The following is a 47,625-nucleotide window of genomic DNA, read 5'->3' as shown; positions in this document are numbered from 1 at the left end:
ATGAGTGTGAAGTGGTGAGGGATGTCCCTCACCACTTCACACTCATAAAAAATATAAATTATTCTTTAAATAAGATTGACTAATCGTAAGAAAAGGGCTGGGACATAACTAAAAAAATTTAAGAAACAGACGAAAGCTGTTCATAATTTTTTGCTATATGGAGAACTTAGCTATTCTTACTTTTGCAATAAAAAAATTAGAAGTGTTCACTAGTTGTTGATAGCGAAGGCGGTGACTCCAGCTCAGAACAGCACACAATGTAAGACGCAACAGACCGCGCGCTAGCGAGGGTTGCGGCTTACTGTGCTGAGCGGAAAGCACCGCCGTAGCGGACAACAACGGCATAGCAAAAAAGTGTTAGATTGATGGCAGTCAATCTAACACTTTTTCTCTTATGTCCCAGTCTCTTTTAGTTTACTTATGGTCATTGATAGCTACAGATCGTTGGGTTTCCTCCTCTAAAGACGTTACACCTAAAATATCAAGCAGGAACATAAACAATGGAATACCGATAATTAATCCCCATACCCCGAGGAATTGCTCCGAGAATAGAATGACGATAAATGTATAAAAAATAGGAAGATTTGTTTTGGCAGACATGAGCTTTGGATTTAAGAAATAAGCCTCAATCGCATGCAACACCACTACAATAATCAGAATGTAAGCAATGTACATCGGTCCACCGATGCTGTAAGCAATAATGCTAAGCGGCACCAATGAAATAATTACCCCTGCTACAGGAATTAAACCAAGAATAAAAAGCATTATTCCAAGTGCAATTAAGTGTGGGAAGCCCATGATAGAAAGAGCAATAACGGATAAAACACAGTTTACCGCAGCAATGATAAATTGCGCTTCAATTACTTTTCCAAAAGAACGAATAAATATTTTAGAGAAATATGTTAACTCGTCGTAAAGCGGACCAATTTTACTATCTTTAAATTTTGCAGTAAATTCAATAATTCGTTTCTTCTCCAAAAGGATGAACAAACTTAAAATAAGTGCGATGAACACGTGCAAAATGACTTTCCCAATGTTCGTTAAATTTTTTAACGTAAGGTCAACACCTTGTTCTAAATATTTTCCGAGTTCAATTTTCTCAAATGTCGGAGCCAAATATCTCGCAACCTCATTATCGTTCGGATTGAGATTAAAAGCTGCAATCAAATCAAAAAGCTGTGTAATTTGTTGGGTTACAACCGGCAAATACTTATAGATAACCGCAATAATAGCAGCTACAAGTAAGAGGTAAAGGGAGACAATCATCGCTTTTTCATTAATGGGTGCGATTCGTTTAAACTCTTTTGTCGCCTTAGTAGAAAGCTCATTCATTAAGTAGGTTATAATAAATGTCAGAAGAATAAGGTTAATCATACTCCGCATTAAATAAAGTGCAACAGCGATCCCAGCTAGAATAACAAAACGTTTAAATCCATTACTTCGAAAAAAATTACTCATGCATTCACTCCTTCTACAAAACGGCTTCGCTGCCTCTACTGCCAACTTACAGAACGCGAAATATATTAAGCAAGTAGACAAAATTATTAGTTATCAATATTTATCATTTTTATGGTCCTTTGAGTTTAGGGGGGATAAAAACCTCTGTCTAGAAGCGTATTTCCATGACTCCGTTGAATAAAACCAGTTTGGTGTTATCTTCATCAACAACCCTATTTCAAGAAGTTAAATCCATTGTAAAATAGATTTTTTATACTTTTCGAATTAGAATGAAAGACAATACGATTAATGTGTATTGAAAGCTACATCAGCGTTATAGCCAAAATTTTAATAATTCTATTATACCCTTATAAACTATCATATCCAAAGCAACTTCTTTTGTTTTATGTTAATTTCAGTACGATATTTCAGAAGTATCTCCAAATTAGAATAGGTAAGGAATGATTCGATGAAAATCTCAAGAAATCCAAAGGAAATTCACCCGCCTGTCAAATAACTCCCCCCCTTTTATTCATCTAATGAATGTACTTGAATCGGGATTAACGCGCTTTCTAACTGTTCTCGATGTTGTTCATATTGCAACGGTAACATTAATTGACTCCCCATTGTCTCCAATGTTTCATCATGCGCGAATCCTGGTGGATCTGTCGCAATTTCAAATAAAATTTCACCTGCTTCACGGAAATAAATAGCGTTAAAATAGTTACGATCCTTTACTTCCGTCACATGCTGCCCATGATTCATCACATACTCTTGCCACGCTAAATGATCTGCATTATCCTTTGCTCTCCAAGCAATATGATGGACTGTGCCGACCCCCATGTGACCACGTACGCCTGATACCGTTTTTAAGTCTATAATATTTCCGATGTCAGCGCTTGATTTGAATCGAGCATAATCGCCTTCTGTTGCAATTTTTTCAAGCCCCATCACATCTACTAATACCTTTTCTGTTTCTTGTGGATGGCTTGAATAAAGCGTTGCACCACCGAAACCTTTAATGGCAACTTCTGGTGTAACTTCACCAAATGTCCAATTATTTCGTTCACCTTCTGCACGAGCTACTAATTCAATATGAAGCCCATGTGGGTCATCAAATTGAACGACTTGTTCTCCAAAGCGTTCAGCTTTTTTAAATGGAACAGAAAATTTTGCAAGGCGATGAATCCAGAAAGGTAGTGCTCCTTGTGGTACAACGTATGTTGTTACACCAACTTGACCGTCGCCGATACGCCCTTGATAAGCATTTGGCCAAGGAAAGAACGTCATAATTGTTCCTGGCTTACCAGCATGGTTACCAAAATAAAGATGATACGTGCCTGGGTCATCAAAGTTGACTGTTTGTTTTACTAACCGTAAACCTAAAATCCCCGCATAAAAATCAATATTCTCTTGTGGATGCCCTACAATAGCTGTGATGTGGTGAATTCCTTCTGTATGTTTGTTCATAGTAACAGTTCCCCTTCATAAATAAATTATTTTCTTTGTATATGTTTTCTAACTACGTGCAACTTCAAACTTCTAATTAGAGAATGCTTTGCACATTCGTTTTAATTATCTCGAATTAATATATCTTGAATTCAAGATAATTATAGCACGTAAATTTTAATTTCGTCAATATATCATCCAAAAATTGAGTTTAGCTTGGCATAGTAAAAGCAGAGCTGCTATACATCAACAACTCTGCTTCTACTATGAAAAATTATTATCGTGATTAATTGTGTTGACCATAGCCTCCGTGCGAAGCCATTGCATCCGCCTTTGTAGCATGGACAGTTCCGAATGGATGGTTAGGAGGAGCATAGATTGAAAATAGCTTTAATGGCACATTCCCTATATTGGTTAAATTATGCCAAGTTCCAGCAGGTATTACGATTGCGTAATCATCATGGACATTTTGTGTAAAGCTTAAATTTTCTTTACTCGACCCCATTTGCACAGTCCCATGCCCTTGTTCAATATAGACAAACTGATCGACATGTGGATGCATTTCTAACCCTACATCCTCACCAATATTGAGACTCATTAACGTAATTTGCAAATGGCTTCCTGTCCATAGAGCAGTACGGTACGTATTGTTCCGCTTGGTTGCCTCCTCCATATTTACAACAAAAGGCTGTTGCCCATAATCGGTGCTCATTTGACTGTTATTTCCGTTGACAGCTTGATATGGATAGGCACTATTCGGTCGTACTGCTTCATATGGAACAGGCCAGTGAACAGACTGATTTCCATAGCTATACATTGGTATATTGGCATAATAAGGAGCATAGTACATTTTCTCAATCCTCTCACAGATTCTAAAATTATTCTATGCAACTTATTGTCAAAATGTACCCAATCGTAGGAGAATATGCAAAACCCCAACCAATTTTCAGCAATATAATTCACTTTATAAATTCCAAAATGGATTATACCCTTGCCCTTTTCCAGAAGGCATCGCTCCTGGCACACCATCCGCCTCTAACAGCGGTCGAATAATCAGTTTTACTGGCCATTGTTGTTGCTCAAATAAAACTTTCCATAACCTTACTTTATCTGCTGCTGGAATATCAACAACTGTTACAGCCTTCATTAACGCCTGCTTCGTCGTATACCATAAAGTTCGTTCAGAAATCGAATAGACTTGTGCAAGTGCCTCCATAATGGAAGCTAAATTTACTTGTGTCCCTAATGATTGAATATAAAAAATCAGCTTCTCCACACTTTCGTTATATAAGCTATTGGAATAACCTGGTCGAATATAATACTGCGGATCTTGAATATGATGGCGTTCTAAATAAGGCAGATGAAGACGAACGGAGTCATGGTCTCTGAACAATAAACGATGGATTTGATTATTCTTTAGTACCAGACAGCAATTTTGACCATGTATTTCAGGCAGAATCCCAACTTTGAATAATCTCATGGCAATTTCATAAAACATCGTTACCATTTCTGTATAAAAATCAATTGCTTGCTGTTTTGTTAAAGTTTGGCCGAAGAGTTCATCTAAATAATGATGACCTTTTAAATTTACGGCTAAAGATGACATCGGAATGATTTTATAGTTCTCATCTAAAAGCTGCTTTGGATAAATGCGTATTTGCGCCGCTAGATGACGGGGATGGTCATCAAACAGCCCCATCGTTTCAGGCATATACCCCCACCAATTTTGTTCTTCACATAAAATAACCTTTTCCGTTAATATAGGGTCGCAAGAAATGGCTTGTCGCAGCAACTTTTCACCTGCTAGACCATTTAACAACTTAACAACAGGCAAATATCTCGATGCACCTAAAGAAAGTACACTTACTGGTAGTTTGAGCATCCTGCTTGACGGTTGATTAAAAGCTAAAGAACGTAAGGATGAAGTCGCACATAAATCGCCTGCTTTTGCTGTTAATATAACAATCGTTCCATCGGCTAGTTCCTGCTCAAAATCTTTTAAAATAATGTTTTGTAACTGCCATGGATGCACGGGCATCATCATGTACTCACTTTGCCGTAAACCTCTTCGTTCAAATTCTTGCGCCATCTCATACTTTTGCTTTTCCTCGAGTAAATCAAAACATTGGATGGGTGTTTGCTCATTCCCTTTTACTACCACATCATGACGAATGGCGACCCAACGAAGTGAGATGGGTTGACCAAATTCCGCCATATATTGTTGATAATCTTGCGCTGAAAATCCAATTTTAGCTTTCGCAAGTGGATGAAATGGCCGATCTCGAAACGAAGCGATCAGCTCTCCTTTGACATGCCATTGGTATGGTGTTTGAGGAGCTGATGCATCATAATTATTCATTTGTTCTATACTCAATGTTAATTGCTCAACAGCTACTATTAGCCCCTTTAAAAAATCTGCCACTGCTGGATGCTGGTAGGCTTTGGCAGAGAGACTAATCTGCAAAATGGATGTGGCAAGCTCTTCAATTGACACGATTAACTGCCACTGTCCAGCCACTCGTCGATAAATAGGAGAATGACGCACCCATTGCTCACCCTGCTTATAGCTTTTTTCAACAAGAAAACAAAAGTTTCCTATGTAGACCTCTACTTCATGCGGATGGTAATGGGCAAATAAAGCACTTATTTCTTTCGCTGCATCTTGAAGGGATTGCTTTGAATACGTATCCCCGTTAAAAAACTGCTCGACTAAAAATGCATCCATTAAGTCCTTCTTAATAATTTCTGTAGCTCTTTCTCTTGCTGATACACTTTGCTGTACGATCATTGACTATGTCCTCCTTGGATATAATAAAATGCTGGATGAGGATGACCCAGAAATTCATGATGTGAAATTGTCCAACAATATGCACCTGATTTTTCAAAGATGACAATATCACCTACACGAACGGAAGACATAAAAGCATCTGTATGCAATCGATCCTTTGGCGTGCATAATTCCCCAACTAGATGGACCTTCTTATTGTGCAAGCTAGGTCGTTGGAATGGATATGTCCACGTTTCACTAGCATAAAGCTGAAATGGTTGATTATGTCCCCATGAGGCTGGCAATCTATTATGATGTGTGCCACCTCTTACAACGGCAAAATACTGTTGATGGGACTGTTTAATATCTACTATTTCTGTAGCATAAAAGCCATAATCAGCTACAAGAAATCTCCCTGGCTCAAAAAAGAGTTGGATGCCATTTAAATCCTGCAAAATATCACTAGCTTGTAATAAGGACGTAAATTGTTGCCAGTCAAAAGATGGTTCTTCATTTTCATTATAGGAAACACCAAATCCACCTCCGGCATTCAGTACTTGCACATCTAATTGATACAAGCGTTGCCAGTCAAGTGCTTTTTGCACATAAAGTCGTACCATTTCTACATGCAATGATGCATGCACATTATTCGATAATGAGTGAAAATGGAAACCTTTAATTTGTACAAGCTGTAATGGGTCTTGTCGTACAAGTGCCACCGCTTGTTGAATATCTGACTCGTCCAAACCAAATGGACTCGCAGTACCTCCCATCGTAATTTTTGTTTCAGGAAGTGCATTTGTACGTAAATTTATGCGTAATAAAATATCGACCTTTTTATTTAATTTTTGTGCGAGCATTTGAATACGTCGCAATTCTAATAAACTTTCAACATGAATATATGAGACCTTTTGGCGTATAGCCATCTCCAATTCGGCATCCTTTTTTCCAGGTCCGCCAAATAAGATTGGTACATCCTCAGACACTGCACGCACATTTACTAATTCTCCGATAGAAGCAACTTCAAAGCCACGAACATATGGTAAAAGGGCCTTAATGATTCGTTGATCAGGATTTGCTTTAATCGCATAAAACAAAAATATTTGCTTTGGCAAAGTTTGAAGCATTCGGTTTACATGTGCTTGAATACCATCTAAGTCGTAAATATAAGCACAAACAGGCGCTGTTTTATTAGTATTTAATGACTGAATAACAGCTAGTAACGAATCACTCATATTGGCCTCCTGTTATATTTTGATAGTCCATTTTCTTTTGTCGATATGCTCGAAACGCTGTATTTCGGTCATCCCCTAACACAAAGATGCGTACACCTTTGTCAGCATATCGTCGATGCTGATGCATCTCTCTTGAAACAGTCGCATACGGTATATGGCAAGTTTTTACAATGTCATATAACGCTTCGATCGCATTCTGCACTTGGGGATGTTCAATTTGCCAAGGTACGGCTAATGATTGCGATAAATCTGCCGCTCCTTCCAAAACAAATCCGATTTGTGGTAGTGATAAAATATCCTTACAATTACGAATGCCTTCTATGCTTTCAATCATTGGAATCATCATAATTTCTTCATTGGCTGCAGCAATATACTCAGTTAAAGGTTCTTTGGCAAAAGCTGCAGGGCGGCCACTATTCAAACTCCGATGCCCAATCGGATGATAATAACTATACTCAATAACCTGTTTGACTTGCTCTTTGCAACTTACATGTGGAATGACAATACCCTGTGCCCCACAATCCAATACTTTTAAGATTGAAGTACGATCTATTTCTGCAATTCTTACAAGTGGGGTTATCTCGAGTAGCTCTGCCGCACGAATCATATTTTCCAATATTTCTAAATCAATTGTCGTGTGCTCTAAATCAATAATGACAAAATCAAATTCAGCGTGACCAATTAATTCGATTACACTTGGATGAGGAATCGAAACAAATAACCCATATACCGTTTGATGACGTTTTATTTTGTCCTTCAACTTATTTCTCTTCATTTTTCAAAAACTCCAATGCCTGTAGTAAAGGATTTTGAGCCTTTCTAAAATACAATGTTTGATCACCATAAATACGTCTTTTTGTCATTTCCTCGATTAAAGCATCCGCTGCAAATAAATCAAACGTTTGAAAACGGTCTTTATATTGAGGATGTTGTTGCTGATAAGCTAAAATAACTTCCGTACAGGTGCGCCAAAAATCCTCTTCCCGCAATCCAAACTCCTCAAGCGTAAAACAAAGTTCAGTCATACAGATAAAGAAGAAAGCATCGAATGTATAATCTCTTACTTCTGAAACTTTAGCTGTTTTTAAAAATGAATACCGATTAAATTGTCGATGTGTGGCTGGCTCTGGATTTAACTTTGGCTCCCATTCCGGATGAAGGAGCTCTGAAGAACAAAACCTCACACCATCATGTAAGTCCTTAATAATGATTCGATGCGGAAAATTATTTTTTAATACGAGAATAATATTTTGCGCATGAGATTCTAACGCAATTCCGTGGACATAGAGTAAATGAACAATTGGCGTTACCAGCGTTTCGATTAAGGCTCGGCTCCATTTTTCTACCCCATAGAATGCAATCGCCTGCTGAATAAACGCCTCGCCATTTTTTTGCTTATGCATCAATGCATTTAATGGCCACGCTTGTTCATCCTCTTGCAAATATTGCGCAATATTTTCTCGATGGATTACGCCTAATGTTCCATAAGCCACTGCATATTGCATAACAGATAATTTTTGATAGCGGAAAGATACCCCGATTGTCTCTTTTAAAATTTCAAACTGGCAATTTTTCAAATATTCATCACTTTTAATAATTCGATTTAGCCAAGCGCTAATAATAGGCGCATTTTGAGTCGTATGATGCGCTAAAATACGGCTAGTAGATGTATTTGTAATGCTAAGAGGTAATTTTAAATAACTCGCTTGTGCACTATGGCGATTTGATAACGAGCGAATGGATTGCTGTGCTCGATATGAGCTTTCTGATTTCCCTAATATAATAATCGTCTTATCAGCGATTTGTGGGTAAAAAACGGTCGCTATAATATGTTCAAATTGCCACGGATGAACGGGGAGAAAAACATAAGCTTGTTCATCTTCATCTATTTGCGCTCGTAATTGTTGTGTAAAATGCGCTAACTCCTCTGGCTGTAAATGATGCTGATACATCTCATTGATTGCAGTTGGTTCTAATACGGCAATATCTACAAAATGCCGACGAACAGCAAGCCAAGTCAACGCTATATCCTGATTAAATTCAGGACCATACAAATGATTATCTGCTAAAGTAAAACCAACTCGGGATTTATAGCTTGGATGATACGGATGACCATCAATCATGTGGCTTTCCAATGCCTCATAGTGCAAATCCTCTGCCGGTATAGACGGTGGCTGACTGCTCTTTGCCTGACTATCCTTCACAAAGGTCTCCAATAACTCCTGAACAAATGTCCTTGTATGCTGACCGTCTAACGTCTGCTGAACGACTTCTTCCAGAAAAGTATAGATACTGACATTGGTATCTCCTTCTCTTTGAATGGAATACGGTTTCACTTTCACTCGACCGAATGACCATTTTTCCACTGCTTCACATGTATAAAGGACCGTCTCTCCTTGAACATTTTGTCCATGGAAACTATAATATTTTCCATTTTTCGTTACTGGAATAATTTCTTCAAAAAGCAATGCCTCTAATGTTTGGCACTTCAATCTCTCCTGTACTGTCTTATAGGATGCTTCACTTACTGGCATGAAAGCTGTCATCAATTTCATACAATTCATTCCCCTTATACAAAGCATTTTTAACTGCAACATATTCTGGTGTTTCACTTTTGCCAATTAAACAGCTATACAAATTTTTCTTAGCATAAAATACAGATGTCGTTAACAGATGCGCTACTAGCTCATTCTGTGTTTGTTCCCATTCTTCAAGTAGCATTTCTCGTACAATTTGCCAAAAATGGGCTTCACTTAACTGAAAATCTCTTGCAAGCGCATGTATAAATGACCCTAGATGATTTACCATGAAATAATATTTTGTCCTTGACCACGCCTGTTCTTTTTCATAAAACAAAGGTCCCTGCGCTTGTCTATGTGTAGATACTTTTTCTTGTTCGATACTTACGCCTTCTAAATCCCGTATCCAAAAAATATGTGGTTTACCTTCCCGAAGCGTTATAAGCGTATTTTGTAAATGCGCTTCAAAGTGAATGCCCTTTTTATCCGCGAGTCTAACAATTGGCAATAAAGAAATCGTTATATATTGTCGAAACCATTGCTCCACATTCTGTCCTTTCAACCATTCATAAAGTCGACAAGGCTTCCCTTGAATGGGCGCTTCTACTAAACTAGCAACAACATAGGTTGATTTTTCGTCTAGCACCATTGGTCGATACGCCATCGTAAATAAAGCTGTTAATGCTTCCTCTTCAAAACGGCACGTACAGACACCTGTTTCATAAAGAACCTTTGTATAGTGCTCTTCTACAAAACAATCATGTGCTAACAAATAATGCGCCGCATCTAGAGTTCTTGTCATTTGCTCTTGGCTATTAATCCTAAGCATATTGGTAATTTGAATTGACAGAGACAACTTCAAATTACATTTAAATTGTGGAATATAGACTGTTCGAACAGATGATGTTGGATAACAAACAGGACCGCTACTTCCCAAAAATCTTATTTTTTGTTGTCTTTCAAATTCTTGCACTGCCTCTAATGTTTGCACATAAGCATATTGCCAAGGATGCATCGGCAATATGCGATAATTATCATCATCAAATTTTAATTGCTGGCGAATATCGTATTCAAACTTTTGCAAAAATTCATGTGCTGCACTTTCAGTGACCCACGTTTCTTGAAAGATGTCATATCGAACAGCAAGGTAACAAAGCGGAAATGAAGTACGTAATTCTGGGCAATAGGTCGCTACTTCCTGTAATGTAAAGCCCACCGTGTTTTTGGGATATGGATGGAAAGGATGACCATATAGGAGTGATTGTTCAGAAGACAAGTAATCGTTTATAAGGTTGCTTGTCGCATGTTTCAAAAATACAGCCATGTTTTGATAACTATTTTCCACTCTAGCTATAAAATTTTGTACATGGTCATGTGTGATGGCTTTCTTGTATTGCAAGTATTCCTGAACAATTAATGAAGCAAGGAAGGTCAAGGTTAAAGCTTGGCCATTTTGCAAGGAAAAATATGCATATTCATGCTCACCATTCGGCGAATAAAAAGTAAACTTGCCAATAATCGTTTCATGACTTGCTTGAAAATGTAGAGAAAATGTATGATCCTTCCTATTAACTTTCAGTAGCTTTCTTTGATTTTCACAGCATTCTCGCAAATAACAATTTAACAACACTTTACAACTATAAATAGCGGCTTGCTTTTCATGATGACTTTGCAAAGCTCCTTCTTTAATGAACACCAATGTCAACTCTCTTTCTTGTTATATATAAGACAAAAGGAACAGTAACCAACATGATGCTCCCTAAAATCATACATTCTTCTTTGATTGCCATCCATTTTGCGTCTGCTACGGAAAGACCTGCATTTAATAACATGCTCCATCTGAAGTCATAATAAATCGTTAATAACATGACTGCAAACGACGAAGAAAACCGTTCAATCGTACTAGCTAATGCTGAGCCTTCGTGTAACTCCTCTTGTGAAAGTGTATGAAGACCAATTGTTGTGACAGTCATATTCGAAAGACCTCCGCCTATCCCCCTGCCAATCATCAACAAAATCAATACGAATATGGATACAGACTTTGGTAAAAAAGAAAAGGATATAATAGATATGGCGACAATCACGATGCCGACTACTATAAAATTTTTAGATTTCCCTTTATCCATCCAATGTCCTCCCAACCACATAAACAAACTTGTAAAAATGGCTGTCGGAATGAACATCGCACCTACCGCGGAAGACGGGAGTTGATATACTTCCTGAAATAGTAGTGGCAATACAAAAACTGCCCCAAGCATCACGACATCTTGTATTGCAGCAATTAGCACTGTGATGGCGAAAATTGTTTTGCGTTGTAATAACTTATAATTTAATAGCGGCTCGATTTTCTTATTTTCTACCTGAATAAATCGAATTAATAAAAGCAAACCACCTACTAGCATCATGACTAATAGCCACGTAGGAAGAACCTGCTTTAAAAACAGTTGAATGCTGACACTTAGCATTAAAATACTTAGTACCATGTAAATAATGCCAAACAAATCCATCTCTTTTTTGCGCATAACTTGATATGAATTAATTTGAGTAGCACATAGACATAACGATACGATGGCAAAAGGAACATTCAGCCAAAATAGATATTGTAATTGACCAAATTGAATAATAAGCCCTCCAACAGTTGGACCAATAATAGACGCTACTGTTAGCTGTATTCCCCAAATCCCCGCCACTCGTCCATGTACTTCTTTCTCGTAAACATCAAACAATAAACTAAGGGATAGTGGAATCATTATGCCACCTGCAATGCCATGAAGACTGCGGACAATCAACACCACTTGAACATATTGATCGAATAATCCACCTATGATAGAAGAAAGTCCGTATATTGCAACACCCGCAATATACGCCCTTTTTCTACCTAAGCGGTCTACGACTAATGGTGTGAGAGGCATAGTAATGGTCATTGACAAGAGATATGCTAAAATGACCCAACCTGCCGAACTAGCACTAATGCCATATAGCTGCATAAAGCTCGGTAATAAAATATTAAAGGAACTATTTGTAAGTACGAGTGAAAAGGCAGCGATAAAAACGGCAAGTAAGGCTGAATGTTTCTTCATAGCTTGAATGTTTAACATAATGTATACAGCTCAACCGCTTGTTGTACAGATTCGGCAAATATATCTAATACTTTTTCGGTTTCAGTTTTATTGATGATAAGGGGTGGTAAAAATCTTAGTACTGCCCCCTTACGTCCACCCACTTCAATAATTAATCCATTTTCAAAGCATCTTTTCTGAATCATAGCGGCTAATTCGCCATCTGGAGGATAGTGCCCAAGACGATCGAACGGCTTATTAGGATTAACAATTTCTACACCTATCATTAATCCTCTTCCACGCACATCGCCAATTTCACTGTACAGTCGTCGCAATTGATGCAACCCTTCAAAAAATTGGGCACTTCTTTCTTCAACATTTTGCAATACACGCTGTTCGCGCACATATTTTAATGTTGCTAATCCCGTTGCCATTGCTAATTGATTTCCTCGGAAAGTGCCTGTATGCGCACCTGCCTGCCATTGATCTAAAGCTTCCTGATAAATGACGACAGACATTGGCAAGCTACCACCAATCGCTTTTGAGCATATAATCACATCAGGAATGATGCCTGCATGCTCAAATGAAAACATCTTCCCAGTCCTCCCTATCCCTGCTTGTACTTCGTCAATAATTAATGGGATATTTCGTTCTGCAGTTATTTTTCGCAATTGCTGTAGCCAGATTACATCCGCTGGAATAACACCTCCCTCTCCTTGCACCGTTTCTACAATTACACAGCATGGATTAGCTACACCACTTTCACAATCATCCAATAAATGCTCGATATATTGTGCACTAATCGTTGCAGTCATACCATTTCCCACACCAAATGGGCATCTAAATTCATAAGGGAATGGTAGAAAATGTACATCTGGCAGTAAGCTTTGCAAATGCTGTTTTTTAGATAGATTACCGCTCATGGACATTGTTGCTTGTGTGGAGCCATGATATCCCCCTTGAAAAGCTAAAATAGATTTGCCTTTTGTAGCATGTTTCACTAATTTAATAGCCGCTTCGACCGCATCTGCTCCAGTCGGGCCACAAAATTGTATTTTTGCGGTATGTTTCATTTCCTCTGGCAAAGCAGAGAAGATTTCTTTCATAAATTCTATTTTTAACGGTGTTGCTAAATCCAATGTATGAAGTGGTATTTGTTGATCCAATACTTCCCTGATAGCTGCTATGATGACATCATGATTATGCCCTAAGGCCAATGTACCCGCTCCAGCTAAACAATCATAATACTGTTTGCCTTCTACATCTGTCACAACTACACCTTGCGCTTTTTGTAAAATAAATGGGAAATGTCGTGAATATGCTCGTGCATTGGATTCACGCTCCCTTTGAAACATCAAATATTCTTCTTGAACATTCTCTGTTGCCATGTTGTCACTGCTCCTTTTCTATATCTAATAGATAGGTTAAATATGATTCAGCTGCATTTTTCGTGCTTTTTGCAAAATAATTCGAGGGGTCCACCAAATCTGGCAAGGCATTTACTTCTAAAATGACGCCATTTGTTTGATCTAACGGTTTATCAATATGTAAACATCGAATGTCGATGCCTGCCACGTCAATTTGCAATGCTTTGGCTGCACGAATCGCCATCTCAATATTTTCAGGACAAATATCTGCTGTGCGATCTGTTATAAAATCATAAAAGTCCGTTACTAACATATTGTCATCCACAAATAACTCTACTTGTTGACCCTTTACTAAAACATCATCAAGCGTAAGCCCATTCCGATGTAATATATTTTGAAAGTCTATCGATTCCACTTCGATTGCTTGATTATTTTCAGGCTCAAGCGTGTTTTTTTTCAATTGCTTATCATTTAAATCCTCTAGCAATTGACGAATAGTCGAATAGCCGTCACCTTCTATAAAAGCTGATCGATATTCTAAAACACCAATCATCTCACCATCTATTACTAACACGCGATAATCATGTCCAACTACATATCTTTGAAGCATAATTTTTTGACTATATTGTTTAGCAACTATCACTGCTTGCTCTAATTGCTCTAGCGTCTTAATGCCAATGGTTACACCTAAACTACATTTAGCATTAATAGGTTTCACTACAACCGTTTTATTCTTTGTTAAAAATTGAATAGCTGGTTCTCCAACTTCCTCTACGATAAGCGTATCGGTAATAGGTAGTTTATTTCTTGCTAATAATTTGTTTGTTGCTTCCTTATTTTGTGCTAACAATCCGCTTATCAACAACAACTGATGAGACCTTGATTTATTGATAATAACTGTTTTGTCTTTATAAGTTAGCTCTAAAAAATCCTCACAATCTGCAAGTAATGGTGTACAAACTATGCCCATTTCCTTTGCTTTCTGTATAATGATTTGATTTTGTAAATTGCTTATTTGCTGTTGTGTCAAACCTACTCCTCCCACGGAAAAATAATTGAGAACGATTATCATTATCAATTATATAATAACAATGTATGCTTCAATTTACAAGTTAATGTTAAAAAATAATCCACAATTTAGGAGGCAAAGGAGAACTCTTACTAATAATGCGTGGTTAAAATTCAAGCAATTTGGGGATTTCAACGCTTACTTCCTATAATCAATGCACGGGCACAAGGTGGCATTTTTCTTGTGCCTTAGCATCAATTATCAACTTTTATAGAAAGGAAAGTTTCATTCACTCTACAATAGAGACGAAAACCATTTATTTTACGTTGGCATTTTGGGGCATGATATACAATAATCATGTTCTTCTTCAGAGGTTAAATAATAATAACAGCAAGTTTTACGTAGTCTTATAGGCTTGTCGGTGCCTCTAGTCATAACCTTTGGCGTATTATATCGCGTAAACGGATTTTTACGTTCGCCAAAAATTTCACCTGGAGCTTCCGTCATAATGTAGTGATAGTCTTCTTCTAAAAAGGCGATTTCCCTTTCACTTGCCCCTTGGCGAAATTGCGTTTCATAAAACCAGTGCACATACATAGCCGCATGCTCCCATAAAACCGCCTTTGAAACTTTGGCAGTAGTCGACAGCGCCTTCCATACCTTTGCCATATTATCCGCAAATAACGATTGGAGGATTTGGTCTCTCCATTCCGCTCTGCTTATGGGTAGAAATACTTGTGCATCAGCCAATGCTATTTTCGGGAGCCATAAATCTTCCTGATAGCTTGACTCCACACGAACATTGTCAATCGCCGCATTTATCCCCTTTTGGAGCATTGACATGGCAAACAGAGGTGCCGCCATTGTTAAGACGCTATAGCGCTTTGCAAATAAAGAAGCTGTTGTGATTAAAGAAGTAGAATTAAAAATTGGCGAAATGGTTTGTAGATATTGACGACAGTGCTCTTCATACAGTAAATCCTTAGATGAAATTGAATAGGGCGAAGCGGGCAAGTTTGTCTCCGTGAAACGATAGTTCTCTGTCAGAATAGCAATATCTGTCGGCGTTAGTCGGTGATCATTCGGTACATTTACCATAAAAGTTCCTCCTGCTTAGGCTCTAAGACAGCACTTTATGCCCTTTCCATGCGGTACACATAAAGGTGTGCCAAAAAGAGGATCGTTCATAATCGTGCAACCCATGCCAAATACATCCTTCACTAAATCAATTGTTATAATATCCTCTGGCCTTCCTTGTGCATAAATTTTTTTATCGCGCACTGCCACGATATGATGGGCATAACGACAAGCTAAATTTAAGTCATGCAAAACCATAACAACTGTACGATTTTCTTTGCTATTTAAATCGAACAATAAATCTAAAATTTCTACTTGGTGTGCCATATCTAAGTAAGTCGTTGGCTCATCCAATAAAATCAAGTCTGTCTTTTGCGCCAATGTCATCGCAATCCATGCCCGCTGGCGTTGACCTCCAGATAATGCATTGACAGGGCTATTCGCAAATGGAGTCATCTGTGTTGCTTCCAATGCTTGATTGACAATTTGCTCGTCTTCTTTTGACCATTGCTTAATCCAGCTTTGATGTGGGTACCTACCTTGTTTAATCAGTTGTAAAACTGTTAATCCTTCAGGCGCTATTGGTCCTTGTGGCAATATCGCTAATCGTTTCGCAACTGCTTTTGTCGATAAATCTCGTATTTTTTCACCGTCTAATAAAACGTGTCCTTCCTTCGGTTTTATTAGGCGTGCAAATGTCCGTAATAATGTCGATTTGCCACAGCCATTTGCACCAACTAAAACCGTAATTTTCCCCTCTGGTACTTGTAAATGTAAATCCTCAAGTATGTTGGCATTCCCATAGGTAACTGTTAATGCATTCGCCTCTAGTACATTATTCAAAATCGTTACACCTACTTTCTCATATTGTACTGCTACATAAGAACCTCTATAAAAATGTTCCCTATGTATCGTTTATTTCTAATCGTGTTATGAATGTTGATTTCTTGTACGGAACAGTAAATAAATAAAAAATGGCGCACCAATTGCGGCAGTAAATACACCTGCTGGTAAATCTTTTGGCAAAAATAGTGTACGACCAACAATGTCTGCAAAAATTACGATAATGGCTCCGACCATTGCAGAAATCGGAATGAGTGCGGCAAATGAACGGCCTACTAGCATTCTGCTAATATGAGGAGCTACTAATCCGACAAATGCTATTCCTCCTACAAAGGCCACGGCTGTTCCAGCTAGCATAACACTAATCAACAAGAACAATAATCGGTAAACTTGTACCTGTACCCCTACACCTACTGCAATATCATCACCTAATTCTTTTACATTGATAACTCTTGCCATGACAAAAGTGAAGATACTTAAAACAATCACCCAAGGGAGTAATAAGTAAACATCCTGCATATTCGCCCCATACAAACTACCTGTAAGCCATATATAAGCTCTTGTTGTGCGTACTTCTTCACCCATGACAATCAGCATTGTCACTATCCCTTTCGTAAGTGCCGAAATCCCAATACCGATTAACACCATTCGTATAGGTGTGACACCTTTATTCCAAGACAAGAGATAGATAATAGCTGATACTACTCCCGCTCCTATAATGGCTGCTAATGGTAAGTAGTGTATGCTCACCGTTGCATATGTAAGAAATAACATTGCACCTACTGATGCACCACTTGTTACACCAATAATATCCGGTGCAGCTAAAGGATTTCGAATAATACCTTGTAATATTAACCCTGATACAGCAAGCGCCATACCAACTAACACGGCAAGTAATACTCTAGGAAGTCGTAACGTTTGGATTGTAAATAGATATTCACCTGTTCCGTAGCCAAATAATTCCTTTAGTACAGTCACTGGATGTATAAAATCACTTCCTACCGAAAGCGCAAGCATAATCATGCCGCATAGCAATATACAAAGAAGGATAGTAACCATTGCTACTTTTTTTGATAGTTGAAAAGATATTTTATTTGATTTCGTTCTTACCGTTATATAATTATGCATTTTTCGCTAACCCCCTTCGTGCTATATAAATGAAGAAGGGTGCACCAATAAATGCAGTCATAACACCGATGGGCATTTCTAACGGCATAATCACAAAGCGAGCTGCAATATCTGCCAACAGTAGCAACGTCGAACCAATAACTGCACTAAACGGAATTATCCAGCGATAATCTGTACCTACTAAGCCCATTGCCATATGAGGCACGATTAAGCCGATAAAGCCAATGGAGCCAGCAACCGCGACTGATCCCCCAGCAAGCAAGATAACAATAATACCCATAACAACCTTTGTTAAAATCGTGCGTTGCCCTAAGCCTTTCGCAATATCATCTCCTGACTGCAAAATATTGATGGAACGCCCCATTAAAAAGGCCACACTGCTACCTATTATGATGAATGGTAATACAGGTAGTAACATATTCAAATCTCTCCCTGAAACAGAACCCGCAAGCCAAAAAAGCACACTTTGTATGCCCTGCTCATCGATTACCAACAATCCCTGTGTAAACGAGACAAATAATGCCGAAATAGCAGCACCCGCTAGCACAATTTTGATTGGCGTTAAGCCGTCTCTTCCTAAAGACCCTAAGAAAAAAACAAGAACACCCGCAACACCAGCTCCTAAAAAAGCAACCCACATATAATGGATTAACGAGTCCATAGAAAAAAATGTAATTGCACAAACAATAAAAAATAATGCGCCCGCGTTAACACCTAAAATATCTGGTGCGGCTAAAGGATTTCTCGTCAAAGCACGCATTAAAGCCCCAGCTATTGCAAGACTTGCTCCGACTACGGTAGCAACTACAGCTCTAGTGAAACGAGATGTTCGAATGATTACATGCTCCGCATTTGATGCATCATAGTTGAAAAAAGCATCATACACTAATCGAAATGGAATTGATGTTTGACCAAGAGCTACACTTAACATAAATGCCACTATCAGCAACACACAACAAATAATAAAGACACTTTTTTTCATTGAGGTACTGGTAAGCAAATTTTGCATTGAACTCCTACTTTCTTAACCTTATTTATGTCTTTTTCTAGCCACCTCTTGCATCTTCCCATATACAATAGATGAAGCATTATTTAGAAATGAAGGGGCTCATCGCTTTAGAGCCCCCTTTTTGATGCAAAGAATAGCATTCCTTGCGATACCTTAATCGACTATATCTGCTTTCTTACTTTTCTAGCTCAAATCTGTCATAAATATCATCCAACATAATATGTGCACTTAAAATACCACCTGCAAAATTCCAGTACACCTCTTCCACACGGTATACTTGGTCATTTTTAACCGCTTCAAGCTCTTTCCATAATGGATGGCTTGTCCATTCTTCTAATGTTTTTTTCGTTGCTTCATCTTCGATATAAAACATATAAATGACATCTGCATCCATTTGCGGAATGCTTTCTTTATCTGTAAACCTTAAAACGATAGGTAGCGGATTTTCCGTTATATTTTTTGGTCCTTTAAAGCCAAGCTCTGTTAAAATTTCACCTGCATAACCTGCTGGGTAAACACGTGCGTGGTCAGCTCTAAAATTGACAACCGAAGCACTAATTGGCCATTTATCCCCTAGCTTATCTTTAATTTTTGTTTGGAAATCAGCTACACGACTTTCCCATTCTGCAAGTAATTCTTTTGCTTTATCTTCTTTACCAGTCGATTCTCCGATTAAATTGATTGTCCCTTTAAAATCAAATACATCTTGATGAACAACTGTCGGTGCGATTTGTGATAATTGTTCATAAATTTCCTCATGACGATTTTTCGAAGCAATAATTAAATCCGGCTGAAGTTTTGCAATTTCCTCTAAGTTAGGCTGTGTTTCTTCCCCTAAAAGAGGAATACCTTCTAAGTCCTTTTGTAAATACTCATAATATGGTGTATCTGCCCAAGATTCTACAACTCCTACAGGTTTGATGCCCATCGCTACAGCAACATCTGTAGCACCTTGATAAAGCGTAACGATTTTCGTAGGTGTCCCTTCGATTGTTGTTGTACCCAATGAATGTGTAACTTCTCGACTGCTATTTTCAGTACTATTATTATCAGTACTACTTTCTTGCGTTGTATTATTGTCATCCGCATTCGAAGCATCTTCAGACTCCTTATTTCCACATCCGACTAACACCAGTGCAAATAACAACACTAAAAACATGACCATCTTTCTAAAACTTATTAATTTTATAGAGTTCACTATAATTTTCCTCCAATCAACTATTTAAATGAGCGATAATGATAATCATTATCATTATAATTATGTAAAGCATGAATTTCAATATATTTTTAGAATATTTAGGATGTTTATTTTTTCCTTTAGTATGTATTATTGAAAAACCGTAATGAATAAAGGCATAAAAATTAGTAGCCGAAGAAAAACAGACATGTTTCTCTCCAGCTACTTTTATTGTCCTTTTCCTATGCATCATTGCTATGTTGCAAAAAGCTGCACACAATAGATAACCCCATAAATAGGAAGTGCGATAGATGTAAGAAAATACATCAACATTTCACCTTTAGTAAGCTTTCGTTTCCACTTCGTTAATTTAAGTTGTCGTCGGTAAATAAAACTAGAAAGTAAGATTATCAAAAAAGTGATATCTTTTATATTCTCTATAAAGAGATGCAGCTCTTCCTCTCCCTTCGTTTTACAAAAGGCTCTCTCTATTTTATTTAATGACTACATAGCCAAAAAAAGAATCATCTATAATTTTAGATAAAAAAGAGCATTGGGATTTTTATTATCCAATGCTTTATATATGTTTAATATTCAAGTTTATAAAGGTCAGAAAAAGCATTTATAAAACTCTAAACGATTTTGATTATATAGAAATGACATAACTCGATGTTAAAATGTATACAAATATATACATTTATGGAGGTTTCAATATGTTTGGTCCTACAATTGAAATGATAAGAGAAGGTAAAAAGATTAAAATAAAGGATCTTTGTGATGGCATAGTGACTCGAGCTGCTTATCATCGTTTTGCCAGCGGTCAAACTGACACTAGTATCTATAATCTATCCTTATTTATGGATAGATTACATATTTCTCCTAATGAGTTTTTCTTAATTCATAGCAACTATGCGAGTGATAAGGTAGTTTGCTTTTTAAAGGAATTATCTAGTGCATATAGGGTTCAGGATATTCATGAATTGCGCTCTTTAAGGAAGAAACTAGAGGCAGATTTTACCGGTTTAAAAAATGAACATATGACCGATCTTCTGAATTTCAGGATTTGCAGGTTGTTGGGGCAAGATATTGATGGCAAAACAAGCAGTTTATTTAAGTATTTAATCAGTACTGAATTTTGGACTCATTATGAACTAGTACTATTTACAAATAGTATGTATGTTTTTTCATTAGAATTAATTGATGTTATTCTTGTACGTTGTATTCAAATGTTTAATAAATACAGTCAGACTAGGCCTTATGGAAATGAAAGCTTTAGACTTGTAGTCAATGCGTTAATTTTAGCATTTGAACAAAAAGATTCATTTTACATCAATAAGTGGTTTAAATTATTAAACACCATACAACTAAATGATAGTGATTTCTTTGAAAAAGCACTGTTCAAAATATTTAAAGGTTTTTATAACATCACAATACACAAAGATCAAGATTCCATTTCAGAGGTAATAAAAACAATTGAGTTTGTTGGACATATAGAAGCTAGCGAACATGAGGTTATGTTTAATCGAATGTTAGTTTACATACTTGAGCATAGTGGATTAGAAAAAGTTAAATCTTTATAAGCTTCACTTTGTGCTATGCAGAAAAAAGCAACTAACGCTAACCTTATTTTAAACTCAAACTAAAACAAGCATCGTTCTACAATTTATATTTCCATGGAAATAATCTTCTCTTTTTTAGCATGCTATAAACCTTTTATTCAAATAAGAGGAACATGCCATCTTCATTTTTGAGACTGGAGGGATACAAATGGAAGAGCTTGCTTTAAAATTAAACAATGTTCAAATTAGTTTTGGGGACAAGGAAATCTTTGATACTAAGGAATTAACCGTTTACCAAAATGACCGCATTGGTATCGTAGGGAAAAATGGTCAAGGCAAAACGACTTTATTGAATATCATTGCAGGTACGATTACACCTGATAATGGAAAGATTAAACGATTTGTCGATTTCAATTATTTTCAACAAATCGGCGAGCTAAAGGAAGAAACGAATGCTGACTATCTAGATTCCCAACTCCTTAGCCGCTTGAACGTTCCTACTAACAGTGTTGAAACACTTAGTGGTGGAGAACAATCAAAATTTCGTTTAGTTCAGTTACTTTCTCAATATAAAATGGGTCTGCTGCTAGACGAACCGACAACGCACGTAGATAAAAATGGCATTGACATAATGATTGAAGAATTAAATTATTACTACGGTACTTTAATATTTGTCAGCCATGATCGCTATTTTATTAATGCAATTGCCACAAAAATCTGGGAAATAGATAATGGGCAAATCAAGGAATTTAACGGCAATTACGAAAAATATCTGGAACAGAAACAACAAGAGAAATTGGAGTTACAAAGAAAATATCAAAAAGTCACAAAAGAAAAAGAACGATTACAAGAAGCTGTAGAAGTGAAAAAGAGTCAGGCAAAGAAAATTTCTATCGTTAGTGAAAAAAACAAACAAAGAAATATCAAACCGAATCGCTTAGCTTCTTCCAAACAAAAAGACACGGTTCAAAAGAGTATGATGAAAACCGTTAAATCCATAGAGAAAAGAATGGATATGTTAGAGGAGATTCATATTGACAAAGATCCTAAACCAATTTCTTTTCCAATAGTGAAAGAGCTTGAAATAAATAATCGTTTTCCAATAATGGGACATAATATTACAGTTACAGCTGGAGACAATATACTTCTTGCAGAACAGGATTTCCAATTCCCACTTGGCAAGAAGATAGCTATAGTAGGAGACAATGGAGTAGGTAAATCAACTTTCTTACACTATATAATGAATAATCAAGATGGTATCACGCTTTCCTCGAAAATTGCATTTTGCACTTATCAGCAAATGGATTATAAACTGAGTGGGGACATAAGTATATTAGAGTATCTTATGAAGATGAGTGAGTATAAAGAAAGTTTTATTCGGGCGATTCTCAGTAACCTTGGCTTTGAAGAAGCCACTATTAGAAAACCTTTACATGCGCTGAGTGGTGGAGAAGCAACACGAATTTCTTTGGCAGCCCTTTTTGCCAAACCTTCTAATGTCCTTATTTTAGATGAACCAACAAATTTTATAGACTTAGCTACCATTGAAGCATTGGAAAAATTTTTACTAGGCTATAAAGGAACAGTGCTCTTTACTACTCACGATCAGCTTATTGTAGAAAGAGTAGCTGACCAAATTTGGGAAATTAAAGATAAAACGTTACAGCTTATCAAGGAAAAATAGAATGAGCCTCTAAGGCATTAAAACCACCCGCGATGAGACGGGTGGTTTTCAAATGAGGAAAGAGTCAAAGATAGAAGTGAAATCATAAGTTCTTTCAAATTAGAGATATAACACCATCAATTCCTGGTCATAATAGTGCCCATTAAATTGAAGAGCATTGCGTTCTAAGCCGTAAACCTCAAAGCCTAATGACTTATATAACTTTTGGGCTGAACTATTATCAGAAACAACTGTTAAGTTTATTTGCTCCAAACCTTCACAACATTTCGCCCTCTTTATTAATTCGCTCATCAGTAATTTCCCTAATCCACCCCCTCTTCCTTCAGGTGCAACATACATACCAAAAACATTCCCTTTATGACTCATTTTTGGACTGTCTTCACGCACAAAAGTTACAATGCCTACCAACGAACCATTGTTATGAAAAGCACCGAGCACAAACTTTTCCGCCGTTGCTTCTATTCGCTCTGCAACTTCTTGTAACGAAACGTTTACTTCACGCTCATATGTGGAACCAAATGCTTCCGGATTATTTCTTAATGCACTTAAACGCACTTCTTGATATACTTGTGCATCTGATTTACTTAAAATACGAATCTCCATAATCTATCCCCTTTCCGTTCGTTATCGTTCCATTCATGCATTGAAAATAAAAGTTTTAGTAGAGGTCTCCCCTGTCTGCATATTTTTTAACATATAGTGATTTTGCGTTACTTCCTCTTGCCCCAACACAATGACAAAAGGAATGTTTTCACGATTTGCTTTATCCATCGCTTTTCTTAATTTTTTACCACTAAGCTCTACTTCAACGCGATAATCTTTCCACAATGCTTTTGCTAATACAAGAGACTCTACTGTTGTATGAATGGGAATGATATAAATATCAATTAATGTCTCCTGATTTTTTTGTTCATCTAACATCATGGCTGTAAAAATAACATCTAACCCAAATGAAATACCGACCGTAGCGAACTTTTCGGTTCCTCCTAATAGCCCGCCAATCGCATTATCATAACGACCCCCGCTTCCTATACTGGATGTTATTCGACCATCCCGTACGAACATTTCATAAATTGTTCCCGTATAGATTTCTAGCCCACGCGCAAGCAAAGGATTAAATAGACAATTTTTTGTAATGCCAAGCTTATTTAAATAGTGTTCTAATTCTTCCATTTCGGCTACCCCTTCTTGAATCAGAGGCTCATCATATTGTCGGAAATAAGCAAGTGTATTTTTTCTATCGTCTTGTAAAAAATATGCGATTTGCTTTACAACAGCAAGTTGCAAACCTAGCTCTGTTAACTCTGCTAAAACTGCATCATGACCTACTTTTTCAATTTTATCGAGTATTAAAATTACTCGACTTTGCACATCAGTATCTACACCAAAAACACGAAGTAAGCCAACTAATAGCTTACGATTGTTATATTGAATGACAACATCTTGCTCTAACTTTTCAAAAGCATCTAATGCCATCATCATCAATTCGGCCTCTGCTGCTTGTGAATCGACCCCTACAATATCTACATCACATTGTGTAAATTCACGAAATCTCCCCGCTTTAATTGGGCCATCTCGAAACACTTTGCCAATTTCATAACGTTTAAATGGCATCGGTAATGTAGGGTTCATCGCAATGACCTTTGCGAATGGAATCGTTAAATCATAACGTAATGCTAGTTCACGTTCTCCTCGATCCGATAGCACATACATCTCTTGTAAAATTTCAGCACCTCCTGCGTATTTAGAAGCCATTAAGCTTGTATAATTTAAAATCGGTGTTTCGAGTGGTTTACACCCATATGTGATAAAAGTATCTTCTAACGTACGACGGATTTTACGACGAATACGTTCTTGCTCTGGTAAATAATCTTGCGTTCCTCTAACATTTTGATAATCCATTTTCTTCATCTTCATTGCTCCTTTTTTAAAAAATAAAAAAACCGTACTAACATAAGCTCCAACTTCGGCTTAGTTATACGATTTCATGAGAAATAGTCTTCCTATTCATTATTAAAAAATTAATAAAGATAGCAAGACTAGTGGATATGATGATGTTGAGTTGCTGAAATTAGACGTTGTAAAAACGACATATAATCTCCTCCATTCAATTATTCGTAACTTTATACTAAATGAATAATTTTGTCAATTCAATATTTTCTAATAAAAGGAATACCTAATGGAGATAGCACCCAAGAAGTGGCTGAGACAAAAGAGAAAAAGTGTTAGATTGACTCACTAGTTGTTGGTAGCGAAGGCGGTGACTCCTGCTCAGAACAGCACACAATGTAAGACGCGGGCAACAACGGCATAGCAAGATTAATTACACTTCTAATTTTTTTGCAAAAGCAAGAATAGCTAAGTTCTCCATATAGCAAAAAATCATGAACACCTTTCGTCTATTTCTTAAATTTTTTTAGTTATGTCCCAGCCCCTAGTTAAAACTTTATAGTAGCTTTTGATACAGTTCAAAATTCTCTAAACCATATTCACTGTAGCCTAAATCAACCGTATCAATATACGCAAAATCATATTTTCTATAGAGGTTGATAGCAGGTTGATTTTTTTCATATACATCCAAGCGAATCATCTAGAAATGGAGCAGTTACGGATTATGCTACGACAGCAAGGTATCTTCTCTCTTCGGGAAGTTTGTGATTTATACTTAGAACCTGGTGGTACGGTTAGCCTAAAAAAATATGCTGAATTTGATACTGTCACACCAGCTATGCTTCATTTAAAAACGAAAGACGACACGATGAACTTCCTATTTGTGGATGAAGGAGAAATTAACGAAGAAATATTAAGGTATACGGGTAAATCCAAAGAATGGTTATATGATGAACTGCGCAAGGAAGGCTTCCCTACAATTCAGGATATTTTGTATGCGGAATGGTCACAGACAGATGGATTTTTCATCAAAACCTATACGAATAACAAAGAAGGTATCCGCAAAGGGAATTAAAATCGTAGGCTTAAGCTTGGTATATTATCAAAGTGAAACTAGGTTTGTTATTTGGGAGATTTAGGGGTAATATATATTGAATAAATTTAACTGTATGGAAGTATAGAGGGAAACTATGAGAAAAAAAGTTATTGTGTCATTAATGTTAATGACATTCCTTTCTGCTGTAGAAGGAACCATTATTAGTACAGCAATCCCCCGTATTACAAGTGATTTGTCAGGTGTCGAACTTGTGAGTTGGGTGTATGCCATTTATATGCTTGCCACCGCCGTTTCGACCCCAATTTACGGGAAACTAGCAGATTTATTTGGTCGCAAAAAAGTATTACTTATCGGCGCTGCCATTTTTTTAATCGGTTCTGCGCTTTGCGGTGTTGTAACCTCAATGGAACAGCTTATCGTCTTTCGTGCCCTTCAAGGTCTTGGAGCCGGCGCTATTATGCCTATTACAATGACAATTATTGGTGACCTATATAGCGAAGTGAAAGACCGTGCAAAAGCGCAAGGGTGGATAAGTGCCGTTTGGGGTGTCTCGGGTGTTATCGGACCATTAGTTGGCGGTTTTTTAGTTGACTCTCTTTCTTGGCGCTACATCTTTTTCTTAAACGTTCCTTTTGGCATTATCGCTTGCTTAATGATTGTCATTTATTACAAAGAATCTATTAGGCCTGCCAAACATCATATCGACTATCTTGGTGCAACAGTGTTCTCATTAAGTGCAATCGCTCTACTTTATGCATTATTAACAGGTAGCAGCAAAAACAACTGGGGAGACATGTCCATTATAAGTCTCCTAATCTTTGCCGTTGTTTCATTTATTATTTTCTTATTGGTAGAGAAAAAATCACCGGAACCATTAATTCCGTTAGCCTTATTCTCTAACCGTACATTATCAACTATCAATCTATTAACCCTTATCTCTGGTGCCATGCTTATCAGCATTACGATGTATCTTCCTATTTGGAGCCAAGGAGTGTTAGGGAAAAACGCAACAGATGCTGGGCTTATTTTAATGCCCTTACCTGTTATGTGGACAGTTGGTACATTATTCTCTAGTAAACTAGTAGGTCGCTTCAATACGAAACAAATCATTCTACTTGGGGTTAGCGTGCTATCCGTTGCCGCCTTCTCATTATTTACATTATCGACAGAGTCACCCGCTTTCCTTATTTATGTTGGGGTTGGATTATTCGGATTAGGCATGGGGCTTGTGACGCCTATTTACATGGTAACGATTCAAACAGCGGTTTCAAATCAAACACGCGGAACAGCCATTGGTTTAAATACATTTATCAATACATTTAGCCAAACGTTAGGAGCTGCAGTTTTCGGGGCGATGTTCAACACGATGATCCATGCACAAGGTATTCAAAAACTAGATCTTGTATCTTCTGGAGGACATGCCGGAACGACAGCAAACATAGCGACCAAATCACAAGAGGCATTAGCTTCCAGCGTACATTTTATTTATATGGGTACTTTTATATTAGCACTTGTAACGTTACTAATTGTTTGGTTCTTTTTAAAGCCAGCCCCACAAACTAGCGAGCTATAAAAATAGTGAATTTCAAATAAGCTATGGAGAGAATTTTTCTTTATAGCTTATTTTTTTCAGACATTATGGAAACATAAAGATTTGAAGTATAAACAGCAATCAATCAAAAAACACCTGAAATGAAAAATCCTATAATCGTTAATTTACCTAAATCAAATTTCCTTAATATATTTGCTATTAAAGAACCAATCAACAATCCCTCTGATATAGCTGCTAAAAAGTATGCATAGTATGCTTCGCTCCCTCTATAAGCTGCATATGAAGGTAAATTTGCTGTAACTGCTCATAACAAGAAATTGGCAATAATTGACCCCATTAAAAATTTCGGAATAAATGAGTTTTTTATAAATAAAGAACCTTTATAAAGTTCTTGCTTATATTCATAAAAAACTTCTTTAATATTAATCCCGTCGAATCCCCTATTATCTTCAGGTATTTTAATGAATATATAAAGCAACGTAGTGCACATGGATAAGGCAGATGATGTAATTAGCATGTTGATTGCACCATACTGTGAAATAATAATACCACTAGCAATTGTAAATAATATGACCAACACTTGATAGGTAAATGTCATTAATGAATTGGCCTTAACGAAGGAATCTTCTTCAATGATTTTCGGTAATACAGAGCTTTGGGTAGGATAGGTAAACTGTTGTACGATAGAAATGAGTGGCATCAATATTAAAATAATCACAACATTTAAACCGCCTAGATAATACAACAAAGGAATAATATATGAATTATCTTATAAAACGTTGTACAATTTGTGAAATAGAAAATACTATAACGCTTGTTAGAATAGCTAAAATCATCATAAGAATCGGTTCGATGGAAATATAATTATTATATAATCCAAATAACCCAACTGATAAGAAAATCACTATATATATATATGAAATGGAGAGAGAAATTAAGATAATACTAGTTATCCGCTGATCCACAATAACCTCCTTATTATTTATACCTTCTTTTTTTATTTTAGCTAACCATTTAATTACTTGATATCCACCAACAAATGAACATATCCCCATCAGCAATCCAAAATTCCCCCCCTTATTAAATTCTGAAATACTTAGATAACCAAAATACAAAAATATAAATAGATAAGCAACTAAAATAACCCATTTATTTACACGCATTCAAATTTCCTCCCTTATTTTAAGGCTTATTTTGCCCATGTAAAAAAGAATATTTTTTCTACAGGCTGGTTTAATACAGTAGCAAGCGCTAAAGCTACTCCGATTGTGGGCTCATACTTTTGTTTTTCAATAGCAATAATTGTTTGTCTGTGTACACCTATTCGTTTTGCTAATTCCTCTTGGGTTAAGTCAAGTGCTCTTCTAATATTTCTTACATTATTTTCAACCTTTTCCCGTTTCAAAATTTCTCACCTCTTTATGTATTGTATTATATACAAAAAGTAGTGTAAACTATACATTTTCTATTTGATTGTATAAACAGGTAAAGATTATAAACTTACGATGGCAATGGATGGGCGGCTTTAATGAATGTTGTACCTACTATGCAAAAAGCGTTATGGTTTTTAATCAAATCGCCAGTTAGTAGCTTATTACCTCTAATTTTAGAGGGACAACAGTGCAATAAAATTATTCAAGAGAATCCAATAAAACTAGCAGTCAGTTACTATGCTTTATTCAAGATTTTGACATTAATAAGTTGCAGTGGGCTGAATGTCCGATTCCAGAAGCTGAATTCATCAGTTAGAACACTTAAATTCCCTATATCTAAAATTAAATGATGAATAAGAATTTTTAAGGAATGTTACCGAACGACGCTTTGGGGACATTTTCATTTCCTCTATAATCGGACATTATCTTGAAAAAACATTTAGTCATATGTCAACTTCATATGATTAAATGTTTTTTATTTCTATAAAATTTTGGAAAATTTGTATACTTTTTTGTTTTACAATTGTTATATAGGTGAGTGATCACTACGAACTAAAAATGGATATCCAAAAGTTGGTGAAGTTTTGAATAGTATATGGGAGCAAATACTCCTTGGGCATGCAAAAATTGTATTTAAATATCTAATTAAAATTGGAGCAACGAGAGAAGATGCAGAAGATATTACACAAGAAACAATCATGAAAACAATTGAATGCCTCCAACAAATTGAACCTGAGAAAATGCGGGCATGGATGTTTAAAGTGGCAATTAATCGCTACTATTCTCTTTATAAAAAAAATACATCCTTGGTTACGTTAAGCGAGGTAGATTTAGAACGTTTATTGCCAGTGTTTGAACATGTAGAGAGCAATATATTAACGAAAGAGAAAGCTAGAGAATTGGAAGAAGTGTTGCATGTACTTCAGCCAACATTCCAGCAGCTACTCATTTTGAAGTATTACATGGAACTGTCGTATAAAGAAATCAGTGAGATTTTAGATGTGAAAGAAACACAAGTAAAGACGTATTTACAACGTGCGCGAAAAAGTTTTAAAAAGATTTGGGAGGAAAAAGGATATGAGCAACGAGAAAATAGATGATCTTTTCGATGTTAATAAAATGGAAAAAACGATAAGAAAAGCAAAGTGGAAGGCAAATTGGAGGGTGGTTATTATCTCCAGTATTGTTCTAATCGTTGTCATCATTGTAGGTGCCATTTTAAATCGGTTTATTACACATAAATTGGAAACCCCTGTCCAGTTTTCTGCTAGTGGATTTTATGAAATATCTGCACCGAATGAATTTATGGGAAAACTGGAACGTTATCAAGGATTTTTAGGGGGAGAAAATCGTTATACAACTTATAAAATCATTGAAGGAAAAGTTGTATATACAGGTCAAGAAAGATTTGGATATGGACTTTTCCGTGATGAAAATTTAAATCGGGTAGATATTACATCTCCAATTCTAATTGGTCCAACTTTGCATGAAGAAGATTTACAAAATCAACACTATAACGAATTAGGACAACGAGAAATGGTGTTTTTCTATCCGTTTTTGCAATATAAAACATATCGTAATGATTTAGCATTGCTTGATGATATTGGGGAGGACAAAATCATGGAAGTCGCCCTATCTTTTGATCAGGGCTATACATTTGACGAGGTGCAATCAATGATTTCAAATAATGTAACACTCTCATGGCTTTGGGTGGATGATGTTAATGAAAACACAGATGATTTTCAATATAAATATGTAAATGAAAACGGGGATATAAATGTATTAGGCAATTTACTTCGTTCAGAACACTCTGTCTATGGTCTTTCGCTGCTCGATGAAAATGGGGATAAAAAAGAAGAACCCGTTCATCACTTTATTGGAGCGATTGAGGCAAATCAACAATACAAAGCCTATTGGCAAGGAGAATTTAAACGCTTATATGAGACTCTTAGTGGTGCAGACGGTCAATTAACTGCGGATGACTTGCAATATTATGGCGCAGTTGTCACAGGTGATACACAAACCTTATCACAATTAAATGATCTTCCTTTTATTAAAGCTTCAACAATTGGAGTAATTACGGATAAGTACTAAAAATTTGGATAGGAACGAAGAAACGTCCCTATCCTTATTAAATTCAATATAATCTTAGTTCATTAAAAACTTATAAAGTATGCAAAATGAAACTAAATAACGTTCCTAAATGGAGGTTTGGATAGACACAGAATTCCCAAAAATACTGTTAAACCAACATCTTGGATTTTCCTTTGAATGTTTATACAGCTTTTTATGCAAATATATAAACAGGGCTACGATAGTACTTTTTAAGATTATACAGCGTGTGTTATCTGAATAAAAATCAGTATATTTGACGCTTTAAAACTGCATTTTTTATCGTTCCTATACTTCAATTACAGTGCCTTTAATTGAAAAACGATTTTCAACAATCGGGCACTTTTCTGGAGTAATGATAAAAGCCCCATTTCTCAATTTTAATGCGAGAAATGGGGCTTTTTTATATTTACTTATAGTGCAAAATAACGCTTATAATAAGCGTAAATTGCCAAGTAACTAACTTCATCTATAATTCTCACCATTTGGTTAATAAAGTGTATCAAGTTACAATCTGTGATACTTGTAGCTTTGGAATAAAGTTTAATCAAACGGTTGAAAGTTGAAACCTAAAAGACTAGAGATATCTTCTAATGAATCATCTGCTCCATCCGCTTTATCCCATTCATCAGGTCCACTCTCCCTAATTAAACTCGGCTGCACTATCTGAAATCTTCTCCCTTACCACCAATATACTCGCCCTCTTCTGAATCCCACATTGCTCCTGAAAATCCTTCAACATGCTCATATGCTCTACTAAATGGCTTTTCTTATAAACATGCCTAATTCTTCTGCGTCACAAATATTAATATTTTCGTTTCCACAAAAATCACAGTCACCTATTTCACCAATACTCTTAATAAACTCTTGAATTTCTATTTCATCAAAACATTTGCAACAACAATTTATAATATCCTCCTTAGCTAGAGTACTTATATTTTATATAGAACTATTAATTATTTTTCTTCACTTTTTTTACCATCTTACATACTTTCGGTAGAATAGTGGTGGGAATACACGTTATTCCCAAATAAAATATTAAGCAAAGGGGCATTATTATTTATAACTGATTTTAGGCTTAGAATGAAGAAAAGTGTAGATACGAAGTTACAAGAAATTAATGATGCTAAAATGGCTATTGGGAGATAAAAGTTTGGAGCGATACAGAAAGATATAAGTTGAACATGGAAACATTCACTTGGATTATAAATATAGATTCATTACTTTTCAAAAATGATAGCGATTATGAAGAATGCAAGATTACTTTTCAGAAAAAAATAGAAAGCAATGTCAAACGGAGTTTAAAAAACATTCACTTACTTATATTAAAATGACAAATAATGGATCAAAGTCCATTTTCCTACACAACGTGATACCTGCGCCACAAAAGCACCCAATTGTTACTGTAATTGATGCAAGATAAATTTGAAATTTAGAGAGAGGGATGTTACTTGAAAAGAAGCGTATTATATATTGAAGATAATGAGAAAATAGGCTGTTGGGTAAAAGAAGAACTGGAACAGCGAGGGTTTTCAGTTCAATGGCTACTTTCAGGTGAAGGAGCCGAAAGAGAAGTAAATCAGCATGAATTAGTTATTTTGGATATCATGCTACCCGGGTTAGACGGATTTACTGTGGGAAAACGATTAAAGAAGGCAGCTCCTGCCGTTCCTATATTGCTGTTATCTGCTCGAACATCGATAGAAGATAAAGTAGATGGTTTAAAATTTGCTGATGACTATTTAACGAAACCCTTCCATACGGATGAATTAGTTGCAAGATTAGAAGTATTAATCCGTCGAACTGTTGGAACACACTCCGAGCGCATTTCATTAGGAAATGATATTGAAGTAGATCCAGAAGTTCAAATGGTATACGACAAACGCACAGGTGAAGAAATTATATTAACAGGGAAACAACATCAAATATTAATGTACTTCTTACGCCATCCTAATCAGGTTTTACCCAAAGAACAAATCTATGAAGCCATTTGGCAAGAAGCTTATATTACTGGTGATAAAACAATAGTGGTGCATATCCATCGATTGCGTCAAAAGTTGGAACGTCATCCAGATTCCCCAGGAATTATTGAAACGTTGAAGGGAATAGGCTATCGGGTGAAACTATGAAACAGAATAGATCATTATTTCGCCGTTTTCTAAAAGTGCATTTTCTATTTATCTTTTTTCCTCTTCTTATGCTTATTTTCTTCACTGCGTTCGTTCCTGATAGCAATGAAAAAGAAATGAATATGTTAAATCTGTTTTACTTTACCGTACTTTTGTTTGGTTTTATTATTGTCGCATTTGTTGTAATATCTTGGCTGTTCTTCTTGAGACTTCGTAAACGTCTCACCCGCTTACAGGAAGCCATGTCATTTTCAGCTAATAATAATTCATTACCTAAACCAATATCTGTTCAAACGGATCGTATGGATGAAATAGACCAGTTAGGAAGTTCTTTTAATTGGATGATTCAGCAGCTTGAAAACAGTCGCAAGCGAGAATATGAAGAGGAATTATTACGCCATCGACTCATTGCGAATTTATCTCACGACTTACGAACGCCACTTACCATTTTAAGAGGACTTATCACCAGATTAAATAAAGAATCTATGAGTTTTGAAGGGCAAGGCTCATTAGCAGAGATGAACCATACGATTTCAAGAGTCGGAGATCTAATGGATGATTTACTTTCCTATACATTGCTTACATCAGGGAAACATCCTTTTCATCCCACTTCAACAGATATTGTACGATTAGTAAGAGCATCTGTCGCTGAGTGGTATCCTGCATTTGAAGAAAAAGAAATTCAGTTAGATGTTGATTTACCGACAGAGAAGACTTTTTATTGGGAAGCAGATCCTAAATGGATGACACGAGTTCTGGATAATTTATTTCAGAATATTCTTCGCCATGCAGCAGAGGGAAAATATACAAACATTGTGGTTGATGTAGAAAAAGAACTGATCATTGTTACAGACAGAGGTCCAGGTATGGATAACTCTTCCCATGAGGGTGGGGCGGGGATTGGTTTATCCGCTGCAAATTATATGTTGAAAAAAATGAAGCTGAAAGCTGACTTTACATCAAATGAAAATGGTACAAGAGTAGCTATTGGTAGAGCTTAACCTAAAGTTAACCTAGAAGTAAACAGCAAGATAACCGAGATTTAACTTTGCTTTTTTATAATTAGAACCATAACAGAAAGGGAGTGTTGTGGTTGCTTACGATTAATAACTTAGTCAAATATCGCGGAACTCAAGAAATCTTATCAGGTATCAGTTTTAAAGCTAGACCAGGTAGAGTAACTGGTTTTTTAGGTCCGAATGGGGCAGGTAAAAGTTCTACACTTCGCATCCTGCTTGGATTAGATCGTGCCACCTCAGGGAGTGCACTAATTAATGGAAAGCCATTCGCAGAATTACATAATCCTCTAGCAACAGTAGGTGCCGCACTTGATGGATTTGGAGCTCATCGTATGCGAACAGGACGAGCACATTTGCGTTGGATTGCTCGTGCCTCAGGATTATCTCGCTCACGTGTCGAGGAAGTTCTGGAAATAGTAGGTCTTACGAATGTAGCTGGTAAAAGAATCGGAAATTATTCCCTAGGTATGGGGAGAAGACTTGGATTGGCAGCTGCACTACTTGGTGATCCAAAAATATTGGTTTTAGATGAACCTGTAAACGGGCTTGACCCAGAAGGAATTCGTTGGATTCGGACATTTTTACGTGAACGCGCTGAGTCTGGAAACACGGTGTTACTATCCAGTCATCTAATGGGAGAGCTTGAAGAGACTGTTGATGATGTGGTGATTATTAATCATGGAAAAATCGTTGCAAATGGAACATTGAAAGAAGTAATAGGTAATCATTCCACGCTGGAGGAGGCCTTTTTTGCCCTGACATCTAAAAATGCAGGTGATGTTGTATGAGAGCATTTAACGCGGAACTATCTAAATTGTTCTCCCTGCCGGGTATTTGGCTTGCCTTTCTTATTGGAGCATTTGCCCCAGCGGTCATTGCAGCCTTGGACGGTACAGCACAAAAAGAGAAGATTATAGCTGGAGTGAGCACACGTCTATCGGAAGTTGGCTATATTGGTTTATGTCTTGGTGTGCAAGGTGTCATTATTCTTGGTGTGCTTGCTGTCAGCAGTGAGTATTTGACAGAAAGGAGTGACTCTGGTGGAGGAAATCAGATTACAACGAGTTTAACCGTTGTTTCATCCCGTTTTCACTTTTTGCTGGCAAAAGCAAGTGCAGTGACAGTGATCAGCATACTGCTTTCCATTGTTGCTATTCTAACAACTGTGACAGCAACAAATCTTATTCTTGGTGAATACGCCCCTGCATTTGAAGCATCTAGACTGATCGGCGCGGTTTGTTACTGGATATTTACTGCTCTTTTAGCATTTGGAATTACGGTTCTAACTAAAAATGGCGTTATCCCGCTTACTGTGCTTATGATAAATTCATCTGTTGTAACAATCTCTTACCTCCTTACTAAGGTTACAAAATTAGCGTTTTACTTACCAGATAAGGCTGGCTCTGATATGTTTATGTTTACGAGCGACAGTTTTCACACCCCATTCACAGGTGGTTTAATCATGTTTGCTTGGGTAGCTGTTCTTTTCATTGTCGCAGCCATTGTATTCCATAGGAGGGACGTTACATCATGAGTGTCTCTTCTAGTAGAAAGATAACACTAATCCTTGGTGCTGAACTGGAAAAATTAGTTACATTACCATTGGTATGGCTCACTCTTATGGGGACATTCATTCTAAATTTAGTTTTAGCAGCAGCTTTTACTTCTGTTGGTCTACAAGGGGCTGCAGGAACGCAAAGTATACTGAAAATAGGACTTGCTTCTATGGAATATCTTCAAGCAGGGTTCATTATTCTAGGTATCTTAGCTACTTGTTCAGAGTATACGGGTGGACAGATTCGAACTACTTTAACCACGATCCCTTGGCGAGGGTTTCAACTATCCGCGAAGCATTTAGCTTTAGCAATTGTAACCATTCCTATGGCGTTTATTATTGCTGCATCAGGTGTACTATATGCTTGTATTATGATGAGAGACACAGCATTAGTGATTGAAATAGACGCTATGATAAAAACTTTAGTAGGTGCAACCGGCTATCTAACATTAACCACCCTTCTCAGTGCAGCTATAGGTGTTCTACTCAGACGAACCACTCCTGCTTTAGTGGTACTACTTGGTCATTATTTCATTGTCAGTCCATTATTGAGAGATTTTTTACCCAGTATTAAAAATTATTTTCCGGATACGGCAGGATATTATATGTATATGCCGCCTTCCTCGGATGAAATAAATGTCCTTACACCAATACAAGGGACAGGTGTTTCAATGTTATGGACACTGATCTTTATTACAGTAGCTATTGTATTTTACCGTAAACGAGATGCCTAAGTTTAGGCTTCAGCTACTACCGGAAAAATACATATAAGAAAACAATCAACCTAAATAACGTTCCCAAATGCAATCTTAGTAAAGATTCAAAAATAGGAAATAACTACATTAATGGAGGTAGAAATGGAATCGCAAGTAAGTGTTGAACGTAAAGTGAAAAATAATGATGTAAAAACAATGATAGGGTTTCTACTCGTATTTTATTTGGTATGGACATTTAAAGAATTATGGTTAATTGACTACATTTATTCGTTCGGTGAAATAATCTCCCCATTATTAGAGACCTTGGTTAAGGGGTCTGTATGGATTGTTCCAACTTGGTTATACATAAAATATTATTTACATACTAACCCGTTTGACTACTTAAGAATGAACGTTAATGTTAAAAAAGGTTTATTTTGGGGAGTAGTTCTTTCACTGTTAGTTGGCTTATATTTTGCTTTTGAAACATATATCATTAATCAGCAATCATTTCAATTTTCATTATCCATTGATGATTACCTTAATGGTATTCTTATGGCAGGGCTAGCCGAAGAAATTGTTTTCAGGGGATTAATTTTACAAGAAATCAATAAAAAAATGGCTTTTTGGAAAGCAAATATTGTAACTGCTTTACTATTTTTGGTCATTCACTACCCAATTTGGATTTACAATGCTGGATTCTATGATTTCTTAATAGCTGGGACCCATATATATGTTTTTGCAATAGGTTTACTTTTTGGTTTTGTCTATAAAAAGACAGGTTCATTATGGTCGGTTGTGTTGTTGCACGCATTTCATAATTTTTTCGTTACCATTATTTAGCGGAAAAATATATTATTAATTAACTAACGTGGTACTTTAGTGCAACAAGGATTTATAATGTATACATCAATAAACTAAAAAACACATCAAAACAAAAAAGAGTTAATCTACAAACGTTTGTAGATTAACTCTGCCTTACTAACTGAACAGTAACAATTTTTTAAAAGAGCCATAATTTAAAAGTGCCTTCCTCTTTTGCATGAACTGAACCCCGAATAGTGGACACTTTAAAAAAGTGGACCTATTCGGGGTTTTTCTATTTTCAACGTTTGAAAACCCCGTTATACTAACCATACCATTTATGAACGGGAGCACATCATGAGTAAAATAATTTTTAACGAGCACCAACGCAGACAAATTGAAGCGAATCCAAATATCGCCTTAGTATCCGACCGCTCAATTCAATATACAGCCGACTTTAAATTGAAAGCTGTTCAGGCAAATTTACAAGGAAAAGGTCCAGTCCAAATCTTCAGAGAAACAGGATTTGACTTAGAGATGATAGGAATAAAGAAAGCTCAAAGTGCAATTAGCCGTTGGAAGAAAACATATCAAACACATGGTAAGGAAGGCTTTTACGAGGAACGTCGTGGAAAAGAGAGTACTGGTCGTCCACGCCTTGAAAACTTATCCGCAGAAAAAAACTTGAGAAAGCGGAAGCGCGTATATCTGCAATATAGAGGTGGTCAAAGGGCGTATTTATCATGCGTGAAAGATGTCGCAACACGAGAAATTGTAGCATATGAATTATCTACTACGTTAAAGATGTCCCTTGTCTATACGACGCTTGAAAAGTTAAAAACACATCTAGACGGCAATCTTCATCCGGAAGCGATGATTCACTCGGACCAAGGTATTCATTATACACACCCAGAATATCAGCAGCGTGTAAAAGAGATGGGACTTCTCCAATCAATGTCCCACAGAGGAAATTGTCTTGATAATGCGCCAATAGAATCGTTCTTCGGTCATTTCAAAGATGAAGTAGATTATAAACAAGCAGAAAGTTTGGCAGAATTACACACAATAGTGATGGACTATATGGACCATTATAATCACACACGAAAGCAATGGACATTAAAAAAGATGGCTCCGGCAACTTACCGAAGCCATCTCATTGCGGCTTAACTTAAAACTACATCCCTTTTTATTAAACTGTCTACAAAATAGGGTTCAGTTCACTTTATAGAATTCCCCTCTCTTTTCCAAAGATATTATTCTAAATTTTTAGTGCAACTTAAATCAAAAAAAGAAGAGCCAAAATTAGCTCCTCCACATCAATAATAGCTAGAATTTAATAAAGTACTTAATCATCTAAAATAGCATAAATATCACATAAAAGATATTTATGAATTATTTACGAATTAATAACAACAAACCAAAATAATTAATTCAATAATTAAAAAATCTATCAAGCGAAAAACGCAAGACTGGAAGCACTATGTCCTTTATTCCCAAGTAAATTCTACTGACAATACTACTTCAGATATTTCAAAAATTCCCCAAAATCTTCAAGTTGTGTTCCGGAAAAATTGTTGGATTCGCTTTTTATCATTCGATTAATTACTTTAGTATCTCCAAAAACTCTCTGCGAAAAGATCCTCCAATACTCTTATTTCTCTGTATTTTTGTATTTATGCATGTTGTTTTGTTGGTGCCAATACGATTTCCCGAATATTCACATTTTGTGGTTGATTAAATACAAAATAAATTGTTTCTGCAACTGTATTTGGATTTAGACCACCATGAATAGATTCCTTCCATTCTGTATAGCTCTCTTTAATTTGTTCGTCAGATGTGTGTGATAGTAATTCTGTCTCAACTACACCTGGCGCAATTGTTATAACACGTACGTTATGCTTCGAAACCTCTTCACGAACATTTTCGCTCATTGAATGAACTGCGAATTTCGTCCCCACATATGCCGCATGATCAGCGAATGTCTTCTTTCCAGCAATAGAGCTTACATTAATAATAGTTCCTGTGTGGCGCTCAATCATAGAGGGAAGTACTGCTTGCATTCCATTTAATAAACCTAACACATTCACATCATACATTTCTTTCCATTCACTAGGGTTTTGAGTAGCGATATCTCCTAATAACATACGTCCAGCATTATTTACGATTGCTTCCACTGGTCCAAATTTGGCCTCAGCTTCCATAAGAACTTTATTTAAAGCTTCTCTATCTGTTACATCCACACTCGCTTTCATTACATTGTCACCTGTAAATTGTTCTAACAAATATGCACGACGAGCTATAACTAAAACATTATGACCGTTCTCCACAAATTTCCTTGCTGTAGCTTCACCAATACCTGATGAGGCACCTGTAATTGCAATAAATCCTGTTTTCATTTTGATTGTCACTCCTACTTTGATTTCTAAGTAAAATCAGTTTACAATTGAAGCTACTTGAGGTAAAGTAGGCACCTCTTTGTCCTTTAGTAACCTTGAGGTACTTATTTAAGGGGGACAATGAATTGAATCAGAAAAAATATTTAAATGAGTTTGATGCAACGATGCAAATCATTCAAGGGAAATGGAAAATAATGATTTTATATGAACTATACGAGAACCCTCTCAAACGATTTGGAGAGCTTCAAAGATATATTGAGAATATTTCACATAAAACACTATCCAGACAATTAAGGGAACTAGAAAGGGATGAACTAATTATAAAAACTGTTTATCCAGAAGTTCCTCCTCGAGTAGAATATTCCCTAACTAAAAAAGGATTATCCCTTATTCCTTTACTCGATATGATTTGTGAATGGGGAATTACTTATGTAAATAGGGAATATTTAGAACGTGTGTTATGTGAGTTTGAGGAGTAATAAATAAACAACCGATTATTTGTTCATTGAAGATTCGGTTGTTTTGTGCTTAAATCTTTTCCTAGAAATAGGATTCTGATAAATAAATTTTTTTAATGTAACCAATGCTTATTAAATGATTTTTCTCAATCTCTACAGAGACTCTTAAATTTAATTTGATTTAACGGGGCATTAGTTGAAAGAAAACAAATATGGAATATAATACAATAATTAAATTAAGAGGTTTTAGCTACTAGTCTAGTTGAATGAAGGCGGTGACAACAGCCACCGCTATAACAGCCCCAGAAATCGATTAGCCTAATATAGAAATTCGAGTCAATACTTTTGTGATACGTCCTTGGAAAAGTTGATTAAAATTACCAATAATTATTAATTATATATTGCGAAGATAATAATGATTGTTGAAATAATCGCTACAACGATGAACGAATTTTTTCAAATAAATATAAAAATCCTGGAATGGGATATGACTAAATGTTTAAATAAATCAATTGATTAGCTGAATAACTGGGATTAAAAAACTCAGACTGAATTTAATTGTATAATTATGTTGTAATCCTTTACCACCCCGTAATTTCACAATCTTTAACGGTCTAATTTTAGTCATAGCATAGCTAAACTATTTGCACCCACTACGCAAGTTCCTCAATAATTATAATCATAATAACAAATCCCATAAGTGAGGCAGCTAACTTTAAAGAAGAATCACCTTGCAAACCATTTTAGATAATAGCGTTACTAGTTTACTACACCATAGTCATTTAATACCTATACAATGTATGAACATAAGATCGAAATAGACGGTATTAAATTCGACCTGTATAATTCAATATGCCATGATTCGTATAGGCTGCTTATAGATGGTGGAAGAGACAAAGGTAAAATAAGTGCCCCTTTATAAAAGCAGGAAAACCCTTGCTGCAACACGCAACAAGGGTTTATCTTTTTGTTATTAGACTGGAGACTGACTCATCTATATCGAGATCATTTAGTAAATCTTTTATGTCATATTGAGTCACTAAAATAGGCATTAATATTTGAATTGGTTAACAAGTGCTTTTAACTCATCCGCCATATGAGAAAGTGATTGAGCAGATGCATTAATTTCTTCCATAGATGCTAATTGCTCTTCTGTAGAAGCAGCAACTTCTTCTGATGTAGCAGCATTTCCTTTAGCGGTAAAAGCCAAATCCTCCGTAATAGCTGCAACCTCTAAAACGCTAGCTGACATCTGTTCTGATGAGGAAGAAACTTCCTCCATTTTGGGAGTAATTTCTTTCATACTTGTCATTATCACTTGAAACTTGGCAATCGCTTCATCTGATACTCGTAAGCCATTTAGTACATCTTCTGCTACTTTAGCCATAATGCTTACAGATTGTTCAGTGTCTGCTTGAATTCCATTTATTAGGTCGAAAATTTGTTTTGCTGAATGTTGTGATTGCTCTGCAAGTTTACGTACTTCATCGGCTACTACTGCAAAACCTTTCCCCTGCTCTCCCGCCCTTGCAGCCTCGATAGCCGCATTTAGGGCAAGTAAGTTCGTTTGATCAGTAATGCCTGTAATAACGTCTAAAATAGACGTTATTTGTCGTGAACGTTCATGTAACGTTTGAATTTTTTTGTTTGAATCTGATACTGATAGATGAATTGAATTCATTTGAACTTTTGTATCTTGGACTGCTTTCCCACCTTCATTTGCCTGAACAGTAGCTTGCTGAGAGAGATTGGTTACAGCGGAAGATATTCCTGCAATATGAAGGATTGCTTTTGATAGTTCATTTAAAGATGCAGCATTCTTGCTTGCATTTGTTGTTTGTATATCTGCACTAGTAGCAACTTCTTGTACAGCAATCGCCACTTGCCCAGTTGCCATACTAGTTTGATTGGCATTAGCGGTTAGCTCTTCCGCAGAAGAGGCTACTTCTTCTGCATTTACTTCTACTTTTTTTATTAGTGTTCGAAGACTATCCTGCATGTCATTGAAAGCTTGGCCCAATTTTCCAATCTCATCATTAGATGTGATGGAAACTTTTTCAGTTAGATTACCTTTACTGATTGTCACTGCACTTTCTTTTAAATTTTCAATTGGTCTAATGATACCTTTTATCACAAAATGAACTGCAATGGCACTTACCACAATAGCAATAGCTAATATAAGAATAGTGTTAAATAATATTGTTGCAGCAGCTTTGTCTATTTCTTTAGAAAAGATAGTCCCTGTAATTTTCCAGTTCGTCAATTTATTCGTTGTAAAAAATAATATTCGTTTATCACCTTCATATACATAATCATATGTACCAGATTCTTTCTCGTACATATGATTAAAGAAGCTCTCTTTCACTTCCCCCCCACCCTCTAAAGTAGGATGCGAAATAACTTTCTTATTTTCATCAAAAATAGAAGAGTATCCATCTTTTCCTATACTAATAGATTCTGACATTTTTTTGTAAATCTGTCAATTTAAGATCTACTGCCACAACCCCTGATTTGTCTTTTAACTGCTGAGCAATTGTAACAATCATTTCTCCGGTACCCTTACCTTTGTAAGGCTCTGTTATAAAAGAATCTCCTTCAATCTCTACAGCTCCTTTATACCAATTTCTTTCTATTGGGTTAAAATTAGAAGTAGTAACCAATTTCGGTTCTTGAATGAATGTGCCATTCCATCGCTTATTATTATTCCTTTTATTAGCTCATACAGCAGATTAACAGCTACAAGTTATTTCTTCGTTCAACAAGTCCTCCACTACTATTAAAAACTCGTATTCAATATGTCTATCTTTCTTTAGGAACTACCTCTTTTTGTCTATGACATTTTGTTTTTAAAAAGTGGTAGTGAGTTCGAGCTTAATTAATTTTTCTAATTTTAGCCACAACCAATAGTAGAAGCGGGAGGAGTAACCCATAGGTAGCAACGAAAGGAATCCAAGGACCTTTGTTGTAAATATCTGAATGAAGTATATCAGGATGAATAAAATAAGATAGCAGTATTAAAGTAAATCCTAAAGGTAAATTAAGAACTCGATAGTTTTTTATTTTTAGGATTTGTCCTAGACCGATAACAGATGCATAATAGTAGATTAACGTTTTAAAAAAGATAGTAACAATCCACATAAAAGCCATAATAACTTCTATACGCTCAATAAAATTACCAATGGTGATAAGTTTGGCTAAGTCATAACCTGGATATCTGGAGTGTGCAGTGTTATTAGGATTTAAAACTAAAATACATAAAGTAACTATAATTATTAATACAACTCCGCCTACAATAGTGCCTATATAAAATCCTTTTCGTGCTTCCTTTTTATCCCTAAGAGAGACAGGAAATATCATTAACAAAGATACCATTGGAAGCGAAAAAAAACTTATAAAAAGCAACACACCATATAATATGGGTTTTGGTCCATCCTCTAATACAGGCTGAATATCTTCAATACGTATCTGAGGAGAAATTAAAAAAATAAATAAGATGAAAAAAATAAAAAATAGAGGAAATAAAATTTCTGCCGAGCGAGAAAAAGTTTCTAAACCTAAACTACAACCTAAGATAATAATAAGCCCAAAAAGTATACTAAACGAATATGCAGACATATCATGCATGATACTTGTATTCATAAAATCACTAACAAAATATAACAGTTCCCCCGCTGTCATAAAGGTAAAAAAAACAAAAGTAAGTGATACAACATTCCCTATCCACACACCCAATACCTTCCTATTAATCTCTACGAGGGACATATTTGATGAGATATTACCTGTTGCAATAAAAATTTTTACTATTACCAAACTGATGAGTACAGCTAAAATAGAGCTTATCCAAGCATCCTGTTTAACTTCCCCCACAATAGTTCCAGGGAGGATTAAAAAACTTGTACCAATTGCATAAAAAGTAACAATTATTGTGAATTGACGGGCACTTATAACTTGATTCTCCACTGTTTTTTACCCCTTTTTTTATTTAATGCAAAAGCTATTTCTAACTAAGTAAAAATACGTAGAATGACATCGCTTACAGGTCTATAAATGAAGGAAATCCCATCTATAGGATTAGGTACTTTAACTTGGAAAGCCATAGCAATACCTAATCCTGTAGCAAATAGTAGCAAAATGGAGAAAACCCATATTTCCTTCAGATTATTACTTGAATGAAGATAAGGAAATTCAATAAGAATTATTGTACTTGATATAATTAATATTCCTGTAATGGCTAGCATAATCTATTACTCCTTTTTCTTAATGCAAAATAGAATTTATTTTGGTACCTGACCCAATAGTTTTTACTTCAACAGATACATTAACTTCTAAATAAGGGAACAATTCATGCCATTTATCTTCTATTTTTCTCCATTCTTTATAATCAGTTCGATGAATTACTTCTCCAAATCCTAATACATCGACTTGATAATCCTTTTGAATAGTATCAAGGGCTTCTCCTACAATTGTTTTCACTCGGTCTTCTGTTTTTTTATTAATGTAGGCATTCGTTTCTTCTTTAGAAAGGTCAATAGAACAATTTACCTCCCCCACATTTTGTTTAATATTAATGTTAACATGAATAGACGGTACCCCATTTTTTACTTTTCCCTTCACTTTGGTTTTAACCTTGGATAGTTCTATCGATAAATTTCCTTCTTTGGGACATGCTATAACTCCTAGAGTGTTGTTTATATTATTTTTTAAATAGTTGTAGCCTTTGCTTTCATCTTCTGTTAGTAGGCCGACTAATTTATCTTGCTTAAATACTGCTAACCCTGAGTACTTTAATTTAGCTGGAGGATCAATTTTCTCAATGTTAATCCGCTCTTTTCCGAGGTCTGCCTCTCCGTCAATACGAATATTAGTTAAAACTGCGCTCTGTCCTTTCTTACTAATTTCATTAATTAAATCATGTATATGAATATAGCTAGTGGGGGCCCACACTTTTTCTGATACTTCAAGGGAGTTATACATTTTACTTGCAGGAATTTTATCTAAAGGTGTATATATGGACAAAATATCCTTTGCAGTTGTTTCATCCGATACAATGACATAAAAATCACTTCTTAATTCATGATCTCTAGAAAAAAAATCCAACGATTCACTTATTCCATTTTTAGCCAATTCTTCTCCTAGAACAAGTATTTGAATATGTGAAAAATAAGGTTTACGTGGAGTTACAGTTGTTGATTGTCTAATTGCTTCAAATACGCTTTTCCCTTTTGCATGATAAGTTACAACCGGTGACCTACCACTATTCCCTTGTTTAGAGGAAACTTCAGACGGATTTACAACTTGAAGTGATACCTCATACCCATCTTCCGCTTTATCAATCCCCATACCTACAACGATAGCAAGTTCGTTAAGTTCACGCTTTCCCCCACAACCACTAATAAATAAGGCAAACAAAATAAACAAGAATATCAATGTTTTTCTCATAAAATTCCCCCTCGTGTGAAAAGATTTACTCCCTTCCTTTTGTCTTTGTATTTAACGGGTTAATCCCCCTTGTCTTATTATTCGGACTTAGTAAACGAGACCGATTTAATAAAGCCCAACGCGGAAAGCGTAGAATAGAGTCTTTCTGTTCAGATGGAATAAATGGTGCAAACGGGCTCATATAAGGAACACCAAACGAACGAAGACTACACATATGAAGAATTAAAGCGATAATACCAATCATCACTCCAAACAAACCAAAAATTGCTGCTAAACCCATCATAGGGAAACGTAATAGCCGAAATGTATTAGATAGGCCATAAGAAGGAAACAAAAAACTACAAATAGCAGTTAACGATACAACGATAACCATAACGGCAGAAACTACTCCAGCCTCTACTGCTGCCTGACCAATCACTAATGTACCTACAATAGAAACTGCCGGTCCAATTGTTCTAGGCATTCGAAGCCCTGCCTCTCTTAAAATTTCAAAAGCAATTTCCATTATTAACGCTTCTGCTATGGCTGGGAAAGGGACCCCTTCTCGCTGAGCTGCAATACTTAATAACATAGGCGTTGGTAACATTTCTTGATGAAAAGTAGTAATGGCTACATAAAATGAAGGACCTAATAGAGCAATTCCTATTCCTAAATAACGCATAACTCGAATAAGGCTACTTACATCCGAGCGTTGATAATGATCTTCCGCCGCTTGTATAAAGGAAGTAAATAGAGCAGGCACTATAAGAACAAACGGTGTACCGTCTACTATAATTGCAACTTTTCCCTCCAATAGTTCGGCAGCAATTACGTCAGGGCGTTCAGTATTATATACAGTTGGAAAAGGAGTCAACGTAGTGTCTTGAATTAGTTCTTCTATATAACCACTTTCTAGTATTCCATCAATATCAATTCGATCTAGACGTGTCAAAACTTCTTTAACGACTTTATCATTCGCAATACCGTTGATATACATAATAGAAACATCCGTCTTAGTATATTTCCCTATAATTCTAGACTTCACCCAAAGGTTAGGGTCTTTTATTTTTCTGCGAATTAATGCTGTGTTTGTCCTCATTGTTTCAGTGAATGCTTCGCGAGGTCCACGTATTACTGATTCAGTTACAGGTTCAGAAACTTCTCTCCCATTTATACTTCTTGTACTTGTAGAAATTCCTTTGGAATGACCATCAAGCAATATGACCGTATCTCCATTTAAAATAGAGCTATATAAAGCATTAAAACTAGTAATATCCTTGATATCTCCTATAGTTAAGCAATAGTCTTTTAAGAAATTAATGATATCCTCAGAGATGTGAACATCCATTCTTTCCATATCTAGCATCAAAGATTCCATAATAAAATTAGAAATAATTGTCTGGTCAACTAAGCCGTCAGTGTATATAATTCCAACTGATTGATCTTTTAGTTTCCCTATTTTTATTTCACGAATAATAATATCGTTACTATCACCAATAGTTTTTTTTATCTGTTTGATGTTATTTTGAAGACTTGAATTTAGAGTTTCATCAAAATCTTTACTTTTTTTTAATTTTTCATTTTGTTCATTGGAATCAGAGGACCATTTTTTATAAAAACTCAATGCCAAAACACCTCTATTTATATTTTTTTATAAGTATCCTGAATTATTCACCAAAATCTAATACTTTAGGAATTTCATGAGATTTATAATGCTCAAGTACATTTGTACCGAGAAAATAGTCTAGTTATTGAAGATTGAAAATGAATCTTGAGGGAAAACCAATT

40 protein-coding genes and 1 pseudogene are annotated in these 47,625 nt (G+C 36.0%); 14 read left to right on the top strand and 27 right to left on the bottom strand.

Annotated elements, in window-relative coordinates; translation table 11 throughout:
• Window positions 1–414 precede the first annotated feature (414 nt).
• The 16 genes from C9J37_RS23055 to C9J37_RS22980 form a co-directional block, all read right to left on the bottom strand.
• Entirely contained in the window at window positions 415–1,458 is a 1,044-nt protein-coding gene (locus tag C9J37_RS23055) for an AI-2E family transporter (RefSeq protein ID WP_024364014.1), read from the bottom strand.
• A gap of 507 nt (window positions 1,459–1,965) precedes the next feature.
• Window positions 1,966–2,907 (bottom strand): ring-cleaving dioxygenase, encoded by a 942-nt coding sequence (locus C9J37_RS23050; protein ID WP_107897270.1) that lies wholly within the window; start codon window positions 2,905–2,907, stop codon window positions 1,966–1,968.
• Window positions 2,908–3,172: 265 nt separating this feature from the next.
• Window positions 3,173–3,736 carry a cupin domain-containing protein gene (locus C9J37_RS23045; protein ID WP_107897269.1) on the bottom strand — a complete coding sequence of 188 codons (564 nt, stop codon included), beginning with the start codon at window positions 3,734–3,736 and terminating at the stop codon, window positions 3,173–3,175.
• A 114-nt stretch (window positions 3,737–3,850) separates the two neighbouring features.
• Entirely contained in the window at window positions 3,851–5,674 is a 1,824-nt protein-coding gene (locus C9J37_RS23040; protein WP_107897268.1) for an IucA/IucC family protein, read from the bottom strand.
• A complete protein-coding gene (locus tag C9J37_RS23035) occupies window positions 5,671–6,888 on the bottom strand; it encodes a type III PLP-dependent enzyme (protein WP_107897267.1) in 1,218 nt (405 codons plus the stop codon). The genes C9J37_RS23040 and C9J37_RS23035 overlap by 4 nt, the downstream gene beginning before the upstream one ends.
• Entirely contained in the window at window positions 6,881–7,663 is a 783-nt protein-coding gene (locus tag C9J37_RS23030) for an HpcH/HpaI aldolase family protein (protein ID WP_024364021.1), read from the bottom strand. The genes C9J37_RS23035 and C9J37_RS23030 overlap by 8 nt, the downstream gene beginning before the upstream one ends.
• Window positions 7,650–9,443: an IucA/IucC family protein gene (locus C9J37_RS23025; RefSeq protein WP_107897266.1), complete on the bottom strand. Its 1,794-nt coding sequence runs from the start codon at window positions 9,441–9,443 to the stop codon at window positions 7,650–7,652. Before C9J37_RS23025 ends, C9J37_RS23030 begins: the two co-directional genes overlap by 14 nt.
• Window positions 9,409–11,103, bottom strand: a complete 1,695-nt coding sequence (locus C9J37_RS23020; RefSeq protein WP_107897273.1) for an IucA/IucC family protein — start codon at window positions 11,101–11,103, stop codon at window positions 9,409–9,411. The genes C9J37_RS23025 and C9J37_RS23020 overlap by 35 nt, the downstream gene beginning before the upstream one ends.
• Window positions 11,093–12,505, bottom strand: a complete 1,413-nt coding sequence (locus tag C9J37_RS23015) for an MFS transporter (RefSeq protein WP_107897265.1) — start codon at window positions 12,503–12,505, stop codon at window positions 11,093–11,095. Before C9J37_RS23015 ends, C9J37_RS23020 begins: the two co-directional genes overlap by 11 nt.
• Window positions 12,499–13,854 carry a diaminobutyrate--2-oxoglutarate transaminase gene (locus C9J37_RS23010; RefSeq protein ID WP_107897264.1) on the bottom strand — a complete coding sequence of 452 codons (1,356 nt, stop codon included), beginning with the start codon at window positions 13,852–13,854 and terminating at the stop codon, window positions 12,499–12,501. The genes C9J37_RS23015 and C9J37_RS23010 overlap by 7 nt, the downstream gene beginning before the upstream one ends.
• Window positions 13,855–13,858: 4 nt before the next feature.
• Entirely contained in the window at window positions 13,859–14,863 is a 1,005-nt protein-coding gene (locus tag C9J37_RS23005) for an ATP-grasp domain-containing protein (protein ID WP_167397411.1), read from the bottom strand.
• A 300-nt stretch (window positions 14,864–15,163) separates the two neighbouring features.
• The gene (locus C9J37_RS23000) at window positions 15,164–15,940 is read right to left on the bottom strand and encodes an IucA/IucC family C-terminal-domain containing protein (protein ID WP_107897262.1); all 777 of its coding nucleotides are present in this window, start codon (window positions 15,938–15,940) and stop codon (window positions 15,164–15,166) included.
• Window positions 15,941–15,955: 15 nt separating this feature from the next.
• Window positions 15,956–16,762 carry an ABC transporter ATP-binding protein gene (locus C9J37_RS22995; protein WP_107897261.1) on the bottom strand — a complete coding sequence of 269 codons (807 nt, stop codon included), beginning with the start codon at window positions 16,760–16,762 and terminating at the stop codon, window positions 15,956–15,958.
• Between the two features lie 87 nt (window positions 16,763–16,849).
• Complete coding sequence (locus tag C9J37_RS22990) at window positions 16,850–17,890, bottom strand: FecCD family ABC transporter permease (RefSeq protein ID WP_107897260.1); 1,041 nt, start codon at window positions 17,888–17,890, stop codon at window positions 16,850–16,852.
• A complete protein-coding gene (locus C9J37_RS22985; RefSeq protein WP_107897259.1) occupies window positions 17,883–18,899 on the bottom strand; it encodes a FecCD family ABC transporter permease in 1,017 nt (338 codons plus the stop codon). The genes C9J37_RS22990 and C9J37_RS22985 overlap by 8 nt, the downstream gene beginning before the upstream one ends.
• 175 nt (window positions 18,900–19,074) lie before the next feature.
• Window positions 19,075–20,064 carry an ABC transporter substrate-binding protein gene (locus C9J37_RS22980; RefSeq protein ID WP_107897272.1) on the bottom strand — a complete coding sequence of 330 codons (990 nt, stop codon included), beginning with the start codon at window positions 20,062–20,064 and terminating at the stop codon, window positions 19,075–19,077.
• Between the two features lie 725 nt (window positions 20,065–20,789).
• On the opposite strand from C9J37_RS22980, the gene C9J37_RS22965 reads away from it, so the two are divergent.
• Both C9J37_RS22965 and abc-f read left to right on the top strand, forming a co-directional pair.
• Window positions 20,790–21,656: an Rgg family transcriptional regulator gene (locus C9J37_RS22965; RefSeq protein WP_167397410.1), complete on the top strand. Its 867-nt coding sequence runs from the start codon at window positions 20,790–20,792 to the stop codon at window positions 21,654–21,656.
• A gap of 187 nt (window positions 21,657–21,843) precedes the next feature.
• Window positions 21,844–23,319, top strand: a complete 1,476-nt coding sequence (gene abc-f, locus C9J37_RS22960; RefSeq protein ID WP_107897255.1) for a ribosomal protection-like ABC-F family protein — start codon at window positions 21,844–21,846, stop codon at window positions 23,317–23,319.
• Between the two features lie 99 nt (window positions 23,320–23,418).
• Here abc-f and C9J37_RS22955 read toward each other — a convergent pair whose 3' ends face one another.
• Together C9J37_RS22955 and C9J37_RS22950 are read right to left on the bottom strand one after the other, a co-directional pair.
• Window positions 23,419–23,922, bottom strand: coding sequence for a GNAT family N-acetyltransferase (locus C9J37_RS22955; RefSeq protein WP_107897254.1), 504 nt, complete (start codon window positions 23,920–23,922; stop codon window positions 23,419–23,421).
• A 33-nt stretch (window positions 23,923–23,955) separates the two neighbouring features.
• Window positions 23,956–25,230 (bottom strand): histidine--tRNA ligase, encoded by a 1,275-nt coding sequence (locus C9J37_RS22950; RefSeq protein ID WP_107897253.1) that lies wholly within the window; start codon window positions 25,228–25,230, stop codon window positions 23,956–23,958.
• 646 nt (window positions 25,231–25,876) lie between these two features.
• On the opposite strand from C9J37_RS22950, the gene C9J37_RS22940 reads away from it, so the two are divergent.
• Both C9J37_RS22940 and C9J37_RS22935 read left to right on the top strand, forming a co-directional pair.
• On the top strand, window positions 25,877–26,284 hold the full coding sequence (locus C9J37_RS22940; protein WP_107897252.1) for a DUF421 domain-containing protein: 408 nt from the start codon (window positions 25,877–25,879) through the stop codon (window positions 26,282–26,284).
• A gap of 115 nt (window positions 26,285–26,399) precedes the next feature.
• Window positions 26,400–27,839 carry an MDR family MFS transporter gene (locus tag C9J37_RS22935; RefSeq protein WP_107897251.1) on the top strand — a complete coding sequence of 480 codons (1,440 nt, stop codon included), beginning with the start codon at window positions 26,400–26,402 and terminating at the stop codon, window positions 27,837–27,839.
• A 283-nt stretch (window positions 27,840–28,122) separates the two neighbouring features.
• On the opposite strand, the gene C9J37_RS22930 is transcribed toward C9J37_RS22935, so the two are convergent.
• The 3 genes from C9J37_RS22930 to C9J37_RS22920 are packed head-to-tail and all read right to left on the bottom strand — an operon-like array spanning window position 28,123 to window position 29,223.
• Window positions 28,123–28,536, bottom strand: a complete 414-nt coding sequence (locus C9J37_RS22930) for an MFS transporter (protein WP_107897250.1) — start codon at window positions 28,534–28,536, stop codon at window positions 28,123–28,125.
• A 46-nt stretch (window positions 28,537–28,582) separates the two neighbouring features.
• Entirely contained in the window at window positions 28,583–28,981 is a 399-nt protein-coding gene (locus C9J37_RS22925; RefSeq protein ID WP_107897249.1) for a hypothetical protein, read from the bottom strand.
• A 26-nt stretch (window positions 28,982–29,007) separates the two neighbouring features.
• Complete coding sequence (locus C9J37_RS22920; protein WP_107897248.1) at window positions 29,008–29,223, bottom strand: type II toxin-antitoxin system RelB family anti-toxin; 216 nt, start codon at window positions 29,221–29,223, stop codon at window positions 29,008–29,010.
• A 612-nt stretch (window positions 29,224–29,835) separates the two neighbouring features.
• Between C9J37_RS22920 and C9J37_RS22915 the strand changes: the two genes are divergently transcribed.
• The 9 genes from C9J37_RS22915 to C9J37_RS22875 all read left to right on the top strand — a co-directional run bounded on the left by C9J37_RS22915 (window position 29,836) and on the right by C9J37_RS22875 (window position 38,732).
• On the top strand, window positions 29,836–30,351 hold the full coding sequence (locus C9J37_RS22915) for an RNA polymerase sigma factor (RefSeq protein ID WP_107897247.1): 516 nt from the start codon (window positions 29,836–29,838) through the stop codon (window positions 30,349–30,351).
• Window positions 30,329–31,345 (top strand): anti sigma factor C-terminal domain-containing protein, encoded by a 1,017-nt coding sequence (locus C9J37_RS22910; RefSeq protein WP_107897246.1) that lies wholly within the window; start codon window positions 30,329–30,331, stop codon window positions 31,343–31,345. Before C9J37_RS22915 ends, C9J37_RS22910 begins: the two co-directional genes overlap by 23 nt.
• A 1,469-nt stretch (window positions 31,346–32,814) precedes the next feature.
• Window positions 32,815–33,492, top strand: a complete 678-nt coding sequence (locus C9J37_RS22905) for a response regulator transcription factor (RefSeq protein WP_107897245.1) — start codon at window positions 32,815–32,817, stop codon at window positions 33,490–33,492.
• On the top strand, window positions 33,489–34,493 hold the full coding sequence (locus C9J37_RS22900; RefSeq protein WP_107897244.1) for a sensor histidine kinase: 1,005 nt from the start codon (window positions 33,489–33,491) through the stop codon (window positions 34,491–34,493). Before C9J37_RS22905 ends, C9J37_RS22900 begins: the two co-directional genes overlap by 4 nt.
• A 92-nt stretch (window positions 34,494–34,585) precedes the next feature.
• A complete protein-coding gene (locus C9J37_RS22895) occupies window positions 34,586–35,299 on the top strand; it encodes an ABC transporter ATP-binding protein (RefSeq protein WP_107897243.1) in 714 nt (237 codons plus the stop codon).
• Window positions 35,300–35,325: 26 nt separating this feature from the next.
• A complete protein-coding gene (locus tag C9J37_RS22890) occupies window positions 35,326–36,045 on the top strand; it encodes an ABC transporter permease (RefSeq protein WP_235617215.1) in 720 nt (239 codons plus the stop codon).
• Complete coding sequence (locus C9J37_RS22885; protein ID WP_107897241.1) at window positions 36,042–36,800, top strand: ABC transporter permease; 759 nt, start codon at window positions 36,042–36,044, stop codon at window positions 36,798–36,800. The genes C9J37_RS22890 and C9J37_RS22885 overlap by 4 nt, the downstream gene beginning before the upstream one ends.
• Before the next feature lie 123 nt (window positions 36,801–36,923).
• Window positions 36,924–37,604: a CPBP family intramembrane glutamic endopeptidase gene (locus C9J37_RS22880; RefSeq protein WP_107897240.1), complete on the top strand. Its 681-nt coding sequence runs from the start codon at window positions 36,924–36,926 to the stop codon at window positions 37,602–37,604.
• A gap of 318 nt (window positions 37,605–37,922) precedes the next feature.
• Window positions 37,923–38,732 (top strand): IS3 family transposase, encoded by an 810-nt coding sequence (locus C9J37_RS22875; protein WP_107897239.1) that lies wholly within the window; start codon window positions 37,923–37,925, stop codon window positions 38,730–38,732.
• 506 nt (window positions 38,733–39,238) lie between these two features.
• On the opposite strand, the gene C9J37_RS22870 is transcribed toward C9J37_RS22875, so the two are convergent.
• The gene (locus tag C9J37_RS22870; RefSeq protein WP_107897238.1) at window positions 39,239–39,961 is read right to left on the bottom strand and encodes an SDR family oxidoreductase; all 723 of its coding nucleotides are present in this window, start codon (window positions 39,959–39,961) and stop codon (window positions 39,239–39,241) included.
• A 125-nt stretch (window positions 39,962–40,086) separates the two neighbouring features.
• Between C9J37_RS22870 and C9J37_RS22865 the strand changes: the two genes are divergently transcribed.
• Window positions 40,087–40,440, top strand: coding sequence for a winged helix-turn-helix transcriptional regulator (locus C9J37_RS22865; RefSeq protein ID WP_235617214.1), 354 nt, complete (start codon window positions 40,087–40,089; stop codon window positions 40,438–40,440).
• A gap of 1,030 nt (window positions 40,441–41,470) precedes the next feature.
• Here C9J37_RS22865 and C9J37_RS22860 read toward each other — a convergent pair.
• From C9J37_RS22860 to C9J37_RS22840, 5 genes and pseudogenes are all read right to left on the bottom strand, one after another.
• Window positions 41,471–43,106: pseudogene (locus C9J37_RS22860) on the bottom strand (methyl-accepting chemotaxis protein); the annotation flags it as partial.
• A gap of 184 nt (window positions 43,107–43,290) precedes the next feature.
• Window positions 43,291–44,379: a GerAB/ArcD/ProY family transporter gene (locus C9J37_RS22855; RefSeq protein ID WP_107897237.1), complete on the bottom strand. Its 1,089-nt coding sequence runs from the start codon at window positions 44,377–44,379 to the stop codon at window positions 43,291–43,293.
• A 44-nt stretch (window positions 44,380–44,423) separates the two neighbouring features.
• On the bottom strand, window positions 44,424–44,657 hold the full coding sequence (locus C9J37_RS22850; protein ID WP_107897236.1) for a hypothetical protein: 234 nt from the start codon (window positions 44,655–44,657) through the stop codon (window positions 44,424–44,426).
• A gap of 19 nt (window positions 44,658–44,676) precedes the next feature.
• Window positions 44,677–45,858, bottom strand: coding sequence for a Ger(x)C family spore germination protein (locus C9J37_RS22845; RefSeq protein ID WP_107897235.1), 1,182 nt, complete (start codon window positions 45,856–45,858; stop codon window positions 44,677–44,679).
• 25 nt (window positions 45,859–45,883) lie between these two features.
• Window positions 45,884–47,461, bottom strand: a complete 1,578-nt coding sequence (locus tag C9J37_RS22840; RefSeq protein WP_107897234.1) for a spore germination protein — start codon at window positions 47,459–47,461, stop codon at window positions 45,884–45,886.
• Window positions 47,462–47,625: the final 164 nt, after the last annotated feature.

The sequence above is a fragment of the Lysinibacillus mangiferihumi genome, assembly GCF_003049665.1.
Lineage (GTDB): Bacteria > Bacillota > Bacilli > Bacillales_A > Planococcaceae > Lysinibacillus > Lysinibacillus mangiferihumi.
Note: the sequence above shows the minus strand (reverse complement) of the source record. Positions and strands in the feature narration are given on the sequence as shown.

What these genes read in the sequence shown, in the direction of transcription:
- C9J37_RS23055 (WP_024364014.1), bottom strand. Translation starts at nt 1,458, where the DNA reads ATGAGTAATTTTTTTCGAAGTAATGGATTTAAACGTTTTGTTATTCTA.
- C9J37_RS23050 (WP_107897270.1), bottom strand. Translation starts at nt 2,907, where the DNA reads ATGAACAAACATACAGAAGGAATTCACCACATCACAGCTATTGTAGGG.
- C9J37_RS23045 (WP_107897269.1), bottom strand. Translation starts at nt 3,736, where the DNA reads ATGTACTATGCTCCTTATTATGCCAATATACCAATGTATAGCTATGGA.
- C9J37_RS23040 (WP_107897268.1), bottom strand. Translation starts at nt 5,674, where the DNA reads ATGATCGTACAGCAAAGTGTATCAGCAAGAGAAAGAGCTACAGAAATT.
- C9J37_RS23035 (WP_107897267.1), bottom strand. Translation starts at nt 6,888, where the DNA reads ATGAGTGATTCGTTACTAGCTGTTATTCAGTCATTAAATACTAATAAA.
- C9J37_RS23030 (WP_024364021.1), bottom strand. Translation starts at nt 7,663, where the DNA reads ATGAAGAGAAATAAGTTGAAGGACAAAATAAAACGTCATCAAACGGTA.
- C9J37_RS23025 (WP_107897266.1), bottom strand. Translation starts at nt 9,443, where the DNA reads ATGAAATTGATGACAGCTTTCATGCCAGTAAGTGAAGCATCCTATAAG.
- C9J37_RS23015 (WP_107897265.1), bottom strand. Translation starts at nt 12,505, where the DNA reads ATGTTAAACATTCAAGCTATGAAGAAACATTCAGCCTTACTTGCCGTT.
- C9J37_RS23010 (WP_107897264.1), bottom strand. Translation starts at nt 13,854, where the DNA reads ATGGCAACAGAGAATGTTCAAGAAGAATATTTGATGTTTCAAAGGGAG.
- C9J37_RS23000 (WP_107897262.1), bottom strand. Translation starts at nt 15,940, where the DNA reads ATGGTAAATGTACCGAATGATCACCGACTAACGCCGACAGATATTGCT.
- C9J37_RS22990 (WP_107897260.1), bottom strand. Translation starts at nt 17,890, where the DNA reads ATGCATAATTATATAACGGTAAGAACGAAATCAAATAAAATATCTTTT.
- C9J37_RS22985 (WP_107897259.1), bottom strand. Translation starts at nt 18,899, where the DNA reads ATGCAAAATTTGCTTACCAGTACCTCAATGAAAAAAAGTGTCTTTATT.
- C9J37_RS22980 (WP_107897272.1), bottom strand. Translation starts at nt 20,064, where the DNA reads ATGGTCATGTTTTTAGTGTTGTTATTTGCACTGGTGTTAGTCGGATGT.
- C9J37_RS22965 (WP_167397410.1), top strand. Translation starts at nt 20,790, where the DNA reads ATGTTTGGTCCTACAATTGAAATGATAAGAGAAGGTAAAAAGATTAAA.
- abc-f (WP_107897255.1), top strand. Translation starts at nt 21,844, where the DNA reads ATGGAAGAGCTTGCTTTAAAATTAAACAATGTTCAAATTAGTTTTGGG.
- C9J37_RS22955 (WP_107897254.1), bottom strand. Translation starts at nt 23,922, where the DNA reads ATGGAGATTCGTATTTTAAGTAAATCAGATGCACAAGTATATCAAGAA.
- C9J37_RS22950 (WP_107897253.1), bottom strand. Translation starts at nt 25,230, where the DNA reads ATGAAGAAAATGGATTATCAAAATGTTAGAGGAACGCAAGATTATTTA.
- C9J37_RS22935 (WP_107897251.1), top strand. Translation starts at nt 26,400, where the DNA reads ATGAGAAAAAAAGTTATTGTGTCATTAATGTTAATGACATTCCTTTCT.
- C9J37_RS22925 (WP_107897249.1), bottom strand. Translation starts at nt 28,981, where the DNA reads ATGCGTGTAAATAAATGGGTTATTTTAGTTGCTTATCTATTTATATTT.
- C9J37_RS22910 (WP_107897246.1), top strand. Translation starts at nt 30,329, where the DNA reads ATGAGCAACGAGAAAATAGATGATCTTTTCGATGTTAATAAAATGGAA.
- C9J37_RS22900 (WP_107897244.1), top strand. Translation starts at nt 33,489, where the DNA reads ATGAAACAGAATAGATCATTATTTCGCCGTTTTCTAAAAGTGCATTTT.
- C9J37_RS22885 (WP_107897241.1), top strand. Translation starts at nt 36,042, where the DNA reads ATGAGTGTCTCTTCTAGTAGAAAGATAACACTAATCCTTGGTGCTGAA.
- C9J37_RS22880 (WP_107897240.1), top strand. Translation starts at nt 36,924, where the DNA reads ATGGAATCGCAAGTAAGTGTTGAACGTAAAGTGAAAAATAATGATGTA.
- C9J37_RS22875 (WP_107897239.1), top strand. Translation starts at nt 37,923, where the DNA reads ATGAGTAAAATAATTTTTAACGAGCACCAACGCAGACAAATTGAAGCG.
- C9J37_RS22870 (WP_107897238.1), bottom strand. Translation starts at nt 39,961, where the DNA reads ATGAAAACAGGATTTATTGCAATTACAGGTGCCTCATCAGGTATTGGT.
- C9J37_RS22850 (WP_107897236.1), bottom strand. Translation starts at nt 44,657, where the DNA reads ATGCTAGCCATTACAGGAATATTAATTATATCAAGTACAATAATTCTT.
- C9J37_RS22845 (WP_107897235.1), bottom strand. Translation starts at nt 45,858, where the DNA reads ATGAGAAAAACATTGATATTCTTGTTTATTTTGTTTGCCTTATTTATT.